Annotated in this window: 53 protein-coding genes (2 of these 53 cut by a window edge); 38 read left to right on the top strand and 15 right to left on the bottom strand. The window is 70.8% G+C overall.

What is annotated here, in order from left to right:
• From ACWGKJ_RS25845 to ACWGKJ_RS25835, 3 genes are all read right to left on the bottom strand, one after another.
• Positions 1-778, bottom strand: the 5' portion of a protein-coding gene (locus tag ACWGKJ_RS25845) for a DUF58 domain-containing protein (protein ID WP_385023702.1). 746 nt of this gene lie to the left of the window's left edge; the window shows 778 of its 1,524 coding nt (coding positions 1-778); it begins with the start codon at positions 776-778; its stop codon lies off the left edge, out of view.
• Positions 778-1,782: an AAA family ATPase gene (locus ACWGKJ_RS25840; protein WP_385023700.1), complete on the bottom strand. Its 1,005-nt coding sequence runs from the start codon at positions 1,780-1,782 to the stop codon at positions 778-780. Before ACWGKJ_RS25840 ends, ACWGKJ_RS25845 begins: the two co-directional genes overlap by 1 nt.
• A gap of 257 nt (positions 1,783-2,039) precedes the next feature.
• A complete protein-coding gene (locus ACWGKJ_RS25835; RefSeq protein ID WP_385023698.1) occupies positions 2,040-2,621 on the bottom strand; it encodes a beta-class carbonic anhydrase in 582 nt (193 codons plus the stop codon).
• 435 nt (positions 2,622-3,056) lie between these two features.
• On the opposite strand from ACWGKJ_RS25835, the gene rsmH reads away from it, so the two are divergent.
• From rsmH to ACWGKJ_RS25755, 16 genes are all read left to right on the top strand, one after another.
• The gene (gene rsmH, locus ACWGKJ_RS25830; RefSeq protein WP_385023696.1) at positions 3,057-4,013 is read left to right on the top strand and encodes a 16S rRNA (cytosine(1402)-N(4))-methyltransferase RsmH; all 957 of its coding nucleotides are present in this window, start codon (positions 3,057-3,059) and stop codon (positions 4,011-4,013) included.
• Complete coding sequence (locus tag ACWGKJ_RS25825) at positions 4,010-4,519, top strand: hypothetical protein (protein ID WP_385023694.1); 510 nt, start codon at positions 4,010-4,012, stop codon at positions 4,517-4,519. Before rsmH ends, ACWGKJ_RS25825 begins: the two co-directional genes overlap by 4 nt.
• Before the next feature lie 4 nt (positions 4,520-4,523).
• Positions 4,524-6,500: a peptidoglycan D,D-transpeptidase FtsI family protein gene (locus ACWGKJ_RS25820; RefSeq protein ID WP_385023692.1), complete on the top strand. Its 1,977-nt coding sequence runs from the start codon at positions 4,524-4,526 to the stop codon at positions 6,498-6,500.
• A gap of 14 nt (positions 6,501-6,514) precedes the next feature.
• A complete protein-coding gene (locus ACWGKJ_RS25815; RefSeq protein WP_385023690.1) occupies positions 6,515-8,191 on the top strand; it encodes a UDP-N-acetylmuramoyl-L-alanyl-D-glutamate--2,6-diaminopimelate ligase in 1,677 nt (558 codons plus the stop codon).
• A gap of 4 nt (positions 8,192-8,195) precedes the next feature.
• Positions 8,196-9,617, top strand: a complete 1,422-nt coding sequence (locus ACWGKJ_RS25810; protein WP_385023688.1) for a UDP-N-acetylmuramoyl-tripeptide--D-alanyl-D-alanine ligase — start codon at positions 8,196-8,198, stop codon at positions 9,615-9,617.
• On the top strand, positions 9,614-10,684 hold the full coding sequence (gene mraY, locus ACWGKJ_RS25805) for a phospho-N-acetylmuramoyl-pentapeptide-transferase (RefSeq protein WP_385023686.1): 1,071 nt from the start codon (positions 9,614-9,616) through the stop codon (positions 10,682-10,684). The genes ACWGKJ_RS25810 and mraY overlap by 4 nt, the downstream gene beginning before the upstream one ends.
• Positions 10,681-12,090, top strand: a complete 1,410-nt coding sequence (gene murD, locus ACWGKJ_RS25800) for a UDP-N-acetylmuramoyl-L-alanine--D-glutamate ligase (RefSeq protein ID WP_385023684.1) — start codon at positions 10,681-10,683, stop codon at positions 12,088-12,090. Before mraY ends, murD begins: the two co-directional genes overlap by 4 nt.
• A 69-nt stretch (positions 12,091-12,159) precedes the next feature.
• Positions 12,160-13,488, top strand: coding sequence for a putative lipid II flippase FtsW (gene ftsW / locus ACWGKJ_RS25795; protein ID WP_385023682.1), 1,329 nt, complete (start codon positions 12,160-12,162; stop codon positions 13,486-13,488).
• Positions 13,489-13,494: 6 nt separating this feature from the next.
• Positions 13,495-14,589, top strand: coding sequence for an undecaprenyldiphospho-muramoylpentapeptide beta-N-acetylglucosaminyltransferase (murG, locus tag ACWGKJ_RS25790; RefSeq protein WP_385023680.1), 1,095 nt, complete (start codon positions 13,495-13,497; stop codon positions 14,587-14,589).
• Between the two features lie 17 nt (positions 14,590-14,606).
• Positions 14,607-15,413 (top strand): cell division protein FtsQ/DivIB, encoded by an 807-nt coding sequence (locus ACWGKJ_RS25785; protein WP_385023678.1) that lies wholly within the window; start codon positions 14,607-14,609, stop codon positions 15,411-15,413.
• 274 nt (positions 15,414-15,687) lie between these two features.
• Positions 15,688-16,896 (top strand): cell division protein FtsZ, encoded by a 1,209-nt coding sequence (gene ftsZ, locus ACWGKJ_RS25780; protein WP_385023676.1) that lies wholly within the window; start codon positions 15,688-15,690, stop codon positions 16,894-16,896.
• Between the two features lie 32 nt (positions 16,897-16,928).
• Positions 16,929-17,657 (top strand): peptidoglycan editing factor PgeF, encoded by a 729-nt coding sequence (pgeF, locus tag ACWGKJ_RS25775; RefSeq protein ID WP_385023674.1) that lies wholly within the window; start codon positions 16,929-16,931, stop codon positions 17,655-17,657.
• Positions 17,658-17,663: 6 nt separating this feature from the next.
• Positions 17,664-18,383 (top strand): YggS family pyridoxal phosphate-dependent enzyme, encoded by a 720-nt coding sequence (locus ACWGKJ_RS25770; protein ID WP_385023672.1) that lies wholly within the window; start codon positions 17,664-17,666, stop codon positions 18,381-18,383.
• Positions 18,384-18,522: 139 nt separating this feature from the next.
• A complete protein-coding gene (locus ACWGKJ_RS25765) occupies positions 18,523-19,137 on the top strand; it encodes a cell division protein SepF (RefSeq protein ID WP_385023670.1) in 615 nt (204 codons plus the stop codon).
• Positions 19,138-19,208: 71 nt separating this feature from the next.
• The gene (locus ACWGKJ_RS25760) at positions 19,209-19,493 is read left to right on the top strand and encodes a YggT family protein (RefSeq protein ID WP_385023668.1); all 285 of its coding nucleotides are present in this window, start codon (positions 19,209-19,211) and stop codon (positions 19,491-19,493) included.
• Positions 19,494-19,542: 49 nt separating this feature from the next.
• Positions 19,543-20,817 carry a DivIVA domain-containing protein gene (locus tag ACWGKJ_RS25755; RefSeq protein ID WP_385023666.1) on the top strand — a complete coding sequence of 425 codons (1,275 nt, stop codon included), beginning with the start codon at positions 19,543-19,545 and terminating at the stop codon, positions 20,815-20,817.
• A gap of 245 nt (positions 20,818-21,062) precedes the next feature.
• Here the strand turns inward: ACWGKJ_RS25755 and ileS are convergent, their stop codons facing one another.
• The gene (ileS, locus tag ACWGKJ_RS25750) at positions 21,063-24,209 is read right to left on the bottom strand and encodes an isoleucine--tRNA ligase (RefSeq protein WP_385023664.1); all 3,147 of its coding nucleotides are present in this window, start codon (positions 24,207-24,209) and stop codon (positions 21,063-21,065) included.
• A 554-nt stretch (positions 24,210-24,763) separates the two neighbouring features.
• On the opposite strand from ileS, the gene ACWGKJ_RS25745 reads away from it, so the two are divergent.
• From ACWGKJ_RS25745 to ACWGKJ_RS25730, 4 genes are all read left to right on the top strand, one after another.
• On the top strand, positions 24,764-25,627 hold the full coding sequence (locus tag ACWGKJ_RS25745) for a TraR/DksA family transcriptional regulator (protein WP_385023662.1): 864 nt from the start codon (positions 24,764-24,766) through the stop codon (positions 25,625-25,627).
• 72 nt (positions 25,628-25,699) lie between these two features.
• Positions 25,700-26,335 carry a signal peptidase II gene (gene lspA / locus ACWGKJ_RS25740; protein ID WP_385023660.1) on the top strand — a complete coding sequence of 212 codons (636 nt, stop codon included), beginning with the start codon at positions 25,700-25,702 and terminating at the stop codon, positions 26,333-26,335.
• An 81-nt stretch (positions 26,336-26,416) separates the two neighbouring features.
• The gene (locus tag ACWGKJ_RS25735) at positions 26,417-27,364 is read left to right on the top strand and encodes an RluA family pseudouridine synthase (protein WP_385023658.1); all 948 of its coding nucleotides are present in this window, start codon (positions 26,417-26,419) and stop codon (positions 27,362-27,364) included.
• Positions 27,361-27,849 (top strand): GNAT family N-acetyltransferase, encoded by a 489-nt coding sequence (locus ACWGKJ_RS25730; protein ID WP_385023656.1) that lies wholly within the window; start codon positions 27,361-27,363, stop codon positions 27,847-27,849. The genes ACWGKJ_RS25735 and ACWGKJ_RS25730 overlap by 4 nt, the downstream gene beginning before the upstream one ends.
• A gap of 54 nt (positions 27,850-27,903) precedes the next feature.
• On the opposite strand, the gene ACWGKJ_RS25725 is transcribed toward ACWGKJ_RS25730, so the two are convergent.
• Positions 27,904-30,216, bottom strand: a complete 2,313-nt coding sequence (locus ACWGKJ_RS25725; protein WP_385023654.1) for a glycosyl hydrolase family 95 catalytic domain-containing protein — start codon at positions 30,214-30,216, stop codon at positions 27,904-27,906.
• A gap of 214 nt (positions 30,217-30,430) precedes the next feature.
• Between ACWGKJ_RS25725 and ACWGKJ_RS25720 the strand changes: the two genes are divergently transcribed.
• Both ACWGKJ_RS25720 and ACWGKJ_RS25715 read left to right on the top strand, forming a co-directional pair.
• Positions 30,431-30,757, top strand: a complete 327-nt coding sequence (locus tag ACWGKJ_RS25720) for a hypothetical protein (RefSeq protein ID WP_385023652.1) — start codon at positions 30,431-30,433, stop codon at positions 30,755-30,757.
• Between the two features lie 257 nt (positions 30,758-31,014).
• Positions 31,015-32,601, top strand: a complete 1,587-nt coding sequence (locus ACWGKJ_RS25715; protein ID WP_385023650.1) for a Na+/H+ antiporter — start codon at positions 31,015-31,017, stop codon at positions 32,599-32,601.
• A gap of 149 nt (positions 32,602-32,750) precedes the next feature.
• Here the strand turns inward: ACWGKJ_RS25715 and ACWGKJ_RS25710 are convergent, their stop codons facing one another.
• A complete protein-coding gene (locus ACWGKJ_RS25710; protein WP_385023648.1) occupies positions 32,751-33,875 on the bottom strand; it encodes a mechanosensitive ion channel family protein in 1,125 nt (374 codons plus the stop codon).
• A 30-nt stretch (positions 33,876-33,905) separates the two neighbouring features.
• Here ACWGKJ_RS25710 and ACWGKJ_RS25705 point away from each other — a divergent pair, with 30 nt between their 5' ends.
• A complete protein-coding gene (locus tag ACWGKJ_RS25705; protein WP_385023646.1) occupies positions 33,906-34,475 on the top strand; it encodes a dienelactone hydrolase family protein in 570 nt (189 codons plus the stop codon).
• 44 nt (positions 34,476-34,519) lie between these two features.
• Here ACWGKJ_RS25705 and ACWGKJ_RS25700 read toward each other — a convergent pair whose 3' ends face one another.
• From ACWGKJ_RS25700 to ACWGKJ_RS25690, 3 genes are all read right to left on the bottom strand, one after another.
• A complete protein-coding gene (locus ACWGKJ_RS25700) occupies positions 34,520-35,329 on the bottom strand; it encodes a thioredoxin domain-containing protein (protein WP_385023644.1) in 810 nt (269 codons plus the stop codon).
• Positions 35,330-35,379: 50 nt separating this feature from the next.
• Positions 35,380-36,063 carry a hypothetical protein gene (locus ACWGKJ_RS25695; RefSeq protein ID WP_385023642.1) on the bottom strand — a complete coding sequence of 228 codons (684 nt, stop codon included), beginning with the start codon at positions 36,061-36,063 and terminating at the stop codon, positions 35,380-35,382.
• A 62-nt stretch (positions 36,064-36,125) separates the two neighbouring features.
• Entirely contained in the window at positions 36,126-37,451 is a 1,326-nt protein-coding gene (locus ACWGKJ_RS25690) for a DUF2252 domain-containing protein (protein WP_385023640.1), read from the bottom strand.
• Between the two features lie 147 nt (positions 37,452-37,598).
• Between ACWGKJ_RS25690 and dnaE the strand changes: the two genes are divergently transcribed.
• A complete protein-coding gene (dnaE, locus tag ACWGKJ_RS25685; RefSeq protein WP_385023638.1) occupies positions 37,599-41,135 on the top strand; it encodes a DNA polymerase III subunit alpha in 3,537 nt (1,178 codons plus the stop codon).
• A 91-nt stretch (positions 41,136-41,226) separates the two neighbouring features.
• On the opposite strand, the gene ACWGKJ_RS25680 is transcribed toward dnaE, so the two are convergent.
• On the bottom strand, positions 41,227-41,412 hold the full coding sequence (locus ACWGKJ_RS25680) for a hypothetical protein (RefSeq protein WP_385023636.1): 186 nt from the start codon (positions 41,410-41,412) through the stop codon (positions 41,227-41,229).
• 285 nt (positions 41,413-41,697) lie between these two features.
• Between ACWGKJ_RS25680 and ACWGKJ_RS25675 the strand changes: the two genes are divergently transcribed.
• The 4 genes from ACWGKJ_RS25675 (at position 41,698) to ACWGKJ_RS25660 (ending at position 45,646) form a co-directional block, all read left to right on the top strand.
• Positions 41,698-42,957, top strand: a complete 1,260-nt coding sequence (locus ACWGKJ_RS25675) for an NYN domain-containing protein (RefSeq protein WP_385023634.1) — start codon at positions 41,698-41,700, stop codon at positions 42,955-42,957.
• Positions 42,958-43,057: 100 nt separating this feature from the next.
• Positions 43,058-44,029, top strand: a complete 972-nt coding sequence (locus ACWGKJ_RS25670; RefSeq protein WP_385023726.1) for an ABC transporter ATP-binding protein — start codon at positions 43,058-43,060, stop codon at positions 44,027-44,029.
• 92 nt (positions 44,030-44,121) lie between these two features.
• The gene (locus ACWGKJ_RS25665; protein WP_385023724.1) at positions 44,122-44,919 is read left to right on the top strand and encodes an ABC transporter permease; all 798 of its coding nucleotides are present in this window, start codon (positions 44,122-44,124) and stop codon (positions 44,917-44,919) included.
• Between the two features lie 34 nt (positions 44,920-44,953).
• Positions 44,954-45,646, top strand: a complete 693-nt coding sequence (locus tag ACWGKJ_RS25660) for a hypothetical protein (protein ID WP_453315822.1) — start codon at positions 44,954-44,956, stop codon at positions 45,644-45,646.
• Positions 45,647-45,718: 72 nt separating this feature from the next.
• Here the strand turns inward: ACWGKJ_RS25660 and ybaK are convergent, their stop codons facing one another.
• From ybaK to ACWGKJ_RS25640, 4 genes are all read right to left on the bottom strand, one after another.
• On the bottom strand, positions 45,719-46,222 hold the full coding sequence (gene ybaK, locus ACWGKJ_RS25655) for a Cys-tRNA(Pro) deacylase (RefSeq protein WP_385023277.1): 504 nt from the start codon (positions 46,220-46,222) through the stop codon (positions 45,719-45,721).
• Positions 46,223-46,269: 47 nt separating this feature from the next.
• Positions 46,270-47,013: an LON peptidase substrate-binding domain-containing protein gene (locus ACWGKJ_RS25650; RefSeq protein WP_385023275.1), complete on the bottom strand. Its 744-nt coding sequence runs from the start codon at positions 47,011-47,013 to the stop codon at positions 46,270-46,272.
• 5 nt (positions 47,014-47,018) lie between these two features.
• Entirely contained in the window at positions 47,019-48,077 is a 1,059-nt protein-coding gene (locus ACWGKJ_RS25645) for a hypothetical protein (RefSeq protein ID WP_385023273.1), read from the bottom strand.
• Between the two features lie 315 nt (positions 48,078-48,392).
• Entirely contained in the window at positions 48,393-49,985 is a 1,593-nt protein-coding gene (locus tag ACWGKJ_RS25640; RefSeq protein WP_385023271.1) for an oxidoreductase, read from the bottom strand.
• Between the two features lie 124 nt (positions 49,986-50,109).
• Here ACWGKJ_RS25640 and hisD point away from each other — a divergent pair, with 124 nt between their 5' ends.
• The 8 genes from hisD to hisF are packed head-to-tail and all read left to right on the top strand — an operon-like array spanning position 50,110 to position 55,844.
• Positions 50,110-51,432 carry a histidinol dehydrogenase gene (gene hisD / locus ACWGKJ_RS25635; protein WP_385023269.1) on the top strand — a complete coding sequence of 441 codons (1,323 nt, stop codon included), beginning with the start codon at positions 50,110-50,112 and terminating at the stop codon, positions 51,430-51,432.
• Positions 51,429-52,535 carry a histidinol-phosphate transaminase gene (locus tag ACWGKJ_RS25630; protein WP_385023267.1) on the top strand — a complete coding sequence of 369 codons (1,107 nt, stop codon included), beginning with the start codon at positions 51,429-51,431 and terminating at the stop codon, positions 52,533-52,535. Before hisD ends, ACWGKJ_RS25630 begins: the two co-directional genes overlap by 4 nt.
• Before the next feature lie 5 nt (positions 52,536-52,540).
• Complete coding sequence (hisB, locus tag ACWGKJ_RS25625; RefSeq protein ID WP_385023281.1) at positions 52,541-53,134, top strand: imidazoleglycerol-phosphate dehydratase HisB; 594 nt, start codon at positions 52,541-52,543, stop codon at positions 53,132-53,134.
• 2 nt (positions 53,135-53,136) lie between these two features.
• Positions 53,137-53,304 carry a hypothetical protein gene (locus ACWGKJ_RS25620; RefSeq protein WP_385023265.1) on the top strand — a complete coding sequence of 56 codons (168 nt, stop codon included), beginning with the start codon at positions 53,137-53,139 and terminating at the stop codon, positions 53,302-53,304.
• Positions 53,301-53,942 carry an imidazole glycerol phosphate synthase subunit HisH gene (gene hisH / locus ACWGKJ_RS25615; RefSeq protein ID WP_385023263.1) on the top strand — a complete coding sequence of 214 codons (642 nt, stop codon included), beginning with the start codon at positions 53,301-53,303 and terminating at the stop codon, positions 53,940-53,942. The genes ACWGKJ_RS25620 and hisH overlap by 4 nt, the downstream gene beginning before the upstream one ends.
• Positions 53,942-54,682: a bifunctional 1-(5-phosphoribosyl)-5-((5-phosphoribosylamino)methylideneamino)imidazole-4-carboxamide isomerase/phosphoribosylanthranilate isomerase PriA gene (priA, locus tag ACWGKJ_RS25610; protein WP_385023261.1), complete on the top strand. Its 741-nt coding sequence runs from the start codon at positions 53,942-53,944 to the stop codon at positions 54,680-54,682. Before hisH ends, priA begins: the two co-directional genes overlap by 1 nt.
• The gene (locus tag ACWGKJ_RS25605) at positions 54,679-55,092 is read left to right on the top strand and encodes a RidA family protein (protein WP_385023259.1); all 414 of its coding nucleotides are present in this window, start codon (positions 54,679-54,681) and stop codon (positions 55,090-55,092) included. The genes priA and ACWGKJ_RS25605 overlap by 4 nt, the downstream gene beginning before the upstream one ends.
• Positions 55,089-55,844 (top strand): imidazole glycerol phosphate synthase subunit HisF, encoded by a 756-nt coding sequence (gene hisF / locus ACWGKJ_RS25600; protein ID WP_385023257.1) that lies wholly within the window; start codon positions 55,089-55,091, stop codon positions 55,842-55,844. Before ACWGKJ_RS25605 ends, hisF begins: the two co-directional genes overlap by 4 nt.
• Before the next feature lie 41 nt (positions 55,845-55,885).
• On the opposite strand, the gene ACWGKJ_RS25595 is transcribed toward hisF, so the two are convergent.
• The gene (locus tag ACWGKJ_RS25595) at positions 55,886-56,518 is read right to left on the bottom strand and encodes a TIGR03085 family metal-binding protein (protein ID WP_385023255.1); all 633 of its coding nucleotides are present in this window, start codon (positions 56,516-56,518) and stop codon (positions 55,886-55,888) included.
• Positions 56,519-56,601: 83 nt separating this feature from the next.
• On the opposite strand from ACWGKJ_RS25595, the gene hisI reads away from it, so the two are divergent.
• Both hisI and ACWGKJ_RS25585 read left to right on the top strand, forming a co-directional pair.
• The gene (gene hisI, locus ACWGKJ_RS25590; protein WP_385023253.1) at positions 56,602-56,970 is read left to right on the top strand and encodes a phosphoribosyl-AMP cyclohydrolase; all 369 of its coding nucleotides are present in this window, start codon (positions 56,602-56,604) and stop codon (positions 56,968-56,970) included.
• 46 nt (positions 56,971-57,016) lie between these two features.
• A protein-coding gene (locus ACWGKJ_RS25585; RefSeq protein WP_385023251.1) for an anthranilate synthase component I crosses the window boundary here: on the top strand, positions 57,017-57,458 show its 5' portion. The gene runs 1,061 nt beyond the window's last position; only the first 442 of its 1,503 coding nucleotides appear in the window; its start codon is at positions 57,017-57,019; its stop codon lies beyond the right edge, outside the window.

The raw sequence follows: 57,458 nt of genomic DNA, 5'->3' as shown, positions 1-57,458 counted from the left end.
TGTCGAGCAGCACCGTGCAGCGCGCCCGCTGCGGCTGCTCCTCGCGGCGGACCATCAGTTCGCCGTAGCGGGCGGTGGAGCGCCAGTGCACCCGGCGCAGATCGTCGCCGTGCCGGTAGCCGCGCGGGATCACGTCGTCCTCGCCGGCCAGTGCGAGCGAGCGCTGTCTGCCGTCCCCGTACCCGGCCGCCTCACCGGTCAGCCGGACCGGTGGCAGCGGCTCGGTCCTGGGAATCACCGTCAGATCGTCGTGCGCGCTGAACGACCTGGTCAGCTCGCACATCCCGAACGGGTCCGTGAGCCGCAGCTGGAGCGGCCCCAGCGGGTAGCGGCCCCGCAGATCCGACCGGACCCGGTACGACACCTCGCGCCGCCCGCCCGCCTCCACCCGGTCCAGTACGAAACGGGGCCGCGGCCCCAGCACGTACGGCACCCGGTCCTGGAGCATCAGCAGCCCGGTGGGCAGCCGCGAGACGTTGTCCATCCGCAGATGGACGCGGGACTCGGACCCCGCCGGAACGCGGGCGGGGGAGAGACGTCTGCTGGCCGCGACGCGGTACCGCGTACGGAACAGCACGGCCACGCACACCAGCGGCAGCACCGCGAGCAGCAGTCCCACTCGCAGCAGATCGCTCTGGCCCAGGACATACGCGCAGACCCCGGCGGCGACACCCGCCGCGATGAACGACCGCCCCCGAGTGGTCAGCCCCGACAGCGCGGTGCGCAGCCGGCCCCCGTCCTCCTCGTCGGCGGCGGTCGGAGCACCCCCCGCGGCCATCACAGCCGCCGGGCGCCGGGCCGCTGGTCGCCGGAGGCCGTGTACGCGGGAACGGGCGTCCGCTGGAGGATCTCCAGGACGACCTGCTCAGCGGTACGGCGGTTCAACTGAGCCTGGGCCGTGGGCAGCAGCCGGTGCGCCAGCACCGCGACGGCCAGCCCCTGGACGTCGTCGGGCAGCGCGTACTCCCGGCCGCTCAGCGCGGCCGACGCCTTGGCGGCCCGCAGCAGATGCAGGGTGGCGCGCGGTGACGCGCCGAGTCTGAGGTCCGGGTGGCTGCGGGTGGCCGACACCAGCTGCACCGCGTACCGGCGCACCGCGTCGGCGACATGCACCTCGCGCACCGCTTCGATGAGCTTGAGGATCTCGTGGGCGTGTGCCACCGGCTGGAGGTCGTCGAGCGGTGAGACACCGCCGTGCACATCGAGCATCCGCAGCTCGGCCTCGGCGCTCGGGTAGCCGATCGAGACCCGTGCCATGAACCGGTCGCGCTGCGCCTCGGGGAGGGGGTAGGTGCCCTCCATCTCCACCGGGTTCTGCGTGGCGACCACCATGAACGGGCCGGGCAGCTCGTACGTCTGCCCGTCGATGGTGACCTGGCGCTCCTCCATCGATTCGAGCAGTGCCGACTGGGTCTTGGGCGATGCGCGGTTGATCTCGTCACCGATCACGATCTGCGCGAAGATCGCCCCCGGCTTGAACTCGAAGTCGCGCCGCTGCTGGTCGAAGATCGAGACACCGGTGATGTCCGAGGGCAGCAGGTCGGGGGTGAACTGGATACGCCGCACCGAGCAGTCGATGCTGCGGGCCAGCGCCTTGGCCAGCATGGTCTTGCCGACGCCCGGCACATCCTCGATGAGGAGATGCCCCTCGGCGAGCAGCACGGTCAGCGAGAGCCGTACGACCTCGGGCTTGCCCTCGATCACACCCTCCACCGACCCGCGGACGCGCTCCGCCGTGGTCGTCAGATCTGTGAGGCTCGCTCGATCGTCATAGGTCGTCACCCGGCCCTCCTCGGCCCTACTCCCGCGCTCCTGAGAAGCAGGGGATACCCCATTCACGGGCCGGGGCACTCGCGTACGGCCCGGCCCAACCCCGGACAGCTGACGCCCCGCCCGGAGCGATCCGGACGAGGTGCCGCCTCCGCATTGTTGTTGCCGTTACCGCTTCGTGTCACTCGCCTGTGGACAAGTGGGCGGGATATGTCGTGGGTTGCCATATTTTCGTCCTGCTTCGAGGGTGCGAACGGCAGCCCGGCGGCTCACTCCTGGGAGTCGCCGGCGGCCGGGTCGATCTCGCGCAGGAGGCCCTCCCGCACATCGAAGACGAAGCCCCGCACATCCTCGGTGTGCAGCAGGAACGGAGAGGTCCGCACCCGCTGCATCGACTGGCGCACGTCCTGGTCGACATCGCGGAAGGACTCCACCGCCCACGCCGGACGCTGCCCGACCTCCTCCTCCAGCTCGACCCGGAAGTCCTCGGTGAGGCTCTCCAGACCGCACGTGGTGTGGTGGATCAGGACCACGCTCCGGGTGCCCAGGGCGCGCTGGCTGATCGTCAGCGACCGGATGACGTCATCGGTGACCACACCGCCCGCGTTGCGGATCGTGTGGCAGTCGCCGAGGTCGAGTCCGAGGGCCTTGTGCAGGTCGAGCCTGGCGTCCATGCACGCGACCACGGCCACCTGGAGTACGGGGCGTGCGTCCATACCGGGATCCTCGAACGCCCCGGCGTACTGCCGGTTGGCCTCGACGAGCCGGTCGGTCACCGTTCCGCCGTCAGGCACGGACGGGTGCGGACGGGAGGGGCTGGGTTCTGCGGGAGAGTGCGCAGCAGTCGACATGCGTATGACGGTAGCCGCCGTTGATCGAACGGTCCTGTCAGGGGGCCCGGAAAAGAGTGTCAACCCGGACTGCTGTGACCTAATCCACAGCCGACGGGACCAGTACCCCGTCCGGGTGAAAACCGGAGCCCGCGGCACGCTGGGCGGTTGATTGACCGGGGGGACGAGTGGACTAAAGTGGCGCGAAGTGGGAGGCGTGAGCGTCGTCACGTCCTGCACGGGCGCACTCCTCACGGTCACTCACCGCAGGCACACCTGCTTGACGGACACACCCCGCACACCCGCGCAACACCCGCGCATGCGCGGCGTACGTACGGCTCGGCCCTCTCCCGCTCGCCGGCCGGCCGACGCCCTTCCCGGCGCCGGCGGACCGTCCCCTTCCGAGCGGGCGGGGACCTGGCAGTACGTCCGACCGCGCCGTACCTGAGAGGGCGCATGAGCCAGTCCCGACATGTCCCGGTGATGCTCCAGCGATGCCTGGACCTGTTGGCCCCGGCCCTCGCCCAGCCCGGGGCGGTCGTCGTCGACTGCACCCTGGGCCTCGGCGGCCACAGCGAGGCGCTGCTCTCGACCTTCCCCGCGGCCCGGCTGATCGCGCTCGACCGGGACAAGGAGGCCCTGCGGCTCTCCGGCGAGCGGCTCGCTCCGTACGGCGACCGGGCCACCCTGGTGCACGCCGTCTACGACGAACTGCCCGAGGTCCTGGACCGGCTCGGGGTCCCGCGCGTCCAGGGAGTCCTCTTCGACCTCGGTGTCTCGTCGATGCAGCTGGACGAGGCCGACCGCGGTTTCGCCTACGCCCAGGACGCCCCGCTCGACATGCGGATGGACCAGACGACCGGCATGGGCGCGGCCGAGGTGCTGAACACCTACCCGCCCGGCGAACTGGTCCGGATCCTGCGCGCGTACGGCGAGGAGAAGCAGGCCAAACGCATCGTCTCCGCTGTCGTACGGGAGCGTGAGCGGGAGCCTTTCACCAACAGCGCCCGGCTGGTCGACCTGATCCGCGACTCCCTGCCGCAGGCCGCCAAGCGCACCGGAGGCAACCCGGCCAAACGCACCTTCCAGGCGCTGCGTATCGAGGTCAACGGCGAACTCACCGTTCTGGAGCGGGCTGTCCCGGCCGCGGTGAAGTCCCTCGCGGTGGGCGGGCGCATCGCCGTCCTCTCCTACCACTCGCTTGAGGACCGGCTGGTCAAACAGGTCTTCGCGGCAGGCGCCGCCAACACGGCACCCGCCGGTCTGCCGGTGGTGCCCGAGCGCTTCCAGCCGCGCCTCAAACTCCTCACCCGCGGCGCGGAACTCCCTGCGGAGGAGGAGGTCGCGGAGAACCGGCGCGCGGCGCCCGCCAGGCTGCGGGGTGCGCAGCGCATCCGCGAGGAGGCGCTGTGAGCAAGCCGCCCCGGCAGCTCAAGGGCCGGGCCGCGCGCCTCGCCGCACTGCTGCCCGCCGGACCGGGCCGGGCGGCCAGGATGCCCTTCGTCCTGCTGGTCGTCGTGCTGCTCGGGGGAGGTCTGATCACGCTTCTGCTGCTCAACTCGGCGCTGAACGAAGGTTCCTTCAGGCTCAGCAAGGACCAGAAGAAGATCACCGAGCTGACCGACGAGGAACAGGCCCTGCAGCGGGACGTCGACGGCCGTGCCGCGCCCGGTGCGCTGGAGAAGCGGGCCCGCGAACTCGGCATGGTGCCGGGCGGCGGCCCCGCCTTCCTCGGCCCCGACGGCAAGGTCCTGGGCCGCGCCGAGGAGTCCACGGCGCGGCCCGCGCCCCCTTCGCCCACCTCGACGCCGTCCCCCACCTCCTCGGCACCGGCCACGACTCCGTCGGACGGCGCCCCCTCCGTGCCGGCCACGCCGACGGGCACGACAACATCGCCGACCCCGACCCCCGGCAGGTGACGCAGTGCCGTCCAAGGAACCCCCGCGCCGCCGCGTACCGGGCCCCGCACGCCCGGCCCGGCCCGCCGCGCGGACGGCGCGCCCGGCGCGGACCGCACGCCCGGCGCAGCGCCGCCCGCGCTCCGGGCGGCCGGGCGGCCCCCGGAAGCTGCGGCTCGGCAGTCCGCGCCCCCGGCTGCGGCTCGTCAGCCTCGCCCTGACGCTCGTGATGGCGGTCTTCGTCGTACGGCTGCTCCAGGTCCAGGCCGTCGACGCCAGCGCCTACACGACCAAGGCCGACAAGAACCGCTATCTGAGCCACACGCTGACCGCCGAGCGCGGGGAGATCACCGACCGCAGCGGTGTGGCCCTGGCCGCCAGCGTCGACGCGTACGACATCACGGCCGACCCGACGATGTTCAGCCGCGCCCAGAGCCACGCGACCGACGCCCCCGAGCAGGCGGGCGCACTGCTCGCGCCGATCCTCGACGAGGACGCCGAGACGATCGCCAGGAAGCTCAGGACGCCCGACACCCGCTATGTGCTCCTCGCGAGCCGGCAGACCCCGCAGGTCTGGAACCAGATCAAGGACCTGAAGGGCGTCTTCGCGCAGAAGGCGGCAGCGGACAAGGCCAAGGGCGGCAAGGGCGCCAACGTGATCGCCGGGGTCTTCCAGGAGCCCAGCACCAAACGGGTGTATCCGAACGGTGATCTCGCCGCCGGGGTGCTCGGCTGGGTCAACTCGGCCGGCCAGGGCGCCGGCGGCCTGGAGTCCTCGCTGAACAAGGAGTTGGCGGGCCGCAACGGCAAGGTCACCTACGCGCAGTCGGGCGGCCGTACGGTGCCGACCGCCGGCGCCAGCGAGAAGCCGGCCGTCCCGGGCTCGGACGTCCAGCTGACCCTGGACCGCGACATCCAGTGGGCCGCGCAGAGCGCGATCGCCGCTCAGGTCAAGGAGTCCAAGGCCGACCGCGGCTATGTGGTGGTGCAGGACACCAGGAGCGGACAGGTCCTCGCCATGGCCAACGCGCCCGGCTTCGACCCCAACGACCTGACCCACGCCGACCCCTCCGCGCTCGGCAACGCCGCGGTCCAGGACGCCTTCGAGCCTGGCTCCACCAGCAAGATCATGTCGATGGCCGCCATCATCCAGCAGGGGGTGGCCACGCCCACGACCCATGTGACCGTCCCCAACCGGCTGCACCGCGGGGACCGGCTCTTCAAGGACGACGTCGACCACGACACCTGGTCCCTGACGCTCAACGGGGTGCTCGCGAAGTCCAGCAACATCGGCACCATCGAGGCCGCCGGCCAGCTCGGCAAGACCCAGCCCGAGGCCAACAGGGTCCTCTACTCCTACCTGCGCAAGTTCGGCATCGGCAGCCCGAGCGGGGTCGGCTTCCCCGGCGAGACCTCGGGGATCCTGGCCAAGCCGCAGGACTGGTCGACGTCCCAGCAGTACACGATCCCGTTCGGCCAGGGGCTCTCGCTCAGCGCACTCCAGGCGGCCTCCGTGTACTCCACGATCGCCAACGGCGGCGTACGGGTGGAGCCCTCGCTGATCAGCGGCACCAAGGGCCCCGACGGCCGCTTCACCCCGTCCCCCGCCCCGAAGCGGACCCGGGTCGTGAGCGAACGTACGGCGAAGACCGTCTCGCAGATGCTGGAGTCCGTCGTCACCGATGTGGAGGGCACCGGCGTCTCCGCCCGGATCCCCGGCTACCGGGTCGCGGGCAAGACCGGGACGGCCAACCGGGTGGACCCGAAGACCGGCCGCTACAGCGGATACACCGCCTCCTTCGCGGGCTTCGCTCCCGCCGACAAACCCCGCGTCACCGTCTACTGCGCCATCCAGAACCCGACCAGCGGAAGCCACTTCGGCGGCCCCACCTGCGGCCATGTCTACAAGAAAGTCATGGAGTTCGCCCTCAAGACCCTCCAGACCCCGCCGACCGGCAAGAAGGCCGACCCCATCCCGGTCACCTTCGACCCCCACGAGTGACTCAGGAACCATCAGTGACGACCATCACCCCGGAGCCGGGGAACCGGAAGCCCCCCGGACCCTCACTTCGCGGGGAGCCCGGTACGCCCGGTACGCTCACCGCCGTGCCACACGCTGATCAGTACCAAATCGCCCAGAAAGACCCTTCTGTGACCTATCCGGGAGCACCCCGTCCGGCCGAGGTCCGACCGACCCCCCTGGGGGATCTGGCAGGACGACTGGGCATCGCGTCACCCGGCGGCGGTGCCGAGGTCACCGGCATCACCCACGACTCGCGCGCGGTCCGCCCCGGAGATCTGTACGCCGCTCTTCCCGGCGCCCGGCTGCACGGCGCCGACTTCGTCGAGCAGGCCGCGGGTCTCGGAGCCGCCGCGGTACTCACGGACCCCACGGGCACCGAACGGGCCGAGGCCACCGGGCTTCCCGTACTGACCGTCCCCGACCCGCGGGCCGTGATGGGCGAACTGGCCACCGAGATCTACGGCCACCCCGGCCGCGACCTCCTCCAGATCGGCATCACCGGCACATCCGGCAAGACCACCACCGCCTATCTGGTCGAGGGCGGCATCCGGGCCGCCGGGCATCTCAGCGGCCTGATCGGCACGGTCGAGATGCGGATCGGCGACGAGCGCATCAAGTCCGAGCGCACCACCCCCGAAGCCACCGATCTCCAGGCGCTGTTCGCTGTCATGCGCGAGCGCGGGGTCGACACGGTCGCCATGGAGGTCTCCAGCCACGCGCTGGTGCTCGGCCGGGTCGACGGCTGCGTCTTCGACGTGGCGGTCTTCAACAACCTCAGCCCGGAGCACATGGAGTTCCACTCCGGGATGGAGGACTACTTCCAGGCCAAGGCCCAGCTCTTCACCCCGCTGCGCAGCAGGGTCGGTGTCGTCAACTACGACGACGAGTACGGCCGCAGGCTCGTCGACGAGGCGACCGTCCCCATCACCACCTTCTCCGCCGAGGGCCACCCGGACGCCGACTGGCGGGCCGAGGACGTCGAAGTCGCCCTGTTCACCAGCACCTTCACCGCCGTGGGACCGCAGGGGCAGCGCATCGCCGCCACCTCCCCGCTGGCCGGGCCCTTCAACGTGGCCAACACGCTCGCCGCGATCGTCACCCTCGCCGTCGCGGGCATCGACCCGCAGACCGCGGCCGACGGCGTCGCGGCCGTCCCCGGGGTGCCGGGCAGGCTGGAGCGGGTGGACGCCGGACAGCCCTATCTCGCCGTCGTCGACTACGCGCACAAGACGGACGCCGTCGAGTCGGTGCTGCGCGCCCTGCGCAAGGTCACCGAGGGCCGGCTCCTCATCGTGCTCGGCTGCGGCGGCGACCGAGACCAGACCAAGCGCGGCCCGATGGGCGCGGCGGCGGCCCGCCTCGCCGACACCGCCGTACTGACCTCCGACAACCCGCGTGGCGAGGACCCCCTTGCGATCCTCGCCGCGATGATCGCCGGCGCCGCCGAGGTGCCGGTGCACGAGCGCGGCGACGTCCTGATCGACTCCGACCGCGCGGCGGCCATCGCCGCCGCGGTGGCCCGGGCCAGGCCAGGGGACACCGTGCTGGTCGCAGGCAAGGGCCATGAGCAGGGCCAGGACATCGCCGGAGTGGTACGCCCCTTCGACGACCGCCAGGTCCTCCGCGCAGCAATCGAGCGCGCAGCAACCGAGAACAACAGTCAGGGATGACCAAGTGATCGCCCTTTCACTCGCCGAGATCGCCGACATCATCGGCGGGCAGCCGCACGACATACCGGATCCGTCCGTCCTGGTCACCGGCCCTGTCGTCACCGACTCCCGCGCGGTGCGGCCCGGCAGTCTCTTTGTCGCGTTCGCCGGTGAACGCGTCGACGGCCACGACTACGCGCGGAGTTCCGCCGAAGCCGGGGCGGCGGCCGTGCTGGCCACCCGGCCCGTCGGCGTACCCGCCATCGTGGTGCCCGACGTGACCGCCGCGCTCGGGACGCTCGCGCGTACCGTCGTGGAGCGTCTCGGCACCGAGGTCGTCGCGCTCACCGGCTCGGCCGGCAAGACGTCGACCAAGGACCTGATCGCCCAGCTCCTGGAGCGCAAGGGCCCGACGGTCTACCCGGAAGGCAATCTCAACAACGAGATCGGCCTGCCGCTCACCGCGCTGCGCGCCGACGAGAGCACCCGCTACCTGGTGCTCGAAATGGGCGCGCGCTACATCGGCGACATCCGCTACCTCACCAGCCTGGTGCCGCCGAAGACCGGTCTCGTGCTCAACGTCGGGACCGCGCACATCGGGGAGTTCGGCGGGCGTGCGCAGATCGCCCAGGCCAAGGGCGAGATGGTCGAGTCGCTTCCGGAGCATGGCGTCGCCGTGCTCAACGCCGACGACCCTCTCGTACGGGCCATGTCCTCCCGTACCAAAGCGCGCCTCCTGCTCTTCGGAGAGGCGGATGAAGCGGACGTACGGGGAGAGAATGTCCGCCTCACCGAGACCGGACAGGCCGCATTTACGCTGCACACACCCACCGGGTGCAGCGATGTGACCTTGCGCCTGTACGGTGAGCACCACGTGTCGAACGCGCTTGCCGCGGCCGCCGTCGCACATGAGTTGGGCATGTCCGCTGACGAGATCGCAACGGCGCTCTCCGAAGCTGGCTCGCTCTCCCGCTGGCGCATGGAGGTCACCGAGCGTCCGGACGGTGTGACGGTTGTCAACGACGCCTACAACGCGAACCCCGAATCCATGCGCGCCGCGCTGCGCGCGCTGGCGGCCATGGGCCAAGGCGCACAGGCCAGGGGGGGACGTACGTGGGCGGTGCTCGGCCAGATGGCCGAGCTCGGTGACGAGTCACTCGCCGAGCACGACGCGATCGGACGGCTCGCCGTCCGGCTCAACGTGAGCAAGCTCGTGGCAGTCGGGGGTGTGGAAGCGTCCTGGCTGCAACTGGGCGCCTATAACGAGGGTTCGTGGGGTGAGGAGTCGGTGCACGTGTCCGACGCGCAGGCGGCCGTCGACCTGTTGCGCAGTCAACTGCGTGAGGGAGACGTCGTGCTGGTGAAGGCGTCCAGGTCGGTGGGGTTGGAGCAGGTGGCGTCCGCGCTGCTCGAAGGTGGTACCGAGGGCGAGGTCGCCGCCCGATGAAGCAGATTCTCTTCTCGGGAGTCATCGGACTCTTCCTCACCCTGGTCGGCACACCGCTGCTGATCAAACTCCTTGCCCGCAAGGGGTACGGGCAGTTCATCCGGGACGACGGGCCGCGCGGCCACCACGGCAAGCGCGGCACGCCGACCATGGGTGGTATCGCCTTCATCCTGGCCACGGTCATCGCCTACCTCGCCACCAAGCTGATCACCGGCGACCCGATGACGTTCTCGGGTGTGCTGGTGCTCTTCCTGATGACGGGGATGGGCCTGGTCGGCTTCCTCGACGACTACATCAAGATCGTCAAGCAGCGCTCGCTGGGCCTGCGGGCCAAGGCGAAGATGGCCGGCCAGCTGATCGTCGGTATCGCCTTCGCCGTACTCGCCCTGATGTTCAAGGACTCGCGCGGCTACACACCGGCCTCCACCAAGCTCTCCTTCGTCTCGGACTTCGGCTGGTCGATCGGGCCCGTGCTCTTCGTCGTCTGGGCGCTGTTCATGATCCTGGCCATGTCGAACGGGGTGAACCTCACCGACGGCCTCGACGGCCTCGCCACCGGTGCATCGGTGATGGTCTTCGGCGCGTACACCTTCATCGGTGTCTGGCAGTTCCAGGAGTCCTGCGCCAACGCGGCGACCCTGACCAACCCCAGCGCCTGCTTCGAGGTGAGAGACCCACTCGACCTGGCGGTCGTCGCGTCGGCCCTGATGGGCGCCTGCTTCGGCTTCCTGTGGTGGAACACCTCACCCGCCAAGATCTTCATGGGTGACACCGGTTCGCTGGCGCTGGGCGGCGCGCTCGCCGGGCTCGCCATCTGCTCGCGCACCGAGTTCCTGATGGCCATCCTCGGCGGCCTCTTCGTCCTGATCACCATGTCCGTCGTGATCCAGGTCGGCTCGTTCAAGCTGACCCGCAAGCGTGTCTTCAAGATGGCACCGCTCCAGCACCACTTCGAACTCAAGGGGTGGTCCGAAGTCCTTGTCGTGGTCCGCTTCTGGATCATCCAGGGCATGTGCGTGATCGTCGGTCTCGGACTCTTCTACGCGGGCTGGGCGGCCGCCAAGTGAACTGGCAGGGCAAGCGCGTCACCGTGGCTGGCATGGGTGTCTCCGGGCTTCCGGCGGCGCGCGCCCTGCACGGCCTCGGCGCCGAGGTCACCGTCGTCAACGAGGGCGACGACGAGCGCGCCCGCGCGCAGGCCGCCGAACTCACCGCGCTGGGCATCACGGTGCGCCTCGGCGACGGGGCGACGCTGCCCGACGGCACCGAACTGGTCGTCACCGCACCCGGCTGGAGCCCCGGCAAACCGCTCTTCCTGGCGGCGGCCGAAGCAGGCGTGCCGGTCTGGGGCGACGTCGAACTCGCCTGGCAGCTGCGGGGTCCGGACGCGGCCCCCTGGCTCGCGGTCACCGGCACCAACGGCAAGACCACGACCGTACGGATGCTCGCCTCGATTCTGCGCGCCGCCGGGCTGCGCACCGAGGCCGTCGGCAACATCGGCGTCTCGCTGCTCGACGCCGTACTCGGCGACCAGGAGTACGACGTACTGGCCGTGGAGCTCTCCAGCTACCAGCTGCACTGGGCGCCCAGCCTGCGTGTCCACTCGGCGGCCGTGCTCAACCTGGCCCCCGACCACCTCGACTGGCACGGCTCGATGGCGGCGTACACGGCCGACAAGGGCCGGGTCTACGAGGGCAACACCGTCGCCTGCGTCTACAACGCCGCGGACCCGGCCACCGAGGACCTGGTCCGCGCGGCCGACGTGGAGGAGGGCTGCCGGGCCATCGGCTTCACCCTCGGTGCCCCCGGGCCCTCACAGCTCGGCGTGGTCGACGGCATCCTGGTCGACCGGGCCTTCGTCGCGAACCGGCAGACGCAGGCCCAGGAGCTGGCCGAGGTCTCCGACGTCAACCCGCCGGCCCCGCACAACATCGCCAACGCCCTCGCGGCGGCGGCGCTGGCCCGCGCGTACGGCGTGGCGCCCGCGGCCGTACGTGACGGGCTCCGCGCCTTCCGGCCCGATCCGCACCGGATCGAGAAGGTGGCCGACGTCGCGGATGTCGCGTACATCGACGACTCCAAGGCCACCAACACCCATGCCACCGAAGCCTCACTGGCGGCCTACGATCCGATTGTCTGGATCGCGGGCGGCCTCGCCAAGGGCGCGAGCTTCGACGAGCTGGTCGAGGGGGCGGCGAAGCGGCTGCGGGGCGTCGTGCTGATCGGCGCCGAGCGGGCGCTCATCGCCGAAGCCCTGGCGCGACACGCCCCGGAGGTACCGGTGGTCGACCTCGACCGGACCGACACTGGGGCCATGTCAGCGGCGGTCCGGGAGGCGGCACGGCTCGCCCGTCCGGGGGACACGGTCCTGCTGGCCCCGGCCTGTGCCTCCATGGACATGTTCGCCAACTACAACAAGCGTGGCGAGGCATTCGCCGACGCGGTACGCGAGTTGGCCGCCGAGAACGGCTAGGGTCTGTCCGGCCGTACGGCCCCGCGCCGGGACCCGGCGGAGAGCCGGGCACGAGTGGAGGGGACAGACATGCCGGTCAAGGACAGAGGCGGGCGTGGCGGTACCGGGACGGCACGCCGCCCGTCCGCGGTCCGGCGCGGCCCCGCACCGCGCGGCGGGGCCGGAAGCCAGCTGCGCCGCAGCTACGAACAGGCGCGGAGCGCCCTGGACCGCCCGCTGACGGCCTACTACCTGCTGGTGGGTTCCGCCCTCCTGATCACGGTGCTCGGCCTGGTGATGGTCTACTCGGCGTCGATGATCAAGGCGCTGGAGATCTCCGAGCCCGGCTCGTTCTTCTTCCGCAAGCAGCTCTTCGCCGCGGTGCTGGGCGGAGGCCTCGCGCTCATCGCGACCCGGATGCCGGTGAAGCTGCACCGGGCCCTCGCCTACCCCCTGCTCGCGGGCACCGTCTTCCTGATGGTCCTCGTCCAGGTGCCGGGGATAGGGCGTTCGGTCAACGGCAACCAGAACTGGATCTCGCTGGGCGGCCCCTTCATGCTCCAGCCGAGCGAGTTCGGCAAGCTCGCCCTGATCCTCTGGGGCGCCGACCTGCTCGCCCGCAAGCAGGAGAAGAAGCTGCTCACGCAGTGGAAGCACATGCTGGTGCCGCTGGTACCCGTCGCCTTCATGCTGCTCGGACTGATCATGCTCGGCGGCGACATGGGCACGGCGATCATCCTCACCGCGATCCTCTTCGGACTGCTGTGGCTCGCGGGGGCACCCACCCGGATGTTCGCGATGGTGCTCGGCATCGCGGCGTTCATGACGTTCCTGCTGATCAAGACCAGCCCGAACCGGATGGGCAGGCTCGCCTGCATCGGCGCGACCGACCCGGGCCCGCAGGACCAGTGCTGGCAGGCGGTGCACGGAATCTACGCACTCGCGTCCGGCGGCTGGTTCGGATCCGGACTGGGTGCGAGTGTGGAGAAATGGGGCCAACTCCCCGAGCCCCACACGGACTTCATCTTCGCGGTCACCGGGGAGGAACTGGGCCTCGCGGGGACTCTGTCGGTACTCGGCCTCTTCGCGGCTCTAGGCTATGCGGGTATCCGCGTGGCCGGACGCACGGAGGACCCCTTCGTGAGGTACGCAGCGGGAGGTGTGACCACCTGGATCACGGTCCAGTCCGTGATCAACATCGGTGCGGTGCTCGGTCTGCTGCCGATCGCCGGTGTGCCGCTCCCGCTGTTCTCCTACGGGGGCTCCGCCCTGCTGCCGACCATGTTCGCCGTCGGGCTGCTGATCGCCTTTGCGCGATCGGACCCCGCGGCGAGAAGGGCTCTGGCCTTGCGGAGGCCCGGGGTGAGATGGAAGTCGATGAGACGGCGCGTCAAGAAGCGTCCGTCCGGAGAGCGGTGAATTTCGGTGCATGTCGTACTCGCCGGCGGGGGGACCGCCGGCCACATCGAGCCGGCGCTCGCCCTTGCGGATGCCCTGCGCAGGCAGGACCCGGCCGTGGGCATCACGGCCCTCGGCACGGAGCGCGGACTCGAAACCCGTCTCGTGCCCGAACGGGGCTACGAGTTGGGGCTGATCCCCGCCGTGCCGCTGCCCCGCAGACCCACCCCCGAGCTGATCACCGTCCCCGGACGGCTGCGCGGGACGATCAAGGCCGCCGAGCAGATCCTGGAGCGGACCAGGGCCGACTGCGTCGTCGGCTTCGGCGGCTATGTGGCGCTGCCCGGCTATCTCGCCGCCAAGCGTCTCGGCGTACCGATCATCGTGCACGAGGCCAACGCCAGGCCGGGTCTTGCCAACAAGATCGGTTCCCGGTACGCGGCCGCCGTGGCTGTGTCGACGCCAGACAGCAAGCTCCGCGGCGCCCGTTACATCGGGATCCCGCTGCGCCGCACGATCGCCGTCCTCGACCGGGCCAGGGTCCGCCCCGAGGCGCGTGCCGCCTTCGGACTCGACCCCAACCTGCCGACGCTGCTGGTCTCCGGCGGCTCGCAGGGCGCCCGCCGGCTCAACGAGGTGGTCCAGCAGGTCGCCCCGGTGCTCCAGCGCTCCGGGATCCAGATCCTGCACGTGGTCGGCCCGAAGAACGAACTGCCGCGTGTCGACAACATGCCCGGAATGCCGCCCTACCTCCCGGTACCGTACGTGGACCGGATGGACCTCGCGTACGCCGCGGCCGACATGATGCTCTGCCGCGCGGGCGCGATGACCGTGGCCGAGCTCTCCGCCGTCGGGCTGCCAGCCGCCTATGTGCCGTTGCCGATCGGCAACGGCGAACAGCGGCTCAACGCCCAGCCGGTGGTCAACGCCGGCGGCGGCCTGCTGGTGGACGACGCCCAGCTGACCCCCGAGTGGGTGCAGGGCAACGTCCTGCCGGTTCTCGCCGACCCGCACCGGCTGTTCGAGATGTCCCGCGCCGCAGCCGAGTTCGGCCGGCGCGACGCCGACGACCTGCTCGTCGGCATGGTGTACGAGGCGATCGCGGCGCGCCACCAGGCGTGACGCCCTAAGGAGCGAGCGTGGCCGGACCGACGACCGCACAGCGCGGCGAGCGCAACCCAGCGGCGGAGTCCGGCCGCGGCCGCCCCCGGGGGCAGGGGAGGCGCCCCGGCCGCCTCCGGCCGCGCGGCCGGAGGCTGGTGGTCCTGGTGGCGGTCGTCGTGCTGCTTCTGGCAGGCGGCGGTATCTGGGCTCTCTACGGCTCGTCCTGGCTGCGGGTGGAGCAGGTCCGGGCCACCGGGATGCGGGTTCTGACCCGGGACCAGGTGGAGTCGGCCGCGGCCGTTCCGATCGGTGATCCGTTGATTTCAGTCGATACGGATGCGATGGAGAACCGGCTCCGGAAGAAATTGCCCCGAATCGACTCGGTGGTTGTCACCCGTTCATGGCCGCACGGCATCAGTCTGAAAGTGACCGAGCGAAAGCCGGTACTGCTCATGAAGTCGGGCGGTAAGTTCACAGAAGTGGACGCGAAGGGCGTGCGTTTCGCCACAGTGGAAAGCGCTCCCCGAAGAGTGCCGGTACTCGAATTGACCGCGGGTCAGTCACCGAGTCTCCGCCGTTTCGGCGTGGACCGGCTGCGGGTCGAGGCAGTCAGGGTCGCCGGAGAACTTCCGCCCGCTGTCGCCCGCGACACCCTTTTCGTCCGGGTCAGTTCATACGACTCGATCTCGCTTGAGCTGACCGGGCACCGCACAGTGGCCTGGGGGAGCAGCGAGTTCGGCCCGGCGAAGGGCCGCGCGCTCATTGCACTCACCAAAGCCGCCCCCAAGGCGGCGCACTTCGATGTGAGCGCCCCCACCGCCCCCGCGGCGTCAGGGAGTTGACGTACATCGTCGCTGGCCAGGACCCTGGTTGGTCAGCGCAACGGCTGATCACATAGGGTGAAAAGAAAAACGGGAGGTTCGGCGTGTTCATTGAACGTGCGCCACTTGTCGACTTAGTGTCCTGTTCGGAGAGTCCAAGGAGCAGACACACTGGTAACCCTGAACTTCACAGTTAGGGTTCGGGTCGGCGTTCGGACCGTCCCATCGGCATCCGTCGTCGCGACGCGGCAAGCGCGCAGCGGCGACACGTAACTCGAGGCGAGAGGCCTTCGACGTGGCAGCACCGCAGAACTACCTCGCAGTCATCAAGGTCATCGGTGTCGGCGGCGGTGGTGTCAATGCCATCAACCGAATGATCGAGGTCGGCCTCAAGGGCGTCGAGTTCATCGCGATCAACACCGACGCACAGGCCCTGTTGATGAGCGACGCCGACGTCAAGCTCGACGTCGGCCGTGAACTGACCCGGGGCCTCGGCGCCGGGGCCAACCCGGCAGTCGGCCGCAAGGCGGCAGAGGACCACCGTGAGGAGATCGAGGAGGTCCTCAAGGGGGCCGACATGGTCTTCGTCACCGCAGGAGAAGGCGGCGGCACCGGCACCGGCGGCGCACCCGTGGTCGCCAACATCGCCCGTTCGCTGGGCGCACTCACCATCGGCGTGGTCACGCGCCCCTTCACCTTCGAGGGGCGGCGCCGCGCCAACCAGGCGGAGGACGGCATCGCCGAACTCCGCGAAGAGGTCGACACCCTCATCGTCATTCCCAACGACCGCCTGCTGTCCATCTCGGACCGCCAGGTCAGCGTCCTCGACGCGTTCAAGTCCGCGGACCAGGTACTGCTCTCCGGTGTCCAGGGCATCACCGATCTGATCACCACACCGGGTCTGATCAACCTGGACTTCGCGGACGTCAAGTCCGTGATGTCCGAGGCCGGATCGGCGCTCATGGGGATCGGTTCGGCCCGCGGTGACGACCGCGCGGTGGCCGCGGCCGAGATGGCGATCTCCTCGCCCCTGCTCGAAGCGTCCATCGACGGCGCACGCGGAGTGCTGCTCTCGATCTCCGGCGGTTCGGACCTCGGTCTCTTCGAGATCAACGAGGCCGCACAGCTGGTGAGCGAGGCCGCCCACCCCGAGGCGAATATCATCTTCGGTGCCGTCATCGACGACGCGCTCGGCGACGAGGTGCGGGTCACGGTCATCGCGGCGGGCTTCGACGGCGGACAGCCGCCGACCCGCCGGGAGAGCGCCATCGGTTCGGGCTCCGCCAAGCGCGAGGAGCCCGTACCGGTCCGGGCCACCGAGGCACCCCGGTCACTCGGCGGTCTCGGTGCGGTCACCCAGCGCGAGGAGACTCCGGCCCCGGCCGAGACCGAGCGGGTGAACGAGGCCCCGGCCGCACCGGTCGCCCCGCCGCAGGTGCCGCCGGCCCGTCCGTACCAGGACAGCCAGGCCGAAGAGCTGGACGTACCGGACTTCTTGAAGTGACACGTCGTCCCATAACCGCGTACGACAGCGCGATGTCCACGAACGGCGCGCACTTCGCTTTCACCGACAGGTGGGGCGGGGTGAGCGCCGTTCCGTACGAGGAGCTCAATCTCGGCGGTGCGGTCGGGGATGACCCGGCCGCCGTCATGACGAACCGTGAGACCGCCGCGCGGTCCCTGGGCATCGACCCGGCGCGGGTCGTCTGGATGAACCAGGTACACGGGCGCGAAGTCGCCGTGGTCGAAGGCCCCTGGGCCGAGGCGCTCGGCGACCATGCGGAAATCCCCGCAACCGACGCGGTCGTGACGGCCCGCCGGGGGGTTCCGCTGGCGGTGCTCACCGCCGACTGTGTCCCCGTCCTGCTGGCCGACCCGGTCGCGGGGGTGGTGGCCGCCGCACATGCCGGCCGTCCCGGGCTGGTCGCCGGGGTCGTGCCCGCCGCGGTCGGCGCGATGGTCTCGCTCGGCGCCGACCCCGCGCGGATCACGGCCCGTACCGGACCGGCCGTCTGCGGGCGTTGCTACGAAGTCCCCGCCGAGATGCGGGCCGAGGTCGCCCGGGTCGTGCCCGAGGCCTGGTCGGAGACGAGCTGGTCGACGCCCGCGGTGGACGTCACGGCGGGTGTGCTCGCCCAGCTGTCGGCGCTCGGGGTCGTGGACCGGGCGCACTCGCCGGTCTGCACCCTGGAATCGACCGACCATTTCTCCTACCGTCGCGACCGCACCACTGGGCGGCTCGCCGGATATGTCTGGCTGGACTGATAGCGCATGACGGATCGCAGGGGCGAACTCGCCGCCAATCTGGCCCGTGTGGAGGAGCGCATCGCTTCGGCCTGCGCGTCCGCCGGCCGCGAGCGGGAGGAGGTGACCCTGATCGTGGTCACCAAGACGTATCCCGCGAGCGATGTGCGACTTCTCTCGGAACTCGGCGTACGGCAGGTCGCGGAGAACCGCGACCAGGACGCGGCACCGAAGGCCAAGGAGTGCGCGGATCTGTCGCTTTCCTGGCACTTTGTCGGTCAGCTTCAGACGAACAAGGTCCGTTCTGTAGCGAGTTATGCCGATGTTGTGCAGTCGGTGGACCGGGCCAGACTTGTTACATCTCTCTCAGCCGCCGCTGTCCGGGCCGGTCGTGAACTCGGCTGTCTGGTCCAGGTCGCGCTCGACGCGGAGGCCGGCGGACGTGGGGAGCGCGGCGGTGTCGCCCCGGACGGCGTGGGGGAGTTGGCCGATTCGGTGGCTGCCGCACCAGGACTGCGGCTCGACGGGCTGATGACCGTCGCACCGCTGGCCGGCCCGTACGCGGGACGGCAACAGGCGGCGTTCGAGCGGCTGATGGAAATCTCATCCCGCCTGCGCGTGACTCATCCTGCTGCCAACATGGTGTCAGCAGGGATGAGTGCGGATCTCGAAGAGGCGGTGAAGGCGGGTGCGACACATGTCCGCGTCGGCACTGCGGTACTCGGCGTCCGTCCCCCGCTCGGGTAACGTCGCGAAGCAAGTCGGACCACAGCAGAAAATATGGTCATTCCCGCCAATCGACGGGCAGACCCAGTGGATCGCGGGCACTTGGTGACGCTGCGAAATTGGCACAAGGCGATCCACCACAGAGCGGAGGACTCAGAGCATGGCCGGCGCGATGCGCAAGATGGCGGTCTACCTCGGCCTCGTGGAGGACGATGGGTACGACGGCCCGGGGTTCGACCCCGACGACGAGTTCGAACCCGAGCCCGAGCCCGAGAGGGACCGACGGCGACACCAACCTCCGCATCAGCCGCACCAGTCCCAGCAGGACGAACCGGTGCGAATGGTGCAACCGCCCGCTCAGCGCGAGCCTGTTGCGCTACCGGCGGAAAGCGGACGACCCGCCCGAATCGCCCCCGTGGCGTCCATCACACCTGAACGTCCGAGCATGGAGAAGAACGCCCCGGTGATCATGCCCAAGGTTGTGTCCGAGCGGGAGCCCTACCGCATCACCACGCTGCACCCCCGGACCTACAACGAGGCCCGTACCATCGGGGAACACTTCCGTGAGGGCACTCCGGTGATCATGAATCTGACCGAGATGGATGACACCGACGCGAAGCGACTTGTCGACTTTGCCGCAGGACTTGTCTTCGGTCTGCATGGCAGCATTGAGCGGGTGACGCAGAAGGTGTTCCTGTTGTCGCCTGCTAACGTCGATGTCACGGCGGAGGACAAGGCCCGTATCGCAGAGGGCGGTTTCTTCAACCAGAGCTGAGAGAGACACCGGGTACGACCCCGGCCGGGAGGCCGGAAGAACAAGAGCGTCAGGGGAGAGGGAAGCGTTAGATGGGCATCGCATTGGATGTGGTCTACATCGCGCTGATGTGTTTCCTCATCGTGCTGATCTTCCGGCTTGTCATGGACTACGTCTTCCAATTCGCCCGTTCATGGCAACCCGGCAAGGTGATGGTGGTCGTTCTGGAGGCCACTTACACTGTCACCGATCCACCGCTCAAGCTTCTGCGGCGGTTCATTCCGCCGCTGCGTCTCGGGGGCGTGGCGCTCGACCTGTCCTTCTTCGTTCTGATGATCATCGTCTACATCCTGATCAGCATTGTGAGCCGGGTGTGAACGATTCGGTCCTGCCGACTGCCGACGACTACGTAGAGGTGAAGAAGAGATGCCGCTGACCCCCGAGGACGTGCGGAACAAGCAGTTCACGACCGTCCGCCTCCGAGAAGGCTATGACGAGGACGAGGTCGATGCCTTCCTCGACGAGGTCGAAGCCGAACTGACGCGACTGCTCCGCGAGAACGAGGATCTGCGCGCCAAGCTGGCCGCCGCGACGCGTGCCGCCGCGCAGAATCAGCAGCAGGGCATGCGCAAGCCGCCCGAGCAGCAGGACGGCCGGGGCGGCGGTCCCAACGCTCCCGTGCCCGCCGCCATATCCGGTCCACCGCAGGGCCAGCAGCAGCCGCAGATGGGTCCGCCCCAACTGCCGGGCGGACAGCCCCAGCTGCCTGCAGGTCCTGGCGGTCACGGCCCCGGTCCCCAGGGTCAGCACGGCCCGGGTCCGCAAGGCCAGCACGGCCCCGGTCCCCAGGGCCAGCACGGTCCGGGTCCGCAGGGTCAGCACGGCCCGGGTCCCATGGGCCAGCAGGGCCCGATGGGCGGCCAGGGCCAGCTCGGCCCCGGCCCCATGGGGCAGCAGGGGCCGATGGGCCAGGGCCCGATGGGCCAGCAGGGTCCGATGGGCGGTCAGGGGCAACTCGCCCAGGGCCCCATGGGCGGTCCGATGGGCGGCCACGGCGGTCCCCCGCAGATGCAGCAGCAGGGCCCCGGCGGCGACAGCGCCGCCCGTGTGCTCTCGCTCGCGCAGCAGACGGCGGATCAGGCGATCGCGGAGGCCCGTTCCGAGGCCAACAAGATCGTCGGCGAGGCCCGGAGCCGTGCCGAGGGTCTGGAGCGGGACGCCCGCGCCAAGGCTGACGCACTGGAGCGGGACGCTCAGGAGAAGCACCGCGTGGCGATGGGCTCGCTGGAGTCGGCCCGCGCGACGCTGGAGCGCAAGGTCGAGGATCTGCGTGGCTTCGAGCGTGAGTACCGGACCCGTCTGAAGTCCTACCTGGAGAGCCAGCTGCGTCAGTTGGAGACCCAGGCGGACGACTCGCTGGCCCCGCCGCGGACCCCGGCGACCGCTTCGCTGCCGCCGTCGCCCTCGATGGCTTCGGCCGGTGCGGGCGCCATGGGGCACACCCAGCACGGCATGGGCGGTGGCAACCAGTCCATGGGCGGTCAGCCGTCGATGGGCGGTGGCCCCTCGTACGGTGGTCAGCAGCAGATGTCGCCTGCGATGACTCAGCCGATGGCGCCGGTGCGGCCGCAGGCTCCGCAGCCGATGCAGCAGGCGCCTTCGCCGATGCGCGGGTTCTTGATCGACGAGGATGACAACTGAGGTGAGTGCTCGTTGAGCGCTTGACGGTCGGTTGACTGAGGGCCGGGCCCCGGGGTTTCCCTGGGGCCCGGCCCTTTTGCGTGGGGTGTTCGGGTTGCGGTGCGGGTGTGTGGGGCACCTGGGGCGGGCCTGCTCCTCCCGCCCCAGCTACCCGCTGGGAGGTGCCGCCGGGAGGGGCTGGAGGGGAGCGCGAAAGCCGATGGGCCCGGCCGGAGTTCCGGCCGGGCCCATCGGGGCGGGTGGTGTTATGCCTCTGTCTTGTGGAGGTGGAACGTCAGCGCGAGGCCCTCGTCCGTGAAGGGCTCGCCGTACGCCTCTGTGTCCGGGCCGCCCTCCGCGTAGTCCAGGGCCAGGACCTCGTCCGCGATCAGGGCGGCGTGTTCGGCCAGGGCCTCCCTGGTCTCCGGGGTGGTGCTGGACCAGCGGACCGCGATGCGGTCGGCCACGTCCAGGCCGCTGTTCTTCCGGGCCTCCTGGATCAGGCGGATGGCATCACGTGCCAGCCCGGCCCTTCGCAGCTCCGGGGTGATCTCCAGGTCCAGGGCCACCGTCGCACCCGAGTCGGACGCCACCGACCAGCCCTCACGGGGGGTTTCGGTGATGATCACCTCGTCGGGTGCGAGGGTGACGGTCTCGCCGTCGACCGTCACGGACGCCGTGCCCTCGCGCAGTGCGAGCGAGAGGGCTGCCGCGTCCGCCCCGGCCACCGCCTTGGCCACGGCCTGGACCCCCTTGCCGAAACGCTTGCCCAGCGCGCGGAAGTTGGCCTTGGCCGTGGTGTCCACCAGGGAGCCGCCGACATCGGAGAGCGAGGCCAGCGAGGAGACGTTCAGCTCCTCGGTGATCTGGGCGCGGAGTTCGGGCGTCAGCGCGGCGAACCCGGACGCGGCGACCAGGGCGCGGGAGAGCGGCTGGCGGGTCTTGACGCCCGACTCGGCGCGGGTCGCGCGGCCCAGCTCCACCAGCCGGCGCACCAGCGCCATCTGCTGCGAGAGCTGCGGGTCGATCGCCGTCAGGTCGGCCTTCGGCCAGCTGGACAGGTGCACCGACTCCGGGGCGCCCGGGGTGACCGGGACGACCATGTCCTGCCAGACCCGCTCGGTGATGAACGGAGTGAGCGGCGCCATCAGTCCGGTGACCGTCTCGATCACCTCGTGCAGGGTGCGCAGCGCCGCCGCGTCGCCCTGCCAGAAGCGCCGGCGCGAGCGGCGTACGTACCAGTTGGACAGGTCGTCGACGAAGGCGGACAGGAGTTTGCCGGCCCGCTGGGTGTCGTACGCGTCGAGGGACTGGGTGACCTGGTCGACCAGCGCGTTGAGTTCGCTGAGCAGCCAGCGGTCCAGCACGGTGCGGTCCGCGGGCGCAGGGTCGGCCGCCGAGGGGGCCCAGCCGGACGTACGGGCGTACAGCGCCTGGAAGGCCACCGTGTTCCAGTACGTGAGGAGGGTCTTGCGGACCACCTCCTGGATCGTGCCGTGGCCGACCCGGCGGGCCGCCCAGGGGGAACCGCCCGCGGCCATGAACCAGCGCACGGCGTCCGCGCCGTGCTGGTCCATCAGCGGGATGGGCTGGAGGATGTTGCCCAGGTGCTTGGACATCTTCCGGCCGTCCTCGGCGAGGATGTGGCCCAGGCAGACGACGTTCTCGTAGCTCGACCTGTCGAAGACCAGCGTGCCGACCGCCATGAGCGTGTAGAACCACCCGCGCGTCTGGTCGATGGCCTCGGAGATGAACTGCGCCGGGTAGCGCCGCTCGAAGAGCTCCTTGTTCCGGTACGGGTAGCCGTACTGCGCGAACGGCATCGAGCCCGAGTCGTACCAGGCGTCGATGACCTCCGGGACCCGGGTGGCGGTCTTCTCGCACTGCGGGCACGGGAAGGTGACCGCGTCGATGTACGGGCGGTGCGGGTCCAGCTCCGACTGGTCGGTGCCGGTCAGGTCGGTCAGCTCGGCGCGTGAACCGATGACCGTGAGGTGGTCGTCCTCGCAGCGCCAGATCGGCAGCGGGGTGCCCCAGTAGCGGTTCCGGGAGAGCGCCCAGTCGACGTTGTTGTTCAGCCAGTCGCCGAAGCGGCCCTGCTTGACCGAGTCCGGGAACCAGTTGGTCTTCTCGTTCTCCCGGAGCATCGCGTCCTTGACCGCGGTGGTCCTGATGTACCAGGACGGCTGCGCGTAGTAGAGGAGCGCGGTGTGGCAGCGCCAGCAGTGCGGATAGCTGTGCTCGTACGGAACGTGGCGGAAGAGCACACCGCGGTCCTGGAGGTCGGCGACGAGGGTCTCGTCGGCCTTCTTGAAGAAGGCGCCGCCGACCAGCGGGAGGTCCTCGTCGAACGTGCCGTCCGGGCGGACCGGGTTGACGACCGGCAGGCCGTACTCCCGGCAGACCTTGAGGTCGTCCTCACCGAAGGCCGGGGACTGGTGGACGAGTCCGGTGCCGTCCTCCGTGGTGACGTACTCGGCGTTGACGACGTAGTGCGCATCGGCCGGGAATTCGAGCAGCGTGAACGGACGCTGGTAGGTCCAGCGCTCCATCTCGGCTCCGGTGAAGCGCTCGCCCGTGGTCTCCCAGCCCTCACCGAGTGCCTTGTCGAGCAGCGGCTCCGCGACGACCAGTTTCTCGTTGCCGTCGGTCGCGACGACGTAGCTGACGGCGGGGTGCGCGGCGACGGCCGTGTTGGAGACCAGCGTCCAGGGGGTGGTCGTCCAGACCAGCAGGGCGGCCTCGCCGGCCAGCGGCCCCGAGGTGAGCGGGAAGCGCACGAAGACGGAGGGGTCGACGACCGTCTCGTACCCCTGGGCCAGCTCGTGGTCCGAGAGGCCGGTGCCGCACCGCGGGCACCAGGGGGCGACGCGGTGGTCCTGGACCAGCAGGTCCTTGTTGAAGATCTCCTTCAGCGACCACCAGACGCTCTCCACGTAGGAGGGGTCCATCGTCCGGTACGCGTTCTCCAGGTCGACCCAGTAGCCCATCCGGGTGGTCAGCTCGGCGAAGGCGTCGGTGTGCCGGGTCACCGATGCGCGGCACTTGTCGTTGAAGGCGGCGATCCCGTACGCCTCGATGTCCTGCTTGCCGCTGAAGCCGAGTTCCTTCTCGACCGCCAGCTCGACGGGCAGGCCGTGGCAGTCCCAGCCGGCCTTGCGGGGCACGTGGTAGCCCTGCATCGTACGGAAGCGCGGGAAGACGTCCTTGAAGACACGGGCCTCGATGTGGTGGGCGCCGGGCATGCCGTTGGCGGTCGGCGGCCCTTCGTAGAACACCCACTCGGGACGTCCTTCGGACTGCTCCAGGCTCTTCGTGAAGACCTGTGCCTCGCGCCAGAAGTCCAGCACGGCGTGTTCAAGGGCGGGCAGGTCGACCTGGGCGGGCACCTGGCGGTACAGGGGCGGTGTCATCGAACTCCTCCAACGGACGTTTCTCTCTCCGTCGGAGGGACGAGAGCCAGTCGCTCCCGCGGTACCACCCTCCTTGGCCGCGGCTGTCGTGCCGTGGCCCCCTCATTGGGGTCGCGGTGCCGGTTCTACTCGCCCCGTCCACGGTGTCCGGGGGTTTCTTCCGACAGCTCGGGGTGATCTTCACGCCGTGCCTGCCTCCGGGCTCACACCGTCCCCGGATCGCTCGTGGCCGCCTGCGCCGCTACTCGTCCCGTCCATGCCTTCCGCTGCGGCCAGTGTACGGGCCCGGCAGGGCGCGCTCCGACCGGTTTTCCCGAGGGTGCCCCCGGCCGCCGCGGTGACCCGAATGGCCACACGGGACCCATCGGGAACAGCCGGACCCGCGGCCGGCGGATTACCGGGCGGGGAGCTGGGCACAACGCATGCAGGTCCGGCCTGCCCCGGACGTGAGGAGGGCTGAACCGGCGGCGTGCCCCGTTGCCGCGCGACTGGTGTCGATTTATCGTCCCAGCAGACTCGCGAGCAAGATCACAAAATGTGAAGGGGCCGCGGCCATGGTGGCGAAGAAGACCGCCGGATCGAGATCGGCGTCCGCAGATTCCACCGCGAAGAAGGCCGCGGCGGCGAAGAAGGCAGCAGCCAAGAAGGCGGCATCCAAGAAGGCCGAGAAGGCAGCAGCCGATGAGACCGCAGCCGATGAGACCGCAGCCGAGGAGACGGCCGCCGGAGAGGCCGGCCGGACGGCCGCGAAGAAGTCCGTGAAGAAGGCCACGAAGAAGACTGCGAAGAAGACTGCGAAGAAGACTGCGAAGAAGGCGGCTGCCAGGAAGACGGCCGCATCGAGTACGCCACCGGGCCACCGGGCGCCGGGCAGCACGGCCGCGACCGCGGCACAGGGGGCGGCCGAGGCCGCGGAAGAGACAGGAGCCGAAACGGTGGTTGCGAAGAAGAGTGCTGGAGGGGACGGGGCAGCGGGCGAGCGCGCCGTGTCCACGGCCCGGGTCGTCGCGCCCGCGGCCCCCGACGAGCTGCCCGTACGGCCCGGAGAGGACCCCTGGACTCCGGAGGAGGTCGCGGAGGCGCGGGCGGAGCTGCAGAGCGAGGATCTGCGGCTGGGGGCCGAGATCGCCGCGGCCGAGACGGCTCTCGCCGGTCTGATGCGGGACTCCGGCGACGGCGCGGGGGACGACCAGGCCGACACCGGCACCAAGAACATCACCCGGGAGAGCGAGCTGGCGCTCGCCGCCAACGCGCGCGAGATGCTGGAGCAGACCGAGCGGGCGCTGGAGCGGCTCGACGCGGGAACCTACGGGCTCTGCGAGAACTGCGGGAAGCCGATCGGCAAGGCGCGGATGCAGGCCTTCCCGCGCGCGACCCTCTGCGTCGAGTGCAAGCAGAAACAGGAGCGCAGGTACTGAGGGCTTCCGGGCGCGTGTGCCGTAGGTGTGTCGTACCCTCGTCCTCAGTCAGTACTGAGGCGAGGGAAACACGTGGCAGAGGCGGAGCGCATCATCGGTACGCCGGACGTTCCCGAGTCGGCGGGGGACGCACCGGAGCAGCCGTCCGCGGAGGAGACCACCGTGGTGGCCGCCCCCGAGGCTTCGGCCGCGGACGGGGAGAGCTCCGACGAGCGGCCCCGGGGCAGGCGCAGGCTCACGGTGCTCTTCGCCGTGGCCGTTCTCGCCTACCTGCTCGACCTGGTGAGCAAGATGGTCGTGGTGGCCAAGCTGGAGCACCACGCCCCGGTCAAGGTGATCGGCGATCTGCTCCAGTTCGACGCGATCCGGAACGCGGGCGCGGCCTTCGGGCTGGGGTCGGCGTACACCGTGATCTTCACCATGGTCGCGGCGTCCGTGATCGTGGTCATCGTCCGGCTGGCCAGGAAGCTCTACAGCGCGCCCTGGGCCGTCGCCCTCGGCCTGCTGCTCGGTGGGGCGCTGGGCAATCTCACCGACCGGATCTTCCGCGCACCCAGCGTCTTCCAGGGTGAGGTCGTCGACTTCATCAGGCCCGCGCACTTCGCGGTGTTCAACCTCGCCGACTCCGCGATCGTCTGCGGCGGCATCCTGATCGTGCTGCTCTCGTTCCGTGGCCTCGACCCCGACGGGACCGTCCACAAGGACTGACTGGCCGGTCCCGCAAGCCGGCGGAAGCGTCCCACGAGGCCGGCGGCCGGGAGGGTCCGGCGGGCAAGGCATACTCGACGGGTGAGCACCGTTCCCGAGATCCGCACCCTGCCCGTTCCCGACGGCCTGGAGGGCGAGCGCGTCGACGCCGCCATCTCCCGTATGTTCGGGTTTTCCCGTACCAAGGCGGCCGACCTCGCCGCCTCCGGAAAGGTGCAGGTCGACGGGTCGGTGGTCGGGAAGTCCGAGCGGGTCCACGGCGGCGCCTGGCTGGAGGTCGAGATGCCGGCGGCCGCGGCCCCCGTGCGGATCGTCGCCGAGCCCGTCGAGGGCATGGAGATCGTCCACGACGACGACGACATCGTGGTGATCCTGAAGCCCGTCGGTGTCGCCGCCCACCCCAGCCCCGGCTGGACCGGTACCACCGTCATCGGCGGTCTCGCGGCTGCCGGGTACCGCATCTCCACATCGGGTGCGGCCGAGCGCCAGGGCATCGTGCACCGGCTGGACGTGGGGACGTCCGGACTGATGGTGGTGGCCAAGTCGGAGCGCGCGTACACCCTGCTCAAGCAGCAGTTCCGGGAGCGCACGGTCGACAAGCGCTACCACGCGCTGGTGCAGGGACACCCGGATCCGATGAGCGGGACGATCGACGCCCCCATCGGACGCCACCCCCAGCACGACTACAAGTGGGCTGTGACGGCCGAGGGCAAGCCGTCCGTCACGCACTACGACCTGATCGAGGCGTTCCGGGCGGCCTCGCTGCTCGACATCAAGCTGGAGACCGGTCGTACGCACCAGATCCGGGTGCACATGTCCGCCCACCGCCATCCTTGTGTGGGCGACATCACCTACGGCGCCGACCCGACCATGGCGAAGCGGCTCGGACTGACACGGCAGTGGCTGCACGCGATGAGCCTGGGCTTCGAGCACCCGTCGGACGGCCAGTGGGTCCAGTTCCGCAGCGAGTACCCGGAGGACCTGCGGAAGGCGCTGGAGGCGATCCGGGCGGAGAGCGAGCAGCGGTGACCACTGGGTACGAGGTGCGGGTGGTGGCCGACCCGGCCGGTCTCGACGCCTGCCTCGCCGTCCGCAGGGACGTCTTCGTGACCGAGCAGGGCGTGCCGCCCGAGCTGGAGTACGACGCGTACGACACCGACGCCGCCACGGTCCATGTGCTGGCCGCCGACGCGGAGGGTCCGCTGGGCACCGGGCGGCTGCTGCTGCCTGCCGCGGGCCCGGGGCGCGGTGTGGACGAGCCGGGCGTCGGCTCGCTCGGCCGGCTCGCCGTCGCCGCCGCCGCGCGGGGCAGGGGCGTCGGCGCCGCGCTGGTCCGGGCGATCGAGGACGCGGCCCGTGAGCACGGGCTGACCGCCGTCGATCTGCACGCGCAGACCCATGCTCTGGGTTTCTACGAGCGGCTGGGGTACGAGGTGTACGGCCCCGAGTTCCCGGACGCGGGCATCCCGCACCGGGCGATGCGCCGGACGGTCGGGGACGCGGCGCCCCGCTGAGGGGACGGGCCGCGCCCCTGACCGGATGTCAGGACCGGTGACGTGGCCGGCCGGTCAGTCCGGCAGCCCCCAGGGTTCGGCCGTCCCGTTCGCCGGTACGTCCCTGGGGCCCCGGGTCCCGTGGCCGCCGCGCGGGGTGACCACGGCCGCCGCACCGCGCGGCAGCCGTACCGCGATCCGGCCGGGACCCGTACCGCGCCAGGACAGCGGGCGCCCGTGGTCGTCCCGTACGTCCACCGCGCCGGAGATCCCGTGGTCGAGCGTGAGCGGTTCGCCCGCCTCGCTCCTGATCCGTATCCAGCGGGTGGCGCCGCCCGCCCGGTCCGCGTCCACGAGGAAGGCGCCCTCGGTACGCAGCGATGCGATCGACGCGTCCGCCCAGCGCTCCGACACCGAGGGGAAGACCTTCAGCACCCCGCCGTCGCCCTGCACCGCCATGTCCAGCATCGACTGGACGGCGGCCGGCGGGGATTCGAGCGCCAGGTTCTTGCCCTCGCGGTACATCGTGTTCGGCGTCAACTGGCAGTCGGCCACGGTGTTCCCGCCGGTGAAGAAGGCCAGCCGGTCCAGGGCCTTCTCCGGCTCGCCCGTCACGGAGTACATGGACGACAGGGTGGCGTAGCTGTAGCCGTGCCAGGCGCTCCGCATGCTCGTCCAGTGGTCCAGCGAGCGCCGTATCACGTCCCGGTCGGCCGGCCGGTCCCACTTCCGCTCGCGCAGCGGGTAGAGCCAGAGCAGATGGGAGTGGTGGCGGTGCGAGTCCGCCAGCGGGACGTCCTTGCCGATCATCACCCCGTCCGCCGGATCCTCCGCGTACGGGGTGAGCCTGGCCGCGATGTCCCGCCACTGCCGGGCCCTGGGGTCGTCCACGCGCAGCAGCCGGGCCGATTCGATGAGCGTACGGACGCCCCAGCGGATCAGCGAGAGGTCGTAGGTGCAGTCCGCCGCGTCGGCGTACTCGGGGGAGCGGGTGGTCAGCAGGTGCAGCCTGCCGTCGCCGCCCTCGTGCAGGAAGTGGGCGTAGAAGGCGATGGCCTTCGCGAGGATCGGATGGACCACGTCGCGCAGGGTGGCGAGGTCCATCGAGTGCCGGTAGGACAGCCAGACGTTGTGCAGGGCCCAGGTGAGATTGCCGAAGTTGTCGGAGATGCGGCTGGAGCCCGGGACTCCGACGTCGTAGGTGTCGCCCGCCCGCAGCTGCCAGTCGGACGGATGCCCGAGGGCGTAGCTCCGGCCGTCGCGGTAGGCGGTGGGCACGGAGGCCGAGAGGTTCTTCTCGAAGCGGCGGAACGCCTGGGTCACCGAGTCGAGTTCGGGGTGGTTGGTGCCGTTGACCGGCGCCATCCCGATCTGGACGTTGAGGTTCCACCACACCGCCGTCCAGCTGTTCCCGACCTCCGGGTACCAGGGCCCCCACTCGGACATCGTCGGGCCGTCGGCGCGGGTGGCCGAGGCCAGTTTGTAGAGCTGGAGGATGAAGAAGGTCTGGAGCCGCTTGTCCGGTACGGAGAGGAAGCTGCGCCGGTAGTAGGCGTGCCACCACGCCCGGTGCCGGGCGACCAGCCGGTCGGGGCCGGTGGCCAGGGCGCGGTCCACCGCCCGTACGGCGTCCGCGGTCGCCTGCCGTACATCGCCGGGGAAGAGGTGGACGAGTTGTGCTGCCAGCAGCCGTCCGGTGCCCTCGCGCTGCTCCCGCCAGGCCGTTGTCCAGCCGCCGCCCGCCAGCAGCGGCTGCTCCACGAAGCCCGCGCCGACCCGCGGATCCGGGTTGGGCGTGTAGTCGGCCGGTCTGTCGATGAGCCGGGTACTGGCGGCCTGGAGCCACTGGAAGGACCAGGCGGCGGAATCCTCGCCCGCGCTCGGCCGGGTCGAGACCAGCAGCGCGCCCGAATCGTTCTGTACGAGCGCGGAGAAGGTGAGGGAGCCGCGGGTGGTGGTAAGGGTGCCGCGCAGCTCCGCGTCGTAGGGGTCGAGCGTCCAGTCGACCGCGGTGATCTCCCCGGCCAGGGTGAGCGTGAAGTACCCGACGGGCAGCCGGGAGTAGCCCGTGCCGCCGCGCCACTGGCCGCGCTGGTCCTGCACCTGGCTGTGGCTGATCATCAGCTTCAGGGTGTTCGCGGCCGCGCCCTGGTAGAGCTGAGCGCCGAGGTAGCCGTTGGCGAGGAAGGGCGCGTCCTGCCAGCCGGTGGGCAGCCGCCGCCACTTCATGGCGGCCGCGCGGACCGTGCGTTCGTACACATCGGGGCGGTGGGCCGCGGGCCCGCCGTCGGCCGGGGCCGCCCAGGCGGTGCGGGACCCGGCCAGCCAGAGGGCGGCGGTCGCGCCCGCCGCCGTACCGGCGAAGTGTCTGCGGGAGAGCTCGTGCACGGTGGGTCTCCTGTTCCCCGCGGGGGCCGGGCCCGCGCGGTGTGCGGCGTACGGTGTCCGGCCAGGGGGCCGGTGCGGTGCGGGGCGCCCCGGGCGGGGCGTGGTGTGTCAGGAGGCGGGCAGCCCGCGGCAGGCGTCGGCCGGCGGGCCCATGCCGTGGTCGGGGCCGGCGCCGTACAGCTCGGCCGGCGGTTTCGGCGCCACGATGATGCCGGTGAAGAAGGACGAGCCGGTCCCCGCCGCGTGCGGGCGGCGGATGTGCTGGTCGATCCCCCGGGCGTTCTCCTCGGCCCGGGCACGGTCCTCGGAACCCGCCGGAAAGATCCGATCGCCGACGCTGTCGAAGGTGACTCCGGTGTGCGGCGGGCGGAAGTCGTCGATGACCTGGCCGTCCTATCCGTACGAGGCCGGGGTGCGCGGGTCGTTGCAGCGGGACTCGGTCATCGGCTCGCCGGGGTTCGCCCGGACCATGTCGGTGAGGAAGAGCAGCCGCCTGCCGGGGGAGTGGTCGTACGGCCGGGCCGGTGCGCGGAGGGCATAGGAGCTCCAGTCAGGTATGTGTCGGCAGTTCTCGTTCCTGAATCCATGCACCCTGCATAGTGCCCGCGCCCGCACCGGACCGGAAGACCTCGCGCACCATAGACATCGGATGAAAGCGGAGGTGTGACGCGAGCCGAGCCGGAACGGGCGGGGCTATTGGGCCGGTACGCGCCCCTTGCATGGCACGCTTGGGCCACTGATCGTCAAGGTTTCGGCAGTGATGCCGACGGAGATTCCGACAGCCCCGGAGGGCACCCCGTGGACCAATTGGCACTGCTGCTCCTGCTGTTGATCGGAGCGGTGGTCTCCGTACCGATCGGCGAGCGGCTCGGGCTGCCCGCGCCGGTCCTGATGACGCTCGGCGGAATCTGCCTCGCCCTGCTGCCCTTCGTGCCCAATGTCGACATCCCCTCGGACTTCATCCTTCCGCTGGTACTGCCGCCCCTGCTGTACGCGGCCGTACAGCGCACCTCGTGGCGGCAGTTCACGGCCAACTTCCGGCCGATCCTGCTGCTCGCCGTGGCACTGGTCTTCGTGACGACGGCCGCGGTGGCCGCCGTCACGAGCGCGATCGTGCCGGGCCTGCCGATCGCGGCCGCGGTCGCGCTGGGTGCGCTGGTGGCGCCGCCCGACCCGGTGGCGGCGACCGCGGTGGCGGGCGCGCTCGGGCTGCCCCGCCGGCTGGTCTCGATCCTGGAGGGCGAAGGGCTGTTCAACGATGTGACGGCGATCGTGCTCTACCACGTGGCCATCGCCGCCGCCGTGACCGGGACGTTCTCCTGGCCGGTCGCGGCAGGGCAGTTGGTGCTCTCCGCGGTGGTGGCCGTGGTGGTGGGGATCGCACTCGGCTGGATCACCAACAAGCTGATGGGGCTGCTCGGCGACACCACCCTGCAGATCGGCCTCACCCTCCTGGTGCCCTTCCTCAGCTATGTGCTGGCCGAGGAGCTGATGGGCTCGGGCGTGCTGGCCGTGCTCACCTCCGCGCTGTTCCTCGCCGAACACACCGCCGATGCCGACGACGTACGCGGCCGGCTGGAGGGCAACGCCTTCTGGGAGATCGTCGACACCCTCGTCACCGGCGTGACCTTCGGCCTCATCGGCCTTGAACTGCATGTGGTCTTCGGCACCGCGGGAGGGCATCTGGCCGAGATGATCGGCTGGGGTGCGGCGGCCGTCGGCGTGGTGGTCGGACTGCGTCTGGCGTGGCTGCTGCCCGCCACCTGGCTGGCGAAGAAACTGCACACCCTGCGGGACTACGACGAGGACATCCCCACCAGCTGGCGCGAGACCATCGTCATGTGGTGGTCCGGGATGCGCGGCGTCGCATCGGTCGCACTGGCCCTCGCCATCCCGATGACCAAGGACGACGGCAGCCCCTTCCCGGCCCGCAGCGAAATGATCTTCATCGCCTTCGCGGTGGTCATGGTCACCCTGGTCTTCCAGGGGCTGACCCTGCCCTGGCTGGTGAAGAAACTGGGGGTCCGCGCGGACACCGGCGCCGAGCGCGAACTGGAACGGAGCCTGGCGGTACGGGCGGCCAAGGCCGCCAGACACCGGCTCAAGGAGATCCAGGGCGTCGAGGAGCTGCCCGAGGACGTCCAGGAGCGGCTGGCCCGCGGCGCGTTCGAGATCGGCGTCAGGATCAGCCCCGACATGGTCGACGAGGAGCGGCACGCCGCGTATCTGAAGCGGGCCGAGCGGGTCAGGACGGTCCAGCGGATCCAGCGGGAGATGATGTCGGCGGCCCGCCACGAGGTGCTCTCCGCGCGCAACGAACCCGGCGCGGACCCGGAGATCGTCGACCGGGTGCTGCGCCACCTCGACGTACGCAGCCTGCGGTAGCGCCGGTCCCTCTGTCCGATCTGTTCGCTCTGTCAGGAGCCGGCCGTATCTCCTTGGCCGCTGAGCCGCTGAGCCGCTGAGCCGCTGAGCCGCTGAGCCGCTGAGCCGCTGAGCCGCTGAGCCGCTGAGTCGCTGGGCCGCTCAGTCCCTCAGCCCCGGCCGGTCCTGGGGTTGGGGTCGTGCTTGACGGGGGCGGCGTCGTGCTTGAACAGGTCGGGGCCGCCCCAGCCGTTCTTCGACAGCTCGGCCGGCGCCGTGGAGATCCTCGGCAGGGCGTACGGATGCTCGTCGCGCAGCCAGGCGATCAGCTGCTCCCGTACCGCACACCGTACGGTCCAGATGTCGTCGGCGTCCCTCGCGGTGACCACGGCCCGTACCTGGATCGTGCTCGGAGAGGTGTCCGTGACCGCCAGCGACCAGTTCCTGCCGTCCCACGACGGGATCTCCCGCAGGATCTCCCGCAGCTTCTCGCGCATCTGCGGGACGGGCGTCGAGTGGTCCAGCTCGAAGAAGACCGTGCCGGACATCTGCGCACCGCCGCGCGACCAGTTCTCGAACGGCTTGCTGGTGAAGTACGAGACCGGCATGGTGATCCGGCGCTCGTCCCAGGTGCGTACCGCGAGGAAGGTCAGCGTGATCTCCTCGATGGTGCCCCACTCGCCGTCCACGACCACCGTGTCCCCGATGCGGACCATGTCGCCGAAGGCGATCTGCAGCCCGGCGAACAGGTTGCCCAGCGTGGACTGCGCGGCCACACCGGCGACGATGCCGAGGAGTCCGGCCGAGGCCAGCAGGGAGGTCCCGGCCGTGCGCATCGCGGGGAAGGTGAGCAGCATCGCGGCGGCGGCCACCGTCGCGACGATCGCGGTCACCACCCGCTGGATGAGGGTGACCTGGGTACGGACCCGGCGGAGCCTGGCCGGATCGCGGGTGGTGGCCGCGTAGCGGGCGTACGAGGAGTCGACGATCGCCGTCGCGATCCGCAGCGCCAGCCAGGCCGTGGACCCGATCAGCACCAGGCTGAGGATCTGCCCGATCCCGGTGGCGTGGTGCTCGACCGCCTTCAGCCGCACCTCGTGGTAACTGCCCCGCAGCAACGCCGTGATCAGCACCGACTGGAGCGGCACCCGGCAGCGCCGCAGCAGGCCCCAGAGCGGGGTCTCGTGGTGGCGGGCGTCCGTTCTCCTCAGCGCGCGGTCGACCAGCCAGCCCACCGCGAGGGTCAGCACCACCGAGCCGCCGATGACGATCAGCGGTCGCACGACGGTCTCCATGCCTCCTGCCGCAGCTGGCACCATGGCCACGTGAACATCATCCTTTTCCATTCGACCTACGGTTTGCGGCCCGCCGTCCACGCGGCGGGCGACCGGCTGCGTGCAGCCGGTCATCAGGTGCTGGTGCCCGATCTTTTCGACGGTATGACTTTCGAGACCGTCGAGGAGGGCATGGCCCTCAAGGAGGAGCTGGGCTCCGAAGAGCTGCTCAAGCGCGCCGTGACGGCCGCAGCTCCCCACTCGGACGAGGGTCTGGTCTACGCCGGGTTCTCGCTCGGCGGTTCCCTCGCGCAGAACCTGGCCATCGCCGACGAGAAGGCACGCGGGCTGCTGCTCCTGCACGGTACATCGGACATCGCCGACGACGCCTCCGTGGACGAGCTGCCCGTACAGCTGCACGTCGCCGACCCCGACCCGTTCGAGCCGCACGACTGGCTGAACGCCTGGTACCTGCGGATGCAGCGGATCGGGGCCGACGTGGAGGTGCACCGCTACGCGGGCGCGGGCCACCTCTACACCGACCCCGGGCTGCCCGACTACGACGCCGAGGCGGCCGAGCGGACCTGGCGGGTCGCGCTCGGCTTCCTCGAAACGCTGTAGAGCCGCGCGCGCCGGGGCCGGCCTGGAGTGGCTTCCCGCCGGGGTCAGCCCTTGAGGGCCTTGTCCAGGGCGGTGTTGAAGTCGGCGACGGACATGGGCGCGTTGTCACTGCCCGGGGTGGTCAGCTTCTTGCCGTCCATCTTGAGGGTGGGCGTGCCCGTGACCCCGCTCTTGTCGAACTTCTGGGACATCTTCATCGCCCACGCGTCGTAGGTGCCCTCGTTGACGGCTTTCTGGAAGGCCTTGTTGTCCTTCAGCTCGGGCACCGTCTGCGCGATCTTGATGAGGTACGAGTCGTCCTTGAACGTGTCCGTGGTCTCGTCGGGGTGCCACTTCGTGGAGTACATCGCGGTCTTGTACTGCTCGAAGGCGGTGGGGCTCACATTGAGCGCGGCGCCCAGGGCGCTCAGACCGTTCTTCGAGCCCTCGCCGCCGTTGTTGTCGATGAACGTCGCACCGATGTACTGGATCTTGAACTTGCCCGCGTCGAGGTCCTTCTGGACCGTCGGGCCGACCGTCTGGTCGAAGGTCGCGCAGATCGGGCAGCGCGGGTCCTCGTACATCTGCAGCGTCTTCTTGGCGGACGCCTTGCCGACGGTGACCGTGGTGCCGTCGGTGCCCGTGGTGTTCTTCGGCGCGACGACCTTGTCGCTCTTCGCGGCCTCCCAGTGGGAGGGCTTGTTCAGCTGCATGACGCCGTAGCCGACGCCGGCGGCTATCGCGAGGACGACGACGACCGATCCGGCGACGAAGACCTGCCGGCGGGTCTTGTCCTTCTTCGCCTGGCGCTCGCGCTCGGCGCGCAGCCGCTCGCGGGCCGCTGCCTTGTTGGCCTGGTTGTTGCGTGCACTCATGGTGGGGCTCTCCGTTTAGGACGTGGTGGGGGCAGGACGGAACTGCGTACTCAGCTCGGAAGGGGAGCCGGGTACGGAGGTCCGCGCAGTCCCACGGAGTGCGCGAGGAGCAGGGCGCGCGAGGTGCGCGGGCGGTGCACGGGGCGCGCACCGGGCCGTACGGAGGCGCCCGCGGCCGCGATGACGGCGACTGCGACGCGCAGCGGCCGGAATGCCAGGGCGCCGACCGACCGGGCCACCGAGGCCAGCGCGCTCTCCCCGCGCCGCAGCCAGAGCGCGGCCAGCAGCCCGACCGCGACATGTGCGCCGAGCAGCAGCCAGGGCAGCGCCGGGGCGGGGGAGTCGAGCAGCGCGACCGCGTCCTTGCCGGGGCCGGTCACGGAGGTCAGCGGGGTGCCGACCTGGCCGCCGCAGAGCACGTCCACGCCGACCGAGCGCAGCGCGCCTGCGACCGGGCCGCCCGAAGGGCCGTAACAGACGTGCTGGCCGGTGGTGAAGACGGTGTCGGCGGCGAGTTCGAGCGGGATGAGGACACCCGCGATCGCCCCGAACCCCCGCTCGCGCCCCGCCAGCGCGAAGGCCACGCCGAAGACGGCGGCGGCGAGCGCCGCCACGGTGACCGGCGGCAGCGGGACCCGCGAGAGGAGCACATGGGACGCAGCGGAGAGGGTCACGACCAGCGCTGTGAAAAGCGCCGCGCGAACCGCTCTGAGCTGCGTCCCTGATATGTCCATCGGCCCCGAGTGTGTCATGGGCGCGGGTAAGGGTCCCTTAAAGGTCCATGAGTCTCCTCGGTCTAAAGACCGGGGATGCGGCCATTGCGGAACAATTCCACGAATACCGCGTGGTCACGGCGGGTCTGCACCCCGTAGGAGTGCGCGAAGTCCACCAGCATCTTGGCGAAGCCGTCCTCGTCGGCAGCGATGGCCGCGTCGATGGCGCGCTCCGTCGAGAACGGCACCAGCGAGTGGCCGCTCTCGTCGTCCGCCGCCGCGTGCATGGTGGCCGTGGCCCGCCCGAGGTCGGCGACGACCGCCGCGATCTCCTCGGGGTCGTCCAGATCCGACCAGTCGAGATCCACCGCGTACGGCGAGACCTCCGCCACCAGCTGGCCCGCCCCGTCCAGCTCGGTCCAGCCGAGCCACGGGTCGGCGTGCGCCTGCAGGGCGCGCTGCGAGATCACCGTGCGGTGGCCCTCGTGCCGGAAGTAACCGCGGACCGAGGGGTCGGTGATGTGCCGGGCGACCGCCGGGGTCTGCCCCTGCTTCATATAGATGATCACGTCGTTCTCCAGGGCGTCGCTGTGCCCCTCCAGGAGAATGTTGTACGAGGGCAGCCCGGCCGAGCCGATCCCGATGCCCCTGCGCCCCACCACGTCCTTCACCCGGTACGAGTCGGGGCGGCCCAAGCTCTCCTCCGGGAGCGTCTCCAGATAGCCGTCGAAGGCCGCGAGGATCTTGTACCGGGACGCGGCGTCGAGCTCCACCGCGCTGCTGTCGGACGTGAAGCGGCGCTCGTGGTCCCGGATCTCGGTCATCGAGTCGAGGAGGGCGAATCGGGTGCGCGCCCTGGCCGCGCGCAGCGCGCCGAGCAGCGGGCCGTCCGCGGTGTCCAGCGTGAACGGCGGCACGTCGTCGTCCCTGGCGCCCGAGGCCAGCACCCGGATCCGCTCGCGGTAGGCGGCGGCGTAGGTCTCCACCAGGCCGGTGATCTGGTCGTCGCTGAGCGCCTTCGCGTGGCCGAGCAGCGCCAGCGAGGCCGCGAAGCGCTGGACGTCCCAGGTGAACGGGCCGACATAGGCCTCGTCGAAGTCGTTCACGTTGAAGACCAGCCGGCCGTTGGCGTCCATGTAGGTGCCGAAGTTCTCCGCGTGCAGGTCGCCGTGGATCCAGACCCGGCCGGTCCGCTCGTCCAGATACGGTCCGCCCTGCGCGCTCTCGCCCAGATCCTGGTAGAAGAGGCAGGCCGCGCCCCGGTAGAAGGCGAAGGCCGAGGCGGCCATCTTCCGGAACTTGACCCGGAAGGCGGCCGGATCGGCGGCCAGCAGCTCGCCGAATGCGGTGCCGAAAACGGCGAGGATCTCCTCGCCGCGCTCCTCGGAGCTGGACTGCGGGACCGACATCGCGTGTGCCTCCAGGGGCGTGACATAGGGGACAGCTGTTCCAACGGGCTCAACGCACGGAGCCACCGGGGAGTGCCCCACGGCTGTCGGTGGGCCGACGTAGACTCCAACGCTGTTCGCCCCACTCGTCCCGCAGGAGGCACCCCCGTGACCAAGCCGCCTTTCACGCACCTTCACGTCCACACGCAGTACTCCATGCTGGACGGTGCCGCGCGGCTCAAGGACATGTTCAACGCCTGCAACGAGATGGGCATGTCGCACATCGCCATGTCCGACCACGGCAACCTGCACGGGGCGTACGACTTCTTCCACTCCGCGCAGAAGGCGGGCGTGACGCCGATCATCGGCATCGAGGCGTACGTCGCCCCGGAGTCCCGGCGGAACAAGCGCAAGGTCAAATGGGGCCAGCCGCATCAGAAGCGGGACGATGTGTCCGGTTCGGGTGGTTATACCCATAAGACGATCTGGGCGGCGAACAGCACCGGCCTGCACAACCTCTTCAAGCTGTCGTCGGACGCGTACGCCGAGGGCTGGCTGCAGAAGTGGCCGCGTATGGACAAGGAGACGATCTCCCAGTGGTCCGACGGCCTGATCGCCTCCACCGGTTGCCCGTCCGGCGAGGTGCAGACCCGGCTGCGGCTCGGGCAGTTCGACGAGGCGATGCAGGCCGCATCGGACTACAAGGACATCTTCGGTGAGGGCCGGTACTTCCTGGAGCTGATGGACCACGGCATCGAGATCGAGCGCCGGGTCCGCGAGGGTCTGCTGGAGATCGGCCAGAAGCTCGGCATCCCGCCGCTGGTGACCAACGACTCGCACTACACCTACGCGCACGAGGCGAGCGCGCACGACGCCCTGCTCTGCATCCAGACCGGCAAGAACCTCTCGGACCCGGACCGCTTCCGCTTCGACGGCACCGGCTACTACCTCAAGACGACCGACGAGATGTACGCCATCGACTCGTCGGACGCCTGGCAGCAGGGGTGCGCCAACACCTTCCTGGTCGCGGAGCAGATCGACACCTCAGGGATGTTCGAGAAGCGCGACCTGATGCCCAAGTTCGACATCCCGGAGGGCTACACCGAGATCACCTGGTTCCAGGAAGAGGTCAGAACCGGCATGGAGCGCCGGTATCCGGGAGGTGTCCCCGAGGACCGCCAGAAGCAGGCGGAGTACGAGATGGACATCATCATCCAGATGGGGTTCCCGGGGTACTTCCTCGTCGTCGCCGACTTCATCATGTGGGCCAAGAACAACGGCATCGCGGTCGGCCCCGGCCGGGGCTCGGCGGCCGGTTCGATCGTCTCGTACGCCATGGGCATCACCGACCTCGACCCGATCACGCACGGGCTGATCTTCGAGCGGTTCCTCAACCCCGAGCGCGTCTCCATGCCCGATGTCGACATCGACTTCGACGAACGCAGGCGCGTCGAGGTGATCCGGTACGTGACCGAGAAGTACGGCGCCGACAAGGTCGCCATGATCGGTACCTACGGAAAGATCAAGGCCAAGAACGCGATCAAGGACTCAGCGCGGGTGCTCGGCTATCCGTACGCGATGGGCGACCGCCTCACCAAGGCGATGCCCGCCGACGTCCTCGGCAAGGGCATCGACCTCAGCGGCATCACCGACCCCAAGCACCCGCGCTACAGCGAGGCGGGCGAGATCCGGGGGATGTACGAGAACGAACCGGACGTCAAGAAGGTCATCGACACCGCCACCGGTGTCGAGGGGCTGGTCCGGCAGATGGGTGTGCACGCGGCCGGCGTGATCATGTCCAGTGAGCCCATCGTCGACCACGCCCCGGTCTGGGTCCGGCACACGGACAACGTCACGATCACGCAGTGGGACTACCCGCAGTGCGAGTCGCTCGGCCTGCTGAAGATGGACTTCCTGGGCCTGCGCAACCTGACGATCATGGACGACGCCGTCAAGATGGTGAGGGCCAACAAGGGCATCGACCTGGAGATGCTCTCCCTCCCGCTCGACGATCCCAAGACCTTCGAACTGCTCTGCCGCGGTGACACGCTCGGGGTCTTCCAGTTCGACGGCGGCCCGATGCGCTCCCTGCTGCGCCAGATGCAGCCCGACAACTTCGAGGACATTTCCGCCGTCTCGGCCCTGTACCGGCCGGGCCCGATGGGTATGAACTCGCACATCAACTACGCGGAGCGCAAGAACCACCGCCAGGAGATCACCCCGATCCACCCGGAGCTGGAGGAGCCGCTCAAGGAGGTCCTCGGCCTCACCTACGGCCTGATCGTGTACCAGGAGCAGGTGCAGAAGGCCGCCCAGATCGTCGCCGGGTACTCGCTCGGCGAGGCCGACATCCTGCGCCGCGTGATGGGCAAGAAGAAGGCCGACGAGCTCGCGAAGAACTTCGTGCTCTTCGAGGCCGGGGCCAAGAAGGAGGGCTTCTCGGACGCGGCGATCAAGGCGCTCTGGGACGTCCTGGTGCCCTTCGCCGGGTACGCGTTCAACAAGGCGCACTCCTCCGCGTACGGCCTGGTCACCTACTGGACCGCGTATCTCAAGGCCAACTACCCGGCCGAGTACATGGCGGCGCTGCTCACCTCGGTGCGCGACGACAAGGACAAGTCGGCGATCTACCTCAACGAGTGCCGCCGTATGGGCATCAAGGTGCTGCCGCCCAATGTGAACGAGTCCGAGTCCAACTTCGCCGCCCAGGGCGACGACGTGATCCTCTTCGGCCTCTCCGCGGTCCGCAACGTCGGGACGAACGTGGTGGAGTCGATCATCCGCTCCCGCAAGGCCAAGGGGAAGTACAGCTCCTTCCCCGACTACCTCGACAAGGTCGAGGCCGTGGCCTGCAACAAGCGCACCACCGAATCGCTCATCAAGGCGGGCGCCTTCGACGAGATGGGGCACACCCGCAAGGGCCTCACCGCGCACTTCGAGCCCATGATCGACAACGTGGTGGCGGTCAAGCGCAAGGAGGCCGAGGGGCAGTTCGACCTCTTCGGCGGCGGAGAGGAGGACAGCTCCGAGCCCGGCTTCGGACTCGATGTGGAGTTCTCCGACATCGAGTGGGAGAAGTCGTATCTGCTCGCGCAGGAACGGGAGATGCTCGGTCTCTACGTCTCCGACCACCCGCTCTTCGGCCTGGAGCACGTGCTCTCGGACAAGAGCGACGCCGCCATCGCCGCGCTGACCGGCGGGGAGCACGCGGACGGCGCCGTGGTGACCATCGGCGGCATCATCTCCGGCCTCCAGCGCAAGATGACCAAGCAGGGCAACGCCTGGGCCATCGCGACCGTCGAGGACCTGGCGGGCACCATCGAGTGCATGTTCTTCCCGGCCACCTACCAGCTGGTCTCGACCCAGCTGGTCGAGGACACCGTGGTGTTCGTCAAGGGCCGTCTCGATAAGCGCGAGGACGTCCCGCGGCTGGTCGCGATGGAGATGCAGGTCCCCGACCTGTCGTCGGCGGGGACCAACGCCCCGGTGACGATCACCATCCCGACCGTGAAGGTCACCCCGCCGATGGTCAGCAGGCTCGGTGAGATCCTCTCCCACCACCGGGGCAACTCCGAGGTACGGATCAAGCTCCAGGGCTCCCGCAAGACCACGGTGCTCCGCCTCGACCGGCACCGGGTGCAGCCCGACCCGGCGCTCTTCGGTGATCTGAAGGTGCTGCTCGGCCCGGCTTGTCTGGCCGGCTGAGCGGAGCGGCCTGCCGGGGGAGCCGGTCCGGGAGACCGGCTGAGGGGCGCGCTGTGCACGGCGCGCCCCTCGAACATCATTACAGCGAAGATCAGTTGTGCCCGAAGCGCTTCTGGTGCTTGCGCGCGACATCCGACGGGTTGCCCGGCATCGACTGCGGCTGGGACTGGTTCTGTGAATCGAAGGAGCCGGACCGGCCGTCCTGGCCGCCGCCTTCGGCGGAGGACGAGCGGTCCTGCTGACTGTCGTGCTTGGGACGGTTCTTGTGCTTGGCCATGGTGATGCCTCCTTGAGGGGGACCGGGGCCTGCCGCCCTTCGGGCAGCAACTGCACTCTGACGGCAGGCCCCAGGGCCAGGGTCGCGACCAGATTCACATATCGCACAGACTGCCGCATTTTGGATCATTACCGTGCGTAATGAGGGCTTGTCCCGGGCGACTTCGGACCAACTTGGCGCTGCGCCACGCCGATGATCGAGTTCCGGCCGTTAACCCTCGCGCGGTCGGGCAGACTCGAAGGAAACCCGAAGCACTTCCCCTTCTCCCGAGGTACCCGAAAGAGGGTGGATCGCGTGGACCGCTGCGTCGTTCTGGTGGACGCCGGATACCTGCTGGGGGCCGCCGCGAGTCTCCTCGCGGGAGAACCCGCCCGCTCGCGCATCACGGTCGACCACGGGGCACTCATCCAGGGCCTGCGCGAGCGCGCCGAGGACGACACCGCGCAGCCGCTGCTGCGGATCTACTGGTTCGACGGTGCCCCCGACCGGGTACCGCAGCCCGAACACCGCAGACTGCGGGTGATGCCCCGGGTGACCGTCCGGCTGGGCGCGCTGACCCGCAGCGACGGCCGCTGGGCGCAGAAGGGCGTCGACGCCGCGATGCACGCGGAGCTGACCGAACTGGCCAGAAATCGCGCCTGCTCGGACATTGTGCTGGTCACCGGTGACGGAGATCTGCTGCCCGGTCTGATGTCGGCGAAGGAGCACGGCGTGGCCGTGCACCTCTGGGCGGTCCAGGCCGCCGACGGGGACTACAACCAGTCCGAGGACCTGGTCGCCGAGGCCGACGAACGCCGGGTGCTGGACCGGAGCTGGATCACCAAGGCCGTACGGGCCAAGGAGACCGGCGGGGTTTGCGCTCCGGCGCCCGTGCCCCGGCCGGAGATCGCCGCGATCCTCTCCGCCCCGCTGCCCGAGTCGGCGCTCGCCGCGTCGGCCGAGCGGGCGGCGCAGGCCGCGGCCGTGCACAGCGTCGCGCCCCCCGGCCGTGAGGACACCCGGCGGCCGACCGACGAGGAGCGGGCACACGCGGCGGCCAAGGCCGGTGTCCCCACCCCCAAGGACCTTGCCGGACTGCGCGGACCCGCGGCGCAGCCCGCCCAGCAGCCGGCGAACGCGACGCTGCGCTGGTCGTCGGAGCGTGGCTGGATCGAGCGCCCGGGCCAGGCCGGTGAGCCCCCGGAGATCGCCTCCCTGCCGACACTCGCCCAGGTCACCACCGCCGAGCAGCGGTGGGCCGACCGCGAGGAGGACATCACCACGGTCGGCGGTGACCCCTTCGAGGTGGGGCAGGTCTTCGCCAGGCGGTGGATGGAGCGGCTTCCGGACCCGGGCCAGGTGCAGAAACTGTCCGCGATGTATCCCCGGATCCCGCACCGGATCGACGGCGAGCTGCTGCGGTACGCGGCCAGGTTCGGGCTGCTCGCCCATAAGGACGACCAGATCGACGAGCACGACCGGTACGCGATCAGGGCCGGGTTCTGGCGGGAGATCGACGTACGGGCCACGGAGCACGCGCCCGAGGGGGAGCAGGCCGGACGCTGACGCGCCCGCCGCAGGCCACCGCCCGAGCGGCCCCGCACGGCCCCGGCGCCCCTGCGGGCCGCCCAACCCCGTAGGCTCGTCCCTCGTGAGTACGGGCAATGTGTGCGTGGTGCGCGAGCTGGTGAAGACGTACCCGGCCGCGCGCGGCAGACGGGGGGCTCCCGGCACGCCCGAGGTGCGGGCCACCGACGGCATCTCCCTGACCGTGCGCCGCGGCGAGATCTTCGGACTGCTCGGCCCGAACGGCGCGGGCAAGTCCACCCTCGTACGCCAGCTCACCGGGCTGATGCGGCCCGACTCCGGCCGGGTCGAGGTGCTCGGACACGACCTCGTACGCCATCCCGAACGCGCCGCGCGGCTGCTCGGCTATCTCGGCCAGGAGTCCACCGCGCTCGACGAACTGACCGTCGCGCTGGCCGCCGAGACCACCGGCCGGCTCCGCGGACTCTCCGTGCCGGACGCCCGCCGGGAGCGGGACGCCGTCCTCGATGAGCTGGGCATCACCGAACTCGCCGGGCGGCCGCTGCGCAAGCTCTCCGGCGGCCAGCGCAGACTCGCCTGTTTCGCCGCGGCACTCGTCGGGGACCGCTCACTGCTCGTCCTGGACGAGCCCACCACCGGGATGGACCCGGTCGCACGGCGCGCCGTGTGGGCCGCGGTCGACCGGCGGCGGGCGGAGCGCGGAGTGACCGTGCTGCTGGTCACCCACAACGTCATCGAGGCCGAGACCGTGCTGGACCGGGTCGCCGTCATCGAACGCGGCCGGGTGATCGCCTGCGACACCCCGGCCGGGCTGAAGGCCCAGGTCGCCGGCGAGGTCCGGGTCGAACTGGTCTGGCGGGAGCGGGCGCCGCTCGATATCCCGGAGGTCGCCGTACTGCGCGAGTCCGCGCAGGAGTCGGGGCGCCGCTGGGTGCTGCGGCTCGCGCCCGACGCGGCGCGGGCCGCCGTCGCCGCGGTGACCGGCGGCCCCGCCTTCACCGCTCTCGACGACTTCACGCTGTCCACACCGAGCCTGGAGGACGTGTACATGGCGCTGGGCGGCCGTACGAAGGGGCTGGTGAAGGCGTGACCGCAGCGGTCTCCGCAGAGTCGCAGCCGTACCCGGGGGTCCCGGCACGCGGCGGGCCGGGCGTTCCCGAAGGCGCGGGGGCCCCGGGGAGCCTGCCCGACCCCGGCGCGGCCGACGCCGGAGCGGTCACCGAGGCCGCACCGCTCGCACCGCGCGCCCGGCTGCTGCCCGCGCTCGGCGCGGTCTACCGGGCGCAGCTGTCCCGGGCCCGGGTGGCGCGCATCCCGCTGCTCTTCGTGGCGACCTTCCAGTCGGTCGGGATCATGATCCTGATGCGCGGGGTGGTCGACGGCGGCGACGAGGCCCGCGCCGTGGTGGCGGGCTCGGCCGTCCTGGTCGTGGCGTTCGTCGCGCTCAACCTGCTCGCGCAGTACTTCGGGCAGCTGCGCGCCAGCGGCGGACTCGACCACTACGCCACCCTGCCGGTGCCGCCCGCGTCCGTGGTGCTGGGGACCGCGGGGGCGTACGCCTCCTTCACCGTGCCCGGCACGGTCGTCACGGCCGTCGCGGGTTCCGTTCTCTTCCAGCTGCCGCTGGCACATCTGTGGGTGCTCGCCGCCGTCGTCCCCCTCGCGGGAGCGGCGCTCGCCGGGCTCGGCGCGGCCCTGGGACTGCTCGCACCGCGCCAGGAACTGGCCACCCTGCTCGGGCAGCTGGGGATGTCCGCCGCGCTGCTCCTCGGCGTGCTGCCGGCCGCCCGGCTGCCGGAGCCGATCGCGTACGCCCGTGACCTGCTGCCCTCCACCTACGGTGTGGAGGCGCTGGCCCGTACCTTCGGGGACCACCCCGACTGGCCGGCGGTCGGGGCCGACCTCGCGGTCTGCGCGGCCGTCGGGGTCGTCTCGCTGGCCGTGGCGACGTGGGCCTACCGGCGGGCGGCGGTCCGGTGAGGCGGCGCACAGGGCCGCCTGGCACGATGGCAGAGTGACCGCGCCACTGACACCTCCGCACCAGCCGCCGAACGACGACCCGTGGCAGAAGGGTCCTTCGGGAGCCACCCCCTGGCCGGGGCCCGACCGGTCGGGCCCCGGCCAGGGGCCGGGACTCCGCACCGAGCTGGTGCAGGCGGCCGTCGTCGCGCTCCTGGTGGCGGTGGCGGGCGTCCTGCTGGGCGTGCTCTGGATGTGGCTCGCGCCGCGTGTTCCGCTGATCTCCGACGGCAAGGCGGTCTACCTCAAGGACTCCGAGGGCGAGCAGGCGATCGGCGGGGACGGTACGTTCGCGCTGCTCGGGCTTGCTTTCGGCGTGGTGAGCGCCGCCGCGGTCTTCCTCTTCCGCAAGCGCGGCGGTGTACCGCTGGTCCTCGCCCTCGCGGTCGGCGGGCTGCTCGGTTCGCTGCTGGCCTGGCGGGTCGGGATCTGGCTCGGCCCGTCGCAGGACGTGGTCGCGGCGGCCAAGCACGCGGGCAAGGGCGTCACCTTCGACGCACCGCTGAAACTGGCCGCCAAGGGCGCGCTGCTCGCGTGGCCGGTGGCGGCGATGATCGTGCATCTGGGGGTGACCGCGGTGTTCGGGCCCCGGGACCCCGAGCCGGTGTGGGCTCCGCAGCCCCTGCCCGCTCCGCCGTTCCCGCAGGCGTACGGGGACGCTCCGGAGTGGCCGGACCAGAAGCCGTAGCAGCCGCCCCGACGGTCCGGGGCCGTCACGTCGTGGGCCTCCTGCCGGAGCGGCCCCGAAAGCTTCCGCGATCTACTGGGCCCGTCCCACCGTGGCCAGCAGCGCCCCGGTGAGCGCCGTCAGATCGGCCGGGGACAGCTCGACCTCCAGCCCTCTGCGCCCGGCCGACACACAGATCGTGCCGTGCGCCGAGGCCGACGCGTCCAGCACCGTGCGCAGGCGTTTGCGCTGGCCCAGTGGGGAGATACCGCCCAGGACGTACCCCGTGGTGCGTTCGGCCGCCGCCGGGTCCGCCATCGTGGCGCGCTTGCCGCCCACCGCCGCGGCCAGGGCCTTGAGATCCAGAGTGCCCGCGACCGGGACGACGGCCACCGTGAGTTCGCCGTCCACATCGGCCACCAGCGTCTTGAAGACCCGGTCGGGGGTGACACCGAGCGCCTCGGCGGCCTCCCCGCCGTAGGAGGCGGCCGCCGGGTCGTGTGCGTAGGTGTGCAGCGTGTACGCCGTCCCGGCTGCGGCCAGGGCCGCCGTGGCGGGAGTGCCGCCCGACTGCTGCTTCTTCGCCTTCTTCGCCACGCGGGCGCTCCTCGGGTCCGGTCGGGGCCGGGCAGCCGGCCGCAGGGTCAGTTGAGGTGGGTGGGGGCCCGGGTCAGATCCGTCGCGGGCAGCGACGGCAGATGCCGGATCACCGCGGTCTCCGAGCGCAGCAGCTTCAGCTCCTCGCGCAGCCGGGCCGCGATGTCCGGCGCTTCGAGCAGCCGCTGCTTGGCCGGTACGTCGAGCACGGCCGCCGCCGCGACCAGGTACGAGACCACGGAGGGCTCATCGGGCAGCTCGGCACCGGTGGTGAGCGAGCGTTCCCGCGCCCCGGCCAGCCGCTTCTGATACGAGCGGAAGGCGCGCAGCACACCCTCGGCGAGGGCGCCCGCGTCGTCCCCCGCCTCCTCGGGCAGCTCCTCGACCTCGGCGGTGAGGTACGGGCCTGTCGCGTCCAGCGCACCGATCCGCACCCGCGCCGTGCCGGTGGCGAGCACCTCGAAACTGCCGTTGTCCCGCTCCCGGATCGTCGCCGCGTCCGCGATGCAGCCGATGGAGTGCAGGGCGGTGGCCGGGTCGTCGCCGAAACCGGCGGCCGGGCCCGGCTCGGGCAGCGCGGCGCCGCCGGGCAGCCCCGGCAGCGTCGGCGCCACTTCCGAACCGTCGCGGATGGCGACGACGGCGAAGCGCCGGGGCTCGGCCTCGTCGTCCACCTTCAGCAGGTCGCGCATCATGGCGCGATAACGCTCCTCGAAGATGTTCAGAGGCAGCACGAGGCCCGGGAACAGCACCGAGTTCAGCGGGAAGAGAGGGAGGCGCGCGGTGGTCACAGCGGTCAAGCGTAATGGCCGCGGCCGCGGGCGCGCCCCGTTCTGTCGCGCCGCCCGCCGTCGGGGGCTGCCAGTACGCGTACGGCGCCGCGCAGTTCGAGGAACCGGCCCAGCGGATCGTCACTCAGCCGGGCCCACGGGAACGAGGTCACATCCGGGCCGATCAGCCGGAACTGCTCCAGCGCGTCGGCCCACCTCTCCCGGTGGGCCAGCACGTACACGAGCACGTTCCTGATCTCCGCCAGCAGCGGCTCGCCCGGCCCGTGACCGGCGGACAGGGCGATGGCGCGGTCCGCCGCCGCGTCGATACGCCCGGGGGCCGCATCGGGGCGCCCGCCCCCGGCGATGAAGGCGAAGGCCGCTCGTACCGGCAGGGCCCGCACCAGTGCTCCGGGCGGTGCCTCGTCGGCCGCCTGCTCCGCGAAGTCGAAGCACTCGCGGTGCGAGCCGTGCCACTGTGCGGACAGATAGCGCAGCGCGGCCACATGGCAGCCGTAGTGCCAGGGGGAGCGGCGCAGCGCCTGTTCCCAGAGGGTCTCGAACGTGGTGTGCCCGGCGTGCACACCGCGGGCGTGGTCCAGCGCGAGGCGCCACGGCACCGGGTCCCTGGGGTCACCGGCGGCCGCCGCGTCGATCAGCGGGCCGACCTCCCTCAGCAGTTCGGCGCGGGCGGGGGAGCCCCAGGCCCTGAGGACCGCGAGGGCGGCGGCGAGGAGCAGGGCGTCGGGGTCGCGCGGCGAGGCGGCGAGCCAGCCGGAGAGCCAGGCGTCCCTGCCGAGTGCGAAGGCGGCGAGCCGGGTGAGGTAGCGGTCGCGGTCCTCCCATCCGGCCGTCGTACGGGTGGCGGCCAGCAGGGCCGCCGCCGGTCCGTGGTCCCCGTCGGCCGCCGCGACGAGCACGGGCGCCAGCCGGGCGTCGGGGACGTCCAGCAGCACCTCTTCGTCGTGGGGCCCGTCCGGCACTGCGGCGGGCCGGGGCGGCAGACGGCGCGCCGTGCCGGTCAGGGAGCGCAGCGAACGCAGGGGAATGGCGCGGAGGGAGGGCAGGGCCGTGATGAGGGACATGGTGCGGACCATTGAAAACCGCAGGTGAGGACGGCGCCAGGGGGAGGACGTGAAGCTTTCGTATCGGGCTGATGGTTGTACGCGGAGTGGTCAAGGAGAGGTAAAGAGCAGCGGCGGCAAAGCGGCGGTCCGCACACGTCCCGGCAGCCGCGTCCGCCCCGCCGGGCTCTTCGGCCACGGCCGCCCCGTCCGTCCCGTCAGCTCCGCCAGCCCCGTCAGCTCCGCCAGGCGCCCGCCCTGCCGTCCGCGCGCCCTGTCCGCCCGACGCGCGCTCCGCCCGCCAGGCCCGCCCCGCCGCCCGCCAGGCCCGCCCCCTCAGCTGCGGCGCAGCAGCCGCGTCGCCCCCGTCGCGACCGTCGTGGCCAGGATCCAGCCGAGCACGATCAGCGCCGCCGCCGTCCACTGCCAGCCGCCGGACAGCTTCCAGTAGCCGTCCTGGCCGAGGTTGACCACCGGGATCAGCAGGTCCAGTGCGTAGAGCGCCGCGTTCCACTGCGGATGGCCGTCCGGGCTGATCGGCTTCGGGTCGTACCGCGAGAACGCGACCGTGCCCGCCGCCCAGAGCACCGCCATCCAGAGCGCGGCCCGCCCCGGCCGGTAGCCGTACGCCACCGTCCAGTCCTGGAGGTAGCCCCACACCTTGGCGGCCAGCGGCAGCGTCTCGCGGCGCCGGCGCTGCTTCGCCAGCAGCACCTCGCGCGCGTCGGCGTCCTCACCGCTGTTGCGGAGCACCGAGGCCAGCCGCTCGTACGGCTCCGGCGCGTATTCCGGGGTCGCCGCCGTCACCCACTCAAGGCGCTGCTCCAGCGGGAAGTGGCCGACCGGGATGAGGTTCTCGTAGCTGAAACCGCCCATCGCCAGACCGCCGGGACCCGGCCAGCTGGTCGACATGTCGACCAGGTTGACCACCTTGGCGCCGGACAGCACCACCCGGCCCTGCTCGGGGCGGTCCCCGAGGAAGCGCAGTTCGGGCGTCTGGATACGGCGCAGCGAGAGCTCCTGGTCGCTGTGCATACGGAACTTCGCACTCCGCAGGTCGAGCGCGTCCCCGAACCGCCCGTCGTCCAGCCGTATCCCGCCGACGCACTCGAACGGCTGAAGTCTCGTCCCGTACGGCGGAGTCGGCCCCGTGCCGTACGGAGGGGTGGTGCCCCCGCCGTCCGGAGCCACCCCCGCCGCCGAGAGATAGAGAGTGCGCTCCACGGAGAGCTGCGGGGCGTTGAGCGCCCGCCGCCCGTCCGGGTTCAGCAGCCGACTGCCGTTGAAGCTCAGCGAAACGCCGATCCGCGCCGAGCGCAGACTCACCTCGCCGTGCGACTCGATCATCTCGGCCTGCAGGTCCTGCGCCACGTACAGCCCGTCCGCCGCGATCGAGCGGCCCTTGCGGTCCGGGTGCACCACGATCATGTTGATCAGCAGATCCGTGCCGATCTGTGCGTCGGTCAGCCGGATGCCGCCCGCCACCCGGCAGCGCGGCAGATGCAGATCGCCCTCACTGTGCAGCCGGGCCGCCTCCAGACGCGGCATCGCGCAGCCGACCATCCGGACCGTGGTGACCCGGCACTCGGGAAGCAGCACCTCGTCCTCGAACCGGCAGCCGGTCAACTCCACGTACGGAGTGACCGTGCCGCCCGCGAGATCCAGCGCGCCGGTGATCTGCACCCCGGTCAGTTTGAGCGAGGAGACGCGCCCGGCCAGCGCGGGCGGACCACTGAGCAGCAGCAGGGCCACCACACGCGCCCGGACCGTGCGCTCCGGGCCCCAGGTCCGTGCCGAGAGCGGGTTGTCCATGACCGGGTTGCGGGTGCGCAGATCGTACGTACTGCCGTTGCGGAAGGCCTCCCACATGCCCAGCTCGGCGCCGGTCAGCCAGTCGGGCGCATGCTCGTCGTGCTGCGCCTCTGTCACTGCCGCCCCTCCCTGCCCACGAGTGATGGAGTGAACGCTAGCGGTCACCGCGAGGGGGCCAGTTGTGTATCAGCCACTGATACGGGCGACCGGAGGCCGCGGCCGGTCTGAGAGAATTGGGGGCATGATCTCCCGAATCGATCTGCGCGGCGACGCCCTCCCCGAGGGCGGCGACCTGCGCGACCTGCTGCCCCGTGCCGACTTCGATGTACAGGCCGCCCTGGAAAAGGTGCGGCCGATCTGCGAGGACGTGCACCATCGTGGCGACGCGGCGCTGATCGAGTACGCGGAGAAGTTCGACGGGGTGCGGCTGGACCGGGTGCGGGTGCCCGCCGAGGCCCTGGCCGATGCCCTGGACCGGCTCGACCCGGCGGTCCGGGCGGCCCTGGAGGAGTCGGTCAGGCGCGCCAGGCTGGTCCACCGGGCCCAGCGGCGCGCCGAGCACACCACGCAGGTCGTCCCCGGCGGCAAGGTGACCGAGAAGTGGGTACCGGTCGAGCGTGTCGGGCTGTACGCGCCGGGCGGACGCTCCGTCTACCCCTCGTCCGTGGTCATGAACGTGGTGCCCGCGCAGGAGGCAGGCGTCGAGTCGATCGCCCTCGCCTCCCCGGCGCAGAAGGAGTTCGGCGGTCTGCCCCACCCGACGATCCTGGCCGCCTGCGCGCTGCTCGGCATCGACGAGGTGTACGCGGCCGGTGGCGCCACCGCCGTCGCGATGTTCGCGTACGGCACCGAGTCCTGCCCCCCGGCCAACATGGTCACGGGCCCCGGAAACATCTGGGTCGCCGCGGCCAAGCGGTACTTCACCGGCCGGATCGGCATCGACGCCGAGGCGGGCCCGACCGAGATCGCCGTACTCGCCGACGCCACCGCCGACCCCGCCCATGTCGCCGCCGACCTGATCAGCCAGGCCGAGCACGACCCGATGGCCGCCGCCGTCCTCGTCACCGACTCGGCCGAGCTCGCCGACGCGGTCGAGAAGGAGCTGGCCCCGCAGGTCGCGGCCACCAAACACGTCACCGACCGGATCGTCCCTGCCCTGGAGGGCAAGCAGTCCGCGATCGTCCTGGTCGACTCGGTGGACGACGGCCTGAAGGTCGTGGACGCGTACGGAGCCGAGCACCTGGAGATCCAGACCGCCGACGCAGCCGCCGTCGCCGCCCGGGTCCGCAACGCCGGAGCCGTCTTCGTCGGCCCCTGGGCCCCGGTCTCCCTCGGTGACTACTGCGCGGGCTCCAACCACGTCCTGCCCACCGGCGGCTGCGCCTGCCACTCGTCCGGCCTCTCGGTCCAGTCGTTCCTGCGCGGCATCCACATCGTCGACTACACCCGGGACGCGCTCGCCGATGTCACCCACCACGTGGTGGCGCTCGCCGAGGCCGAGGACCTGCCCGCACACGGCGCCGCCCTCAAGGCGAGGTTCGGATGGCAGGTGCCCACCGCATGACCGGCATCGACGATCTGCCCGTACGCGAGGAACTGCGCGGCCAGTCGCCCTACGGGGCGCCCCAACTGGACGTCCCCGTACGGCTGAACACCAACGAGAACCCGTACCCGCTGCCCGAGGAGCTGGTCGACCGGATCGCCGAGCGCGTCCGCGACGCGGCCCGCACCCTCAACCGCTACCCCGACCGCGAGGCCACCGAGCTCCGCACCGAGCTGGCCCGCTACCTCACCAGGACGGCCGGGCACCCGGTCGATGCGGTCAACGTCTGGGCGGCGAACGGCTCGAACGAGGTCATCCAGCAGCTGCTCCAGACCTTCGGCGGCCCCGGCCGCACCGCGATCGGCTTCGAGCCCTCGTACTCGATGCACGCCCTCATCGCACGCGGCACCGGCACCGGCTGGATCTCCGGACCGCGCAACGAGGACTTCACCATCGACGTCGCCGCGGCCGAGCGCGCCATCGCCGAGAACCGCCCCGACGTCGTCTTCATCACCTCGCCCAACAACCCCACCGGCACCGCCGTCGACACCGCCACCGTCCTCGCGCTGTACGAGGCCGCGCAGGCGGCGGGCCCCTCGATGGTCGTGGTGGACGAGGCGTACGGCGAGTTCAGCCACGCGCCCTCGCTGCTCCCGCTGATCGAGGACCGGCCCCACCTGGTCCTCTCCCGGACCATGTCCAAGGCGTTCGGCGCGGCCGGGCTGCGCCTCGGCTACCTCGCGGCCGACCCGGCTGTGGTCGACGCCGTCCAGCTCGTACGGCTGCCGTACCACCTGTCCTCCGTCACCCAGGCCACCGCGCTCGCCGCCCTGGAGCACACGGATACCCTGTTGCGGTACGTCGAGCAGCTGAAGGCCGAGCGCGACAGGCTCGTCGGCGAGCTGCGCTCCATCGGATACGACGTGACGGAGTCCGACGCCAACTTCATCCAGTTCGGCCGCTTCCAGGACGCCCCGGCCGCCTGGCGGGCGATCCTCGGCCACGGGGTCCTGGTCAGGGACAACGGGGTCCCCGGATGGCTGCGGGTCTCCGTGGGCACTCCGGCCGAGAACGACGCGTTCCTCGAAGCGGCACGCGCACTGCACAAGGAGATCACCGCATGACTCGCGTGGGCCGCATCGGACGGGTGGAACGCACCACCAAGGAGACCTCGGTCGTGGTCGAGATCGATCTCGACGGCACGGGCAAGGTCGATGTGTCGACAGGCGTCGGCTTCTACGACCACATGCTCGACCAGCTGGGCCGTCACGGCCTCTTCGACCTCACCGTCAAGACCGACGGCGACCTGCACATCGACTCGCACCACACCATCGAGGACACCGCCCTCGCGATCGGCGCCGCCTTCAAGCAGGCGCTCGGCGACAAGGTGGGCATCTACCGGTTCGGCAACTGCACGGTGCCGCTGGACGAATCGCTCGCCCAGGTCACCGTCGACCTCTCGGGCCGCCCCTACCTGGTGCACACCGAGCCGGAGAACATGGCGCCGATGATCGGCAGCTACGACACGACGATGACCCGGCACATCCTGGAGTCCTTCGTCGCGCAGGCGCAGATCGCGCTGCACGTCCACGTACCGTACGGGCGCAACGCCCACCACATCGTGGAGTGCCAGTTCAAGGCCCTGGCCCGCGCGCTGCGTTACGCGTCCGAGCACGACCCGCGCGCAGCGGGCATTCTTCCTTCGACCAAGGGCGCCCTGTAAGCATGACTGGCCTCAACACCATCCTCATCGTCGTCGGCCTCTTCCTGGCCGGCGGTGTCTACTCCTTCGTCAAGCAGAAGATGCCCGCGGGCCTCATCGTGCTGCTCTCCATCGGGGCCGTGATGTGCCTGGCGGCGGGTGTGATGCGCATCCAGGGGATCTGGACATGACCGCCCGGAAGAAGGCCGTGGTCTTCGACTACGGCTTCGGCAACGTCCGTTCCGCCGAGCGCGCCCTCGCGCACGCCGGCGCGGAGGTCGAGATCACCCGTGACTTCGACCGCGCCATGAACGCCGAAGGGCTGCTCGTCCCGGGCGTCGGCGCCTTCTCCGCCTGTATGAAGGGGCTGAAGGAGGCGCGCGGCGACTGGATCGTCGGCCGCCGCCTGGCCGGTGGCCGGCCCGTCATGGGGATCTGCGTCGGGATGCAGATCCTCTTCGAGCGCGGCATCGAGCACGGCGTGGAGACCGAGGGCCTCGACGAGTGGCCCGGCACGGTCGGCCCGCTCAAGGCCGACGTCGTCCCGCACATGGGGTGGAACACCGTGGAGGCCCCGGCGGACACCGAGCTCTTCGCCGGGCTCGACGCCGGAGCGCGCTTCTACTTCGTGCACTCCTACGCGGCGCACGACTGGTCGCTCGAAGTCACCAACGCCAACATCCGCGCCCCGCGCGTCACTTGGGCCACCCACGGCGAACGCTTCGTGGCGGCCGTCGAGAACGGCGCCCTGACGGCCACCCAGTTCCACCCCGAGAAGTCCGGCGACGCCGGCGCCCAGCTGCTGACCAACTGGATCGGAACCCTCTGATGTCCGCCTTGCAGAAGAAGCTCGAACTCCTCCCCGCCGTCGACGTCCGGGACGGCCAGGCGGTCCGCCTCGTCCACGGTGAGTCCGGCTCCGAGACCTCCTACGGCTCCCCGCTGGAAGCCGCACTCGCCTGGCAGCGGGCGGGTGCGGAATGGCTGCATCTGGTCGATCTCGACGCGGCCTTCGGCACCGGCGACAACCGGAAGCTGATCTCCGAGGTCACCTCGGCGATGGACATCAAGGTCGAACTCTCCGGCGGCATCCGCGACGACGCCTCACTGGCCGCCGCGCTCGCCACCGGCTGCACCCGGGTCAACCTCGGCACCGCGGCCCTGGAGACCCCCGAGTGGGTCGCGAAGATCATCGCCGAGCACGGCGACCAGATCGCGGTCGGCCTCGACGTACGCGGCACGACCCTGCGCGGCCGCGGCTGGACCCGGGACGGCGGCGACCTCTACGAGACGCTCGCCCGCCTCGACTCCGAGGGCTGCGCCCGCTACGTCGTCACCGACATCGCCAAGGACGGCACCCTCCAGGGCCCCAACCTGGAGCTCCTGAAGAACGTCTGCGCGGCCACCGACAAGCCGGTCGTCGCATCCGGCGGTGTCTCCTCGCTCGACGACCTGCGGGCCATCTCCTCGCTCGTCCCCTCGGGCGTGGAGGGCGCGATCGTCGGCAAGGCGCTCTACGCCAGGGCGTTCACCCTGGAAGAGGCGCTCGAAACGGTGGCGGCGGCATGAGCGACGGCGCCACGGGCGACGGCGTACGCCGTATCTCGTCCGGCGGGCCGTGGGAGGAGTCCATCGGCTACTCCCGCGCGGTGGAGCTGCCCAACGGCCTCGTCCTGGTCTCCGGCTGCACCTCGGTGACCGGCGGCCGGATCGCGGAGGGCGGCCCGTACGAACAGGCCGTCACCGCCTTCGGTGTCGCCGTCGACGCGCTCAAGGAGCTCGGGCTCGGCGCCGGGGACGTGGTCCGCACCCGGATGTACGTCACACACGCCCGCGACGTGGACGAGGTCGGCCGGGCCCACAAGGAACTGTTCGGCGCGGTGCGCCCCGCCGCGTCCATGATCATCGTCTCCGGTTTCATCGACCCCAGCCTGGTCGTCGAGGTCGAGGTGGAGGCATACCGGGGAGCGCGCGCATGACACTGGCCGTACGGGTCATTCCCTGCCTGGACGTGGACAACGGCCGCGTCGTCAAGGGCGTCAACTTCCAGAACCTCCGGGACGCGGGCGACCCCGTCGAGATGGCCAGGCTCTATGACGCCGAGGGCGCCGACGAGCTGACCTTCCTCGACATCACCGCGTCGTCCGGCAACCGCGAGACGACCTACGACGTGGTGCGCCGCACCGCCGAGCAGGTCTTCATCCCGCTCACGGTCGGCGGCGGCGTCCGCACCACCGAGGATGTCGACAAGCTGCTGCGCGCGGGCGCCGACAAGGTCGGGGTGAACACCGCGGCCATCGCCCGCCCCGAGCTGATCAGCGAGATCGCCGAGCGCTTCGGCCGTCAGGTGCTCGTCCTCTCGGTCGACGCGCGCCGGACCGCCGCCGGCACCTTCGAGGTCACCACGCACGGCGGGCGCCGGGGCACGGGTATCGACGCCGTCGAGTGGGCGCACCGGGCGGCCGGTCTCGGGGCGGGCGAGATCCTGCTCAACTCCATGGACGCCGACGGCACCAAGGACGGCTACGACACCGAGATGATCGCCGCGGTACGCGCCCGGGTCACCGTGCCGGTCATCGCGAGCGGCGGCGCGGGCGCCCTGGGACACTTCCCCCCGGCCGTCGGGGCGGGCGCCGACGCGGTGCTCGCCGCATCGGTCTTCCACTTCGGCGACCTGCGGATCTCCCAGGTCAAGGACGAGCTGCGACAGGCCGGACACCCGGTCAGGTAGAGCCGTACGGCCGCCCCTCCTCAAAAGGGGGCGGCCGTCTCTCACATGCCGAGTCTGGCCTCGATCGCCCTGGCCGCCGCCTCCGCGTCCCCGTCGACCTCCACCCTCGCCGCGTCCTGGCGGCCGAAGGCGAACATCGTCAGCTCGTCCGGCTCCCCGGTGACGGTCACCACCGGCGTGCCCCGGTGCGCGACCACGGTCTGGCCGTCCGGGCGCCGCAGCACGAGCCCCACCGGCGCCCGGCGCCCCATCAGCCTGGCGCCCTTCTCCAGCCGCCGCCACAGCGCCTCGGCGAAGACCGGGTCCACCTCACGGGGCGACCAGTCGGGCTGGGCCCGCCGGACGTCCTCGGCGTGCACGAAGAACTCGACCGCGTTGGCACCCTCGTCCACCTGCTTGAGCGAGTACGGCGAGAACTTGGGCGGCCCCGTACGGATCAGCTGGATCAGCTCCTCGTACGGCTTCGCGGTGAATTCGCCCTGCACCCGGTCGAGGCGCCCCTTGAGCGCGCCGATCATGATGCCGCCCGCCGCGTCGAGCCGCCGTTCGCGTACCACCACATGGGCGGCGAGATCCTTTGTCCTCCAGCCCTCGCAGAGCGTCGGGGCGCCGGGACCCGCCGCCTCCAACAGGTCGGCGAGGAGAAGTCGTTCGCGCTTGGCATGGGTCGACATGACCGCCAGCGTACGACCGCACGCGCCGTTCCGCCCAGTGGACGGCGGCCCGCCCGGGGCCGCGGGGGCGGCACAATGGAGCCATGACCCGCACGCCCGGCACGCCGCAGTCCAGCAGTCTCGATCCCGCGATCGCCGCCCGCCTCAAGCGCTCGGCGGACGGGCTGGTGCCCGCCATCGCCCAGCAGTACGACACGGGCGAGGTACTGATGCTCGGCTGGATGGACGACGAGGCCCTGCACCGCACCCTCACCACAGGACGCTGCACCTACTGGTCGCGCAGCCGCCGGGAGTACTGGGTCAAGGGCGACACCTCCGGGCACGTACAGCACGTCAAGTCGGTCGCACTCGACTGCGACGCCGACACGCTGCTGGTGAAGGTGGACCAGGTCGGCGCCGCCTGCCACACAGGCGAGCGGACCTGCTTCGACGCCGACGTCCTGCTGGGCTGATCCGGCGGCCATCCGCCGCGTTCCCCGGCCGGTCTAAGCTTCCGCCATGGACCTGGAGACCTTCCGCAAGCTCGCCGCCGACCGCCGTGTCATCCCCGTGAGCCGCACCCTGCTCGCCGACGGAGACACCCCGGTGGGTCTCTACCGGAAGCTCGCCGCCGAGCGCACCGGCACCTTCCTCCTGGAGTCCGCCGAGAACGGGCGCACCTGGTCCCGCTACTCCTTCATCGGAGTACGGTCCGCCGCCACTCTCACCGAGCGCGACGGCGCCACCCACTGGGAGGGCGCCCCGCCGGTCGGCGTCCCGGTCGACGGCGACCCGCTGCAGGCATTGCGCGCCACGGTCGAGGCGCTGCACACCCCGCGCGACCTGGCGGGCGGCCTGCCGCCCTTCACCGGCGGCATGGTCGGCTACCTCGGCTACGACATCGTGCGCAGGCTGGAGAAGGTCGGACCCGGCGAGCGCGACGACCTGAAACTGCCCGAGC

The organism is Streptomyces sp. NPDC054757 (assembly GCF_053612185.1).
This window is presented reverse-complemented; position numbering and strand designations above follow the sequence as displayed.

Excerpts from the sequence above, each read along its gene's own strand:
- ACWGKJ_RS25835 (WP_385023698.1), bottom strand. The coding sequence starts at position 2,621 with ATGTCGACTGCTGCGCACTCTCCCGCAGAACCCAGCCCCTCCCGTCCG.
- rsmH (WP_385023696.1), top strand. The coding sequence starts at position 3,057 with ATGAGCCAGTCCCGACATGTCCCGGTGATGCTCCAGCGATGCCTGGAC.
- mraY (WP_385023686.1), top strand. The coding sequence starts at position 9,614 with ATGAAGCAGATTCTCTTCTCGGGAGTCATCGGACTCTTCCTCACCCTG.
- ftsW (WP_385023682.1), top strand. The coding sequence starts at position 12,160 with ATGCCGGTCAAGGACAGAGGCGGGCGTGGCGGTACCGGGACGGCACGC.
- pgeF (WP_385023674.1), top strand. The coding sequence starts at position 16,929 with ATGTCCACGAACGGCGCGCACTTCGCTTTCACCGACAGGTGGGGCGGG.
- ACWGKJ_RS25770 (WP_385023672.1), top strand. The coding sequence starts at position 17,664 with ATGACGGATCGCAGGGGCGAACTCGCCGCCAATCTGGCCCGTGTGGAG.
- ACWGKJ_RS25765 (WP_385023670.1), top strand. The coding sequence starts at position 18,523 with ATGGCCGGCGCGATGCGCAAGATGGCGGTCTACCTCGGCCTCGTGGAG.
- ACWGKJ_RS25760 (WP_385023668.1), top strand. The coding sequence starts at position 19,209 with ATGGGCATCGCATTGGATGTGGTCTACATCGCGCTGATGTGTTTCCTC.
- ACWGKJ_RS25755 (WP_385023666.1), top strand. The coding sequence starts at position 19,543 with ATGCCGCTGACCCCCGAGGACGTGCGGAACAAGCAGTTCACGACCGTC.
- ileS (WP_385023664.1), bottom strand. The coding sequence starts at position 24,209 with ATGACACCGCCCCTGTACCGCCAGGTGCCCGCCCAGGTCGACCTGCCC.
- ACWGKJ_RS25745 (WP_385023662.1), top strand. The coding sequence starts at position 24,764 with ATGGTGGCGAAGAAGACCGCCGGATCGAGATCGGCGTCCGCAGATTCC.
- ACWGKJ_RS25710 (WP_385023648.1), bottom strand. The coding sequence starts at position 33,875 with ATGGAGACCGTCGTGCGACCGCTGATCGTCATCGGCGGCTCGGTGGTG.
- ACWGKJ_RS25700 (WP_385023644.1), bottom strand. The coding sequence starts at position 35,329 with ATGAGTGCACGCAACAACCAGGCCAACAAGGCAGCGGCCCGCGAGCGG.
- ACWGKJ_RS25695 (WP_385023642.1), bottom strand. The coding sequence starts at position 36,063 with ATGGACATATCAGGGACGCAGCTCAGAGCGGTTCGCGCGGCGCTTTTC.
- ACWGKJ_RS25690 (WP_385023640.1), bottom strand. The coding sequence starts at position 37,451 with ATGTCGGTCCCGCAGTCCAGCTCCGAGGAGCGCGGCGAGGAGATCCTC.
- ACWGKJ_RS25680 (WP_385023636.1), bottom strand. The coding sequence starts at position 41,412 with ATGGCCAAGCACAAGAACCGTCCCAAGCACGACAGTCAGCAGGACCGC.
- ACWGKJ_RS25645 (WP_385023273.1), bottom strand. The coding sequence starts at position 48,077 with ATGTCCCTCATCACGGCCCTGCCCTCCCTCCGCGCCATTCCCCTGCGT.
- hisD (WP_385023269.1), top strand. The coding sequence starts at position 50,110 with ATGATCTCCCGAATCGATCTGCGCGGCGACGCCCTCCCCGAGGGCGGC.
- ACWGKJ_RS25630 (WP_385023267.1), top strand. The coding sequence starts at position 51,429 with ATGACCGGCATCGACGATCTGCCCGTACGCGAGGAACTGCGCGGCCAG.
- ACWGKJ_RS25620 (WP_385023265.1), top strand. The coding sequence starts at position 53,137 with ATGACTGGCCTCAACACCATCCTCATCGTCGTCGGCCTCTTCCTGGCC.
- hisH (WP_385023263.1), top strand. The coding sequence starts at position 53,301 with ATGACCGCCCGGAAGAAGGCCGTGGTCTTCGACTACGGCTTCGGCAAC.
- priA (WP_385023261.1), top strand. The coding sequence starts at position 53,942 with ATGTCCGCCTTGCAGAAGAAGCTCGAACTCCTCCCCGCCGTCGACGTC.
- ACWGKJ_RS25605 (WP_385023259.1), top strand. The coding sequence starts at position 54,679 with ATGAGCGACGGCGCCACGGGCGACGGCGTACGCCGTATCTCGTCCGGC.
- hisF (WP_385023257.1), top strand. The coding sequence starts at position 55,089 with ATGACACTGGCCGTACGGGTCATTCCCTGCCTGGACGTGGACAACGGC.
- ACWGKJ_RS25595 (WP_385023255.1), bottom strand. The coding sequence starts at position 56,518 with ATGTCGACCCATGCCAAGCGCGAACGACTTCTCCTCGCCGACCTGTTG.
- hisI (WP_385023253.1), top strand. The coding sequence starts at position 56,602 with ATGACCCGCACGCCCGGCACGCCGCAGTCCAGCAGTCTCGATCCCGCG.